Source organism: Rhodoferax koreense (genome assembly GCF_001955695.1).
Lineage (GTDB): Bacteria > Pseudomonadota > Gammaproteobacteria > Burkholderiales > Burkholderiaceae_C > Rhodoferax_B > Rhodoferax_B koreensis.
Genome location: NZ_CP019236.1, coordinates 396,001 through 451,118, shown reverse-complemented (window position 1 = coordinate 451,118; position 55,118 = coordinate 396,001). Strand labels below are relative to the sequence as shown.

At 65.6% G+C, this 55,118-nt stretch carries 60 protein-coding genes and 1 riboswitch (2 of these 61 only partly in view); of the genes, 22 read left to right on the top strand and 38 right to left on the bottom strand.

What is annotated here, in order from left to right:
* On the top strand, positions 1-476 hold the final stretch of the coding sequence (locus RD110_RS02135; RefSeq protein WP_076196249.1) for a multidrug effflux MFS transporter. The gene continues 727 nt to the left of window position 1, outside the view; the window shows 476 of its 1,203 coding nt (coding positions 728-1,203); its start codon lies beyond the left edge, outside the window; the stop codon is at positions 474-476.
* A gap of 170 nt (positions 477-646) precedes the next feature.
* Here the strand turns inward: RD110_RS02135 and RD110_RS02130 are convergent, their stop codons facing one another.
* Both RD110_RS02130 and RD110_RS02125 read right to left on the bottom strand, forming a co-directional pair.
* Positions 647-3,118, bottom strand: a complete 2,472-nt coding sequence (locus tag RD110_RS02130; RefSeq protein WP_076196247.1) for a caspase family protein — start codon at positions 3,116-3,118, stop codon at positions 647-649.
* 20 nt (positions 3,119-3,138) lie between these two features.
* Complete coding sequence (locus RD110_RS02125; protein ID WP_076196245.1) at positions 3,139-3,879, bottom strand: hypothetical protein; 741 nt, start codon at positions 3,877-3,879, stop codon at positions 3,139-3,141.
* A gap of 191 nt (positions 3,880-4,070) precedes the next feature.
* Here RD110_RS02125 and RD110_RS02120 point away from each other — a divergent pair, with 191 nt between their 5' ends.
* Positions 4,071-4,580: a DUF1993 domain-containing protein gene (locus RD110_RS02120; protein ID WP_076196243.1), complete on the top strand. Its 510-nt coding sequence runs from the start codon at positions 4,071-4,073 to the stop codon at positions 4,578-4,580.
* A gap of 4 nt (positions 4,581-4,584) precedes the next feature.
* Here the strand turns inward: RD110_RS02120 and RD110_RS02115 are convergent, their stop codons facing one another.
* Both RD110_RS02115 and RD110_RS02110 read right to left on the bottom strand, forming a co-directional pair.
* Entirely contained in the window at positions 4,585-5,457 is an 873-nt protein-coding gene (locus RD110_RS02115) for a cytochrome c (RefSeq protein ID WP_076196241.1), read from the bottom strand.
* Positions 5,458-5,563: 106 nt separating this feature from the next.
* Positions 5,564-7,480: an MFS transporter gene (locus tag RD110_RS02110; protein WP_076196239.1), complete on the bottom strand. Its 1,917-nt coding sequence runs from the start codon at positions 7,478-7,480 to the stop codon at positions 5,564-5,566.
* 146 nt (positions 7,481-7,626) lie between these two features.
* On the opposite strand from RD110_RS02110, the gene RD110_RS02105 reads away from it, so the two are divergent.
* From RD110_RS02105 to RD110_RS28935, 3 genes are all read left to right on the top strand, one after another.
* Entirely contained in the window at positions 7,627-8,358 is a 732-nt protein-coding gene (locus RD110_RS02105) for a helix-turn-helix domain-containing protein (protein ID WP_076196237.1), read from the top strand.
* A 171-nt stretch (positions 8,359-8,529) separates the two neighbouring features.
* Positions 8,530-9,255 carry a hypothetical protein gene (locus RD110_RS02100; protein WP_239467151.1) on the top strand — a complete coding sequence of 242 codons (726 nt, stop codon included), beginning with the start codon at positions 8,530-8,532 and terminating at the stop codon, positions 9,253-9,255.
* 117 nt (positions 9,256-9,372) lie between these two features.
* On the top strand, positions 9,373-9,795 hold the full coding sequence (locus RD110_RS28935; RefSeq protein WP_083686062.1) for a GNAT family N-acetyltransferase: 423 nt from the start codon (positions 9,373-9,375) through the stop codon (positions 9,793-9,795).
* Positions 9,796-9,881: 86 nt separating this feature from the next.
* Here the strand turns inward: RD110_RS28935 and RD110_RS02090 are convergent, their stop codons facing one another.
* Together RD110_RS02090 and RD110_RS02085 are read right to left on the bottom strand one after the other, a co-directional pair.
* Entirely contained in the window at positions 9,882-11,357 is a 1,476-nt protein-coding gene (locus tag RD110_RS02090; protein WP_076196231.1) for an aminotransferase class V-fold PLP-dependent enzyme, read from the bottom strand.
* A 43-nt stretch (positions 11,358-11,400) separates the two neighbouring features.
* Positions 11,401-11,871 carry a Rid family detoxifying hydrolase gene (locus RD110_RS02085; protein WP_076196229.1) on the bottom strand — a complete coding sequence of 157 codons (471 nt, stop codon included), beginning with the start codon at positions 11,869-11,871 and terminating at the stop codon, positions 11,401-11,403.
* A 338-nt stretch (positions 11,872-12,209) separates the two neighbouring features.
* On the opposite strand from RD110_RS02085, the gene RD110_RS02080 reads away from it, so the two are divergent.
* The 3 genes from RD110_RS02080 (at position 12,210) to RD110_RS02070 (ending at position 15,914) form a co-directional block, all read left to right on the top strand.
* Entirely contained in the window at positions 12,210-13,619 is a 1,410-nt protein-coding gene (locus tag RD110_RS02080; RefSeq protein WP_076196228.1) for a cache domain-containing protein, read from the top strand.
* Positions 13,616-14,278 carry a response regulator gene (locus RD110_RS02075; protein ID WP_076196226.1) on the top strand — a complete coding sequence of 221 codons (663 nt, stop codon included), beginning with the start codon at positions 13,616-13,618 and terminating at the stop codon, positions 14,276-14,278. The genes RD110_RS02080 and RD110_RS02075 overlap by 4 nt, the downstream gene beginning before the upstream one ends.
* Before the next feature lie 130 nt (positions 14,279-14,408).
* A riboswitch (glycine riboswitch) is annotated at positions 14,409-14,516 on the top strand.
* Positions 14,517-14,603: 87 nt separating this feature from the next.
* A complete protein-coding gene (locus RD110_RS02070; protein ID WP_076196224.1) occupies positions 14,604-15,914 on the top strand; it encodes a D-amino acid dehydrogenase in 1,311 nt (436 codons plus the stop codon).
* Positions 15,915-16,051: 137 nt separating this feature from the next.
* Here RD110_RS02070 and RD110_RS02065 read toward each other — a convergent pair whose 3' ends face one another.
* The 3 genes from RD110_RS02065 to RD110_RS02055 form a co-directional block, all read right to left on the bottom strand.
* Positions 16,052-17,314, bottom strand: coding sequence for an FIST signal transduction protein (locus RD110_RS02065; protein ID WP_076196222.1), 1,263 nt, complete (start codon positions 17,312-17,314; stop codon positions 16,052-16,054).
* 36 nt (positions 17,315-17,350) lie between these two features.
* Entirely contained in the window at positions 17,351-18,070 is a 720-nt protein-coding gene (locus RD110_RS02060; protein WP_076196220.1) for a PhaM family polyhydroxyalkanoate granule multifunctional regulatory protein, read from the bottom strand.
* A gap of 85 nt (positions 18,071-18,155) precedes the next feature.
* The gene (locus RD110_RS02055; protein WP_076196218.1) at positions 18,156-19,079 is read right to left on the bottom strand and encodes a YcjF family protein; all 924 of its coding nucleotides are present in this window, start codon (positions 19,077-19,079) and stop codon (positions 18,156-18,158) included.
* A gap of 111 nt (positions 19,080-19,190) precedes the next feature.
* Between RD110_RS02055 and RD110_RS02050 the strand changes: the two genes are divergently transcribed.
* From RD110_RS02050 to RD110_RS02040, 3 genes are read left to right on the top strand one after another with little or no spacing between them, the layout of a single operon-like run.
* A complete protein-coding gene (locus RD110_RS02050) occupies positions 19,191-19,604 on the top strand; it encodes a VOC family protein (protein ID WP_076196216.1) in 414 nt (137 codons plus the stop codon).
* A 6-nt stretch (positions 19,605-19,610) separates the two neighbouring features.
* Complete coding sequence (locus RD110_RS02045; RefSeq protein ID WP_076196214.1) at positions 19,611-20,210, top strand: MarC family protein; 600 nt, start codon at positions 19,611-19,613, stop codon at positions 20,208-20,210.
* Positions 20,207-21,355 (top strand): toxin-antitoxin system YwqK family antitoxin, encoded by a 1,149-nt coding sequence (locus tag RD110_RS02040; RefSeq protein ID WP_076196212.1) that lies wholly within the window; start codon positions 20,207-20,209, stop codon positions 21,353-21,355. The genes RD110_RS02045 and RD110_RS02040 overlap by 4 nt, the downstream gene beginning before the upstream one ends.
* Here RD110_RS02040 and RD110_RS02035 read toward each other — a convergent pair whose 3' ends face one another.
* The 4 genes from RD110_RS02035 to RD110_RS02020 form a co-directional block, all read right to left on the bottom strand.
* Complete coding sequence (locus tag RD110_RS02035; RefSeq protein WP_394329434.1) at positions 21,356-22,288, bottom strand: alpha/beta hydrolase; 933 nt, start codon at positions 22,286-22,288, stop codon at positions 21,356-21,358. It abuts the gene before it with no gap.
* Positions 22,289-22,296: 8 nt separating this feature from the next.
* Positions 22,297-23,274 (bottom strand): Bug family tripartite tricarboxylate transporter substrate binding protein, encoded by a 978-nt coding sequence (locus RD110_RS02030; protein ID WP_076196208.1) that lies wholly within the window; start codon positions 23,272-23,274, stop codon positions 22,297-22,299.
* 48 nt (positions 23,275-23,322) lie between these two features.
* A complete protein-coding gene (locus RD110_RS02025) occupies positions 23,323-24,321 on the bottom strand; it encodes a TraB/GumN family protein (protein WP_076196206.1) in 999 nt (332 codons plus the stop codon).
* Between the two features lie 89 nt (positions 24,322-24,410).
* Positions 24,411-25,454, bottom strand: coding sequence for a fumarylacetoacetate hydrolase family protein (locus RD110_RS02020; protein ID WP_076196204.1), 1,044 nt, complete (start codon positions 25,452-25,454; stop codon positions 24,411-24,413).
* A 142-nt stretch (positions 25,455-25,596) separates the two neighbouring features.
* Between RD110_RS02020 and RD110_RS02015 the strand changes: the two genes are divergently transcribed.
* On the top strand, positions 25,597-26,718 hold the full coding sequence (locus RD110_RS02015) for a DUF3108 domain-containing protein (protein ID WP_239467239.1): 1,122 nt from the start codon (positions 25,597-25,599) through the stop codon (positions 26,716-26,718).
* A 203-nt stretch (positions 26,719-26,921) separates the two neighbouring features.
* Positions 26,922-27,245, top strand: coding sequence for a BTH_I0359 family protein (locus RD110_RS02010; protein ID WP_076196202.1), 324 nt, complete (start codon positions 26,922-26,924; stop codon positions 27,243-27,245).
* A gap of 35 nt (positions 27,246-27,280) precedes the next feature.
* Here RD110_RS02010 and RD110_RS02005 read toward each other — a convergent pair whose 3' ends face one another.
* On the bottom strand, positions 27,281-28,357 hold the full coding sequence (locus RD110_RS02005; protein ID WP_076196200.1) for an AbrB family transcriptional regulator: 1,077 nt from the start codon (positions 28,355-28,357) through the stop codon (positions 27,281-27,283).
* 50 nt (positions 28,358-28,407) lie between these two features.
* Between RD110_RS02005 and RD110_RS02000 the strand changes: the two genes are divergently transcribed.
* Both RD110_RS02000 and purU read left to right on the top strand, forming a co-directional pair.
* Positions 28,408-29,244 carry a ChaN family lipoprotein gene (locus RD110_RS02000; RefSeq protein ID WP_076196198.1) on the top strand — a complete coding sequence of 279 codons (837 nt, stop codon included), beginning with the start codon at positions 28,408-28,410 and terminating at the stop codon, positions 29,242-29,244.
* A 125-nt stretch (positions 29,245-29,369) separates the two neighbouring features.
* Complete coding sequence (gene purU, locus RD110_RS01995; protein ID WP_076196196.1) at positions 29,370-30,218, top strand: formyltetrahydrofolate deformylase; 849 nt, start codon at positions 29,370-29,372, stop codon at positions 30,216-30,218.
* A gap of 12 nt (positions 30,219-30,230) precedes the next feature.
* On the opposite strand, the gene asd is transcribed toward purU, so the two are convergent.
* On the bottom strand, positions 30,231-31,073 hold the full coding sequence (gene asd / locus RD110_RS01990; RefSeq protein ID WP_076196194.1) for an archaetidylserine decarboxylase: 843 nt from the start codon (positions 31,071-31,073) through the stop codon (positions 30,231-30,233).
* Positions 31,074-31,187: 114 nt separating this feature from the next.
* Here asd and RD110_RS01985 point away from each other — a divergent pair, with 114 nt between their 5' ends.
* The 4 genes from RD110_RS01985 to RD110_RS01970 all read left to right on the top strand — a co-directional run bounded on the left by RD110_RS01985 (position 31,188) and on the right by RD110_RS01970 (position 34,783).
* On the top strand, positions 31,188-32,084 hold the full coding sequence (locus tag RD110_RS01985; protein WP_076196182.1) for a LysR substrate-binding domain-containing protein: 897 nt from the start codon (positions 31,188-31,190) through the stop codon (positions 32,082-32,084).
* Positions 32,085-32,180: 96 nt separating this feature from the next.
* On the top strand, positions 32,181-33,683 hold the full coding sequence (locus RD110_RS01980) for an FAD-linked oxidase C-terminal domain-containing protein (RefSeq protein ID WP_076204250.1): 1,503 nt from the start codon (positions 32,181-32,183) through the stop codon (positions 33,681-33,683).
* 14 nt (positions 33,684-33,697) lie between these two features.
* Positions 33,698-34,054: a CidA/LrgA family protein gene (locus RD110_RS01975; RefSeq protein ID WP_076196180.1), complete on the top strand. Its 357-nt coding sequence runs from the start codon at positions 33,698-33,700 to the stop codon at positions 34,052-34,054.
* A gap of 3 nt (positions 34,055-34,057) precedes the next feature.
* Positions 34,058-34,783 (top strand): LrgB family protein, encoded by a 726-nt coding sequence (locus RD110_RS01970; protein ID WP_076196178.1) that lies wholly within the window; start codon positions 34,058-34,060, stop codon positions 34,781-34,783.
* Between the two features lie 19 nt (positions 34,784-34,802).
* On the opposite strand, the gene RD110_RS01965 is transcribed toward RD110_RS01970, so the two are convergent.
* The 21 genes from RD110_RS01965 to RD110_RS01865 all read right to left on the bottom strand — a co-directional run bounded on the left by RD110_RS01965 (position 34,803) and on the right by RD110_RS01865 (position 49,562).
* On the bottom strand, positions 34,803-35,309 hold the full coding sequence (locus tag RD110_RS01965) for a peroxiredoxin (RefSeq protein WP_076196176.1): 507 nt from the start codon (positions 35,307-35,309) through the stop codon (positions 34,803-34,805).
* A gap of 139 nt (positions 35,310-35,448) precedes the next feature.
* Positions 35,449-35,718: a 30S ribosomal protein S17 gene (rpsQ, locus tag RD110_RS01960; RefSeq protein ID WP_076196174.1), complete on the bottom strand. Its 270-nt coding sequence runs from the start codon at positions 35,716-35,718 to the stop codon at positions 35,449-35,451.
* A 10-nt stretch (positions 35,719-35,728) separates the two neighbouring features.
* The gene (gene rpmC / locus RD110_RS01955; RefSeq protein ID WP_076196172.1) at positions 35,729-35,935 is read right to left on the bottom strand and encodes a 50S ribosomal protein L29; all 207 of its coding nucleotides are present in this window, start codon (positions 35,933-35,935) and stop codon (positions 35,729-35,731) included.
* Between the two features lie 15 nt (positions 35,936-35,950).
* Positions 35,951-36,367: a 50S ribosomal protein L16 gene (gene rplP / locus RD110_RS01950; RefSeq protein ID WP_076196170.1), complete on the bottom strand. Its 417-nt coding sequence runs from the start codon at positions 36,365-36,367 to the stop codon at positions 35,951-35,953.
* Between the two features lie 2 nt (positions 36,368-36,369).
* Positions 36,370-37,278, bottom strand: coding sequence for a 30S ribosomal protein S3 (rpsC, locus tag RD110_RS01945; RefSeq protein WP_076196168.1), 909 nt, complete (start codon positions 37,276-37,278; stop codon positions 36,370-36,372).
* A gap of 14 nt (positions 37,279-37,292) precedes the next feature.
* Entirely contained in the window at positions 37,293-37,622 is a 330-nt protein-coding gene (gene rplV / locus RD110_RS01940) for a 50S ribosomal protein L22 (RefSeq protein WP_076196166.1), read from the bottom strand.
* Between the two features lie 9 nt (positions 37,623-37,631).
* Positions 37,632-37,910: a 30S ribosomal protein S19 gene (gene rpsS / locus RD110_RS01935; RefSeq protein ID WP_076196164.1), complete on the bottom strand. Its 279-nt coding sequence runs from the start codon at positions 37,908-37,910 to the stop codon at positions 37,632-37,634.
* A gap of 11 nt (positions 37,911-37,921) precedes the next feature.
* The gene (rplB, locus tag RD110_RS01930; protein WP_076196161.1) at positions 37,922-38,746 is read right to left on the bottom strand and encodes a 50S ribosomal protein L2; all 825 of its coding nucleotides are present in this window, start codon (positions 38,744-38,746) and stop codon (positions 37,922-37,924) included.
* A gap of 2 nt (positions 38,747-38,748) precedes the next feature.
* The gene (gene rplW, locus RD110_RS01925) at positions 38,749-39,063 is read right to left on the bottom strand and encodes a 50S ribosomal protein L23 (protein ID WP_076196159.1); all 315 of its coding nucleotides are present in this window, start codon (positions 39,061-39,063) and stop codon (positions 38,749-38,751) included.
* Positions 39,060-39,680 (bottom strand): 50S ribosomal protein L4, encoded by a 621-nt coding sequence (gene rplD / locus RD110_RS01920; protein ID WP_076196157.1) that lies wholly within the window; start codon positions 39,678-39,680, stop codon positions 39,060-39,062. The genes rplW and rplD overlap by 4 nt, the downstream gene beginning before the upstream one ends.
* Entirely contained in the window at positions 39,680-40,354 is a 675-nt protein-coding gene (rplC, locus tag RD110_RS01915) for a 50S ribosomal protein L3 (RefSeq protein ID WP_076196155.1), read from the bottom strand. Before rplC ends, rplD begins: the two co-directional genes overlap by 1 nt.
* A gap of 198 nt (positions 40,355-40,552) precedes the next feature.
* Positions 40,553-40,867, bottom strand: coding sequence for a 30S ribosomal protein S10 (rpsJ, locus tag RD110_RS01910; protein WP_019575636.1), 315 nt, complete (start codon positions 40,865-40,867; stop codon positions 40,553-40,555).
* Between the two features lie 17 nt (positions 40,868-40,884).
* Positions 40,885-42,075 (bottom strand): elongation factor Tu, encoded by a 1,191-nt coding sequence (tuf, locus tag RD110_RS01905; protein ID WP_076196153.1) that lies wholly within the window; start codon positions 42,073-42,075, stop codon positions 40,885-40,887.
* A gap of 144 nt (positions 42,076-42,219) precedes the next feature.
* Entirely contained in the window at positions 42,220-44,322 is a 2,103-nt protein-coding gene (gene fusA, locus RD110_RS01900) for an elongation factor G (protein ID WP_076196151.1), read from the bottom strand.
* Between the two features lie 97 nt (positions 44,323-44,419).
* Positions 44,420-44,893, bottom strand: coding sequence for a 30S ribosomal protein S7 (rpsG, locus tag RD110_RS01895; RefSeq protein WP_076196149.1), 474 nt, complete (start codon positions 44,891-44,893; stop codon positions 44,420-44,422).
* A gap of 148 nt (positions 44,894-45,041) precedes the next feature.
* The gene (gene rpsL, locus RD110_RS01890) at positions 45,042-45,419 is read right to left on the bottom strand and encodes a 30S ribosomal protein S12 (protein ID WP_076196147.1); all 378 of its coding nucleotides are present in this window, start codon (positions 45,417-45,419) and stop codon (positions 45,042-45,044) included.
* Between the two features lie 229 nt (positions 45,420-45,648).
* Positions 45,649-46,830 (bottom strand): D-alanyl-D-alanine carboxypeptidase family protein, encoded by a 1,182-nt coding sequence (locus RD110_RS01885; protein WP_076196145.1) that lies wholly within the window; start codon positions 46,828-46,830, stop codon positions 45,649-45,651.
* Between the two features lie 115 nt (positions 46,831-46,945).
* A complete protein-coding gene (locus tag RD110_RS01880) occupies positions 46,946-47,581 on the bottom strand; it encodes an alpha/beta hydrolase (protein ID WP_076196143.1) in 636 nt (211 codons plus the stop codon).
* A gap of 72 nt (positions 47,582-47,653) precedes the next feature.
* Complete coding sequence (locus RD110_RS01875) at positions 47,654-48,013, bottom strand: (2Fe-2S) ferredoxin domain-containing protein (RefSeq protein WP_076196141.1); 360 nt, start codon at positions 48,011-48,013, stop codon at positions 47,654-47,656.
* A 9-nt stretch (positions 48,014-48,022) separates the two neighbouring features.
* Positions 48,023-49,117, bottom strand: a complete 1,095-nt coding sequence (locus RD110_RS01870) for a VanZ family protein (RefSeq protein WP_076196139.1) — start codon at positions 49,115-49,117, stop codon at positions 48,023-48,025.
* Between the two features lie 16 nt (positions 49,118-49,133).
* Positions 49,134-49,562, bottom strand: a complete 429-nt coding sequence (locus tag RD110_RS01865) for a CopD family protein (protein ID WP_076196137.1) — start codon at positions 49,560-49,562, stop codon at positions 49,134-49,136.
* Between the two features lie 516 nt (positions 49,563-50,078).
* Between RD110_RS01865 and hemB the strand changes: the two genes are divergently transcribed.
* Together hemB and RD110_RS01855 are read left to right on the top strand one after the other, a co-directional pair.
* Positions 50,079-51,083 carry a porphobilinogen synthase gene (gene hemB, locus RD110_RS01860; protein ID WP_076196135.1) on the top strand — a complete coding sequence of 335 codons (1,005 nt, stop codon included), beginning with the start codon at positions 50,079-50,081 and terminating at the stop codon, positions 51,081-51,083.
* A gap of 48 nt (positions 51,084-51,131) precedes the next feature.
* Positions 51,132-52,226, top strand: coding sequence for a magnesium transporter CorA family protein (locus RD110_RS01855; protein WP_076196133.1), 1,095 nt, complete (start codon positions 51,132-51,134; stop codon positions 52,224-52,226).
* Positions 52,227-52,248: 22 nt separating this feature from the next.
* Here the strand turns inward: RD110_RS01855 and RD110_RS01850 are convergent, their stop codons facing one another.
* Positions 52,249-52,938 carry a FadR/GntR family transcriptional regulator gene (locus tag RD110_RS01850; protein WP_076196131.1) on the bottom strand — a complete coding sequence of 230 codons (690 nt, stop codon included), beginning with the start codon at positions 52,936-52,938 and terminating at the stop codon, positions 52,249-52,251.
* 7 nt (positions 52,939-52,945) lie between these two features.
* The gene (locus RD110_RS01845) at positions 52,946-53,878 is read right to left on the bottom strand and encodes a dihydrodipicolinate synthase family protein (protein ID WP_076196129.1); all 933 of its coding nucleotides are present in this window, start codon (positions 53,876-53,878) and stop codon (positions 52,946-52,948) included.
* A 212-nt stretch (positions 53,879-54,090) separates the two neighbouring features.
* Between RD110_RS01845 and RD110_RS01840 the strand changes: the two genes are divergently transcribed.
* A protein-coding gene (locus RD110_RS01840) for an extracellular solute-binding protein (protein ID WP_076196127.1) crosses the window boundary here: on the top strand, positions 54,091-55,118 show its 5' portion. The gene runs 160 nt beyond the window's last position; 1,028 of the gene's 1,188 nt are visible here — the first part of the coding sequence; it begins with the start codon at positions 54,091-54,093; the stop codon falls past the right edge of the window.

The following is a 55,118-nucleotide window of genomic DNA, read 5'->3' as shown; positions in this document are numbered from 1 at the left end:
TTTCGCCCCGCGAATACAGCATCGCCTTCGCGGCCAACGCGGCCTCGTTCATCGGCGTCTCGCAGCTCACCGGCAAACTCGGCGCGCGCTTCGGCCTGGTGCCGATGGTGAAGACCGCCGTGGTCGGCTATGCCGGCGTGATGGCGCTGCTGCTGGCCATCAACCTGGCCGGCATCGAACGGTTGGACGTGATGGTCGTGCTGCTGTTCATCGGCTACGGCTTCCTCGGCCTGGTGGTGCCGACCACAGCCGTGCTCGCGCTCGAAGAACACGGCGCCATCGCCGGCACGGCCTCGGCGCTGATGGGCACACTGCAGTTTGTCGTCGGCGCGCTGGTGATGGCCGTGGTGGGGGTGTTCGTCGACGGCACGGCGCGGCCGATGGTGGCCGGCATCGCCGGCTCGGCCCTGGTGGCGTATGCCTTCACGCTCGGCACACTGGGTGGGACGCGCGCCCGCGCGGCCGCCCGCTCATAGGACGCAGCCGGATCTTGCCACCCGGGCTACCCGAGATTGCCCCGAGCGGCATTGGACTATGTGCGCGGCTGCGTGAAGGCTCGCCGCGAAATGACGGACGAGCACGACGTCGCCTCTACGCATCAACGGTTTCGGGCGGCCTGCATCCTGTCGGGCGACCCCGCTTCGGTTCAGCGGGGCTTGTCCGGGCTGCGGCACAAGGTCCACAGCGGGTGACCCAAGGCTTCGGCCAGCGTGGATGCGAGCCGCTTCGCTGCCTTCTTCTGGCCCGGCATGACGGCGCAGCCCAGGCGTTCAACCTCATCGACCAGCCGCTCGAGCAGCGTATCGACGAGGGGCGCAATGCCCACGCCGAGCGCGTCGCGCAGCATGGAGGCCGCGAGATCCTCGCGGCCCGCCCGGCTCGCCTGGGCCGCACGCAGCACGGCCACATCGGGCCCGCCGATGCCGTGGCCGAGCAACACCGCCACCAGTTGGTCGAACAGCGCCTGGCCGGCCTCACCCCGCGCCAGGACCGCGGCGGCGGCGACCAGCGCCGAAAAGGGCTCGAACCACTGCTGCGCGGCCAGGCCCTGCACCGCGGGGTCGACCAGCGGATCACGGCCCGCCGCCAATGCGCGCTGCAAGGCCTCGCCCTGCACCAGGCCGAGCTGGATCTCGAAGCGTTGCGCCGGATCGCGCCGCACGGCGAACTGCAGCCACATCAGCTCGCCCGATGGCAGCCGCTCGCGCAGCACGATACTCACATGGCCCGGCAGCACCTGCGTGGCCAGTCGCGTACCGGGGCGGCGCTTGTCGAAGGCGCTGGCACCGGCTTCGGCGAACTGCAACCAATACCCGCCGGGCGCTGCCTCGTGGCTGGCCGAGGCGATCGGCGCACCACCCTGGGCCGGTGCCAGCGTGGCCGCGGCGAGCGTCTCGCTTCGCGCGCCCATGCGCCACACGAAGGCGCGCAGGGCGCCTTCCTCATGCCGCTGGTGATGCGCGTGCAGGCCAGGCTGTTCCCCGGTGCTCAACAGCTCGATGCCGACGGCCTCGACGTCGGCCCAGCCCGCGCCGATGCCCAATGGGTCCAATCCGTCCCTGTAGGCCTGGACGGCCTGCGCCGCCGCGAGCGCGGCGATGGTGGCCACCGATGGTGCGGCCAGCCAGCCCATCATTTCCGAAGGCAGGGCGAAGCCGTCGGCCGGCGGCGGTTTGCCGGCGGCGAGCAGGGTGCGGGCGAGCGCCTCGTCCGCGGTGGCGGGCAGGTGCAGGTCGAGCGTCTGGTGTTCGCCCGGGGCGATCAGCACCGGGGACTCGGTCCAGGCGCCGCCCGCCAGGTCGAGGCGCACGCGGTAGATGCCCGGCTCGAGCGTCAACACGTCTTCGAGCACCGGGTCGGCGATGACCTCGCCGCTTTCGCGCCGCACGGCCACGCGCGCGGCCGGGCGCAACTGCGTCAGCGCGCGCCCGGCCACCGCCAGCTGCAGATGGCCCGGGCCGGTCGGCTTCGGCTGCGCGCCCAGCATGACGATCGCCGGCGCGCCGCCCCGAGTCACGGGCGGCTCGGGCACGAGTTCGACGACCGCCTCCACGTGCGGGACATACACCGGCACGGCCTTCGATTTCGGCTGCGAACGCCAACCGCTGGCGCTGGCCCACAGCATCCAGGCCGAGGGCGGCACCGAGACCTCGACCTGGCCGCTGGCGGGCAGCACCTCGCGGAGGTCCGGGTCGGCGCTGTCGTTGCGGCGCAGGAAAACCATCGTCTGCGCGGGCGGCGTGGCCGGGCTGGCCAACCGCACGACCATTTTCGACAGGCCGAAGGAACCCTCGGCGAACAGGGCCAGCACCGGGTCTTCGTTGGCCGGATGCTGGCCTTCCTCGAAGATGAGTTGTTCGTTGCGCTGCGCCGCGCGGTGCGGCACGACCTGGTCGAACACGTATTCGCTGAGCGCGCGCCAGCGTACGACATAGGCGCCGTTGCCATCCGCCTGGTCGGGGTCCCAGCGCTTGGCGCTGCCGGCTCCGTTCAGCCCCTCGCACAGGTGCCTGCTGAACAGACCGCGGCCTGCCACCTCGGCGGCGGCACGGCCGGGGCCGGTGGCGCGCAACACGTGGTTGCGGCGCTCCCCCTTGTCGGGCCGCGGCCGGCGCGAGAAGGCGCCGAACTGCACGTCGTCGCAGAACACCGTGTTGCGGCAACCGTCGATCAGGATGAAACGCTGAAACGCCGGCAAGGCGTTGAGCATGGCCATCAGCGAAGAGATTTCGAGCGTGTGGCCCATGGCGTCGTCGCTGAAACCCTCCAGGCAGATGGCCTCCTCGTTGTAGGCCGGATTACCGGAGGCCGCGCCATGGCCTGAAAAAAAGAAATAGAAGCGCCCGGTGTCCGCCGGGGGCGACTTGAGCCAGCCGATGAACAGGCGGTCGAGCGCGTCGCGCGTGGTACCCACGCGCGCGCAGCCTGCCAGCGCAGCGGGCTCGGCCGGAGAGTCGTCGCCGGGCAACAGGCCCAGCTGCAGGTGCTCGGGACGGACCTCGTTCGAGGCGAGCAGCCAGGACGCGAAGCCCTGCGCGTCGGCCACCGCGCCCGAGAGGCTGCTGAGATCCGTGGCATAACGGTCGATGCCGATGACCAGAGCGCGGTTGGTCGGCATGGCCGGCGCCTCGCCGACGCTCAGAACTTCAGCGGCAGGCTGGCGATGGCCTTGCGGCCTTCCTTGCCCAGCATGTCGCGCACCGTCTGGCGCAGGTCTGCGTAATAGGTGCGGTTGAAGGTGGCGCGGATGGCGTCGCCCCACACCGAGACACCCTTCTTGTGCCAGGTGAAGAACAGGAACTTGTCCTGCCGCTCCGCCATCTCGATCTGGAACGCACCGGTGACGATGGACAGGGCGCCATTGGGCCCCTTCTGCACGTCACTGATCTGGAAGTTGCCGACCAGGCCCTTGGCGCCGTAGTGTTCGAACAGCGTGATGAAGCCGTCGTCCTTGGCCATGCCCTTGAGCGCCTTGATCGCGGCAAGCAGCACCACCGACTGCGGGCCGGTGGCCGCGGCGGCGAGGATTTCCAGCGCGGCCTTGGCCACCTCGACCTCGGACTGGTCGACCTTCTGCGCATTGAGGTTGAAGCCGCCCATCACCCAGCCAGTCTCGCCGAGCACACGCACGTACTCCTGGTACCACGCCTTGACCTGGGTGTAGCGGTCGGCCGCCGCGCTGGCCGCGCGCTGCGCGAACTGCATGGAGTAGAGGACATCTTCCTGCTCTTCCCCGCCGATGCCCGCGTCGAAGGCCACGATGCCGCCGGCATTGATGGCGGCCGAAGCCGCGCCGCCGACACTCTTGCCGCGCTCGATCTCGATGTCGAGATCGTCGAGGGGCGCGAGTTTGAGGGCCTTGATGGATGCGATGGACATGCTCGGTCTCCTTTCCTGCAATGGGCTGGACAGTTCGGCGTGCGCGGCGTGGGTGCGAAAGCTTAGCAGCGGCAGCCCCGGGACGCTACCCCGGTACTACGGACAGAACGCAGGGCCGCCTTCACCGCGCCATGCACGATGGCCGGCGTCTCGCTAACATCGGCTTCCCCACTGCCAACCACCGTCACACCATGAGCCCTATCGCGCATCGCCTGTCCATTCCCGTCTACCTGCGCGGCCTGGGCGTTCTGTCCAGCTATCTCGACAAGGCCGAGGCCTTCGCCGCCAGCCGGGGGGTCGACGCGAAGACCCTCGTCGACGCGCGGCTCGCACCCGACATGCTGAACCTGGCCGGCCAGATCCAGCGCGCCTCCGATACCTCCAAGAACGCCATCGCCCGGCTGACCGGCGGGGCGGCGCCGCGCTTCGAGGACAACGAAACCAGCATCGCCGAGTTGCGCGAGCGCATCGCCAAGACACGGGCATTCCTGCAAAGTGTGGACGAACCGGCCTTCGACGGCAGCGAGACGCGCGAGATCGCGTTGAAGACCGGCAAGCTCGATGTCACCTTCACCGGTCTGGACTTCCTGCTGCAGTTCGCGCTGCCCAATTTCTTCTTCCACGTCGCCACCGCCCACGCCATTCTGCGCCAGCAGGGCGTGCCAGTGGGCAAGACCGACTACCTCGGGCCTTTCGCCTGACGGTTCAGTTCTTTGCCAAGGCGAACGGCTGCGGCTGGAGCGATCGCAGGTAGGCCACGAGTGCGGCCATGTCGGCATCGCTGATGTTCTTGTAGAAGCCGAACGCCATCGGCGGCTTGTATGGCTGCCCTTGCCGGTCGTGCCCCTCACGGATCGCGGCGACGATCTGGGCATCGGTCCACGGTTTCAGGCCGCTTTCGTGCGGCGTGAGGTTGCGCGCGACGCTCTGGCCCCAGGGCCCGTTGAAGACCTGGCCACCGGCACCGACGTGCTTCATCTGCAGCATGCCCTGCGGATCGCGTGGCGTATGGCACTCCATGCAATGGCCGATGTCGGCGAGGTACTTGCCGTAGCGCACGCGGTCCTTCGGCGACGGCGTGGCCACGGCCTTCACCGGCGGCCCGTAGTCGGGCGGCAAGGTGATTCGGTAGCTCGACTTGGGCACTTCATTGGCGACCGCCGGTTGGGCTCGCAGGTAGGCGATGATCGCCGCCAGATCGCGGTCCGAGAGGTGGCGGTAGAACGCCACGGGCATCGGCGGGCCGATGATGGTTTTGTCGGGCCGGATGCCTTCGCGGATGGCCCTGGCCAACTCGGCGTCGGTCCACTTCCCGATGCCGGTCTGCAGATCCGGCGTGATGTTGGGTGCATAGGCCTTGAACGGCGGCTCGTCGAACACCATGCCGCCCGAAAGCCCTTTATCGAACAGTGGCTCGCCCTGCGGGCCACGCGGCGTGTGGCAATTGCCGCAAGCCACCACGCCCTGCATCAGGTATTTGCCACGCTCGACCGATCCGGCCTTCTGCGCATGGACTGGAGAGACCGCCATCAGCAGCGATGCTGCTCCCAGTGTGAGCCAACGGACGGCTGTGGACATGCGACACCTCCAGAGTGATGGACTGGGCCAGCACTATAGGCGCCGCGCGGCCGAGGGTCGAGGGGTCGTTCTACGCCGGTTGGCGTAAGTGGATTCCCTGGGTCCGTCAGGTCCGCGCGCGCAGCAGCGTGTCGACACGCGCGCGCAACGCTTCGGGTGTGGTTTCGGCCACGGTCATCGCCGCCCCCACGTTCAGGCCCACGCGGTTGAACACGCCGCGCCGGAACGGCCGCACCATCGCCCCGCCCTGCTCCACCCGGCTGAAGTAGGAGCCCCAGAGGTTGGTCAACGCCATCGGCACCACCGGCACGGGCGCGGTTTCCAGGATTTTCATGATGCCGCCCTTGAACGGCTGCAGCGTGCCGTCCCTGGTGATACCGCCTTCGGGGAAGATGCCGAGCAGGTTGCCGTCCTGCAGCACCTTGGCCGCCGCCGCGAAGGCGGCTTCGTAGGCCACCGGGTCTTCGGCGCGCGGCGCGATGGGAATGGCCTTGGCCAGGCGGAACAGCCAGCCCAGCACCGGCACCCGGAAGATGCGGTGGTCCATCAGGAAGACGATGGGCCGAGGGCTGGCGGCCATCAGCAGCACGGCATCGACGAAGCTCACGTGGTTGCAGGCCAGGATGGCCGCGCCCTCGACCGGAATGTGCTCGTCGCCCCGGACCTTGAATCGGTAGACGATGTGCGACACCATCCAGGCCACGAAGCGCAGGAGGTATTCCGGCACCAGCAGGAAGATGTAGCCGGCCACCACGGCGTTGGCGATGCCCACGCACAGGAAGATCTGCGGAATGCTGGCGCCCGCGCCGAGCAGCGCACCGGCGATCACCGAGCTGGCGATCATGAACAACGCGTTCAGGATGTTGTTGGCCGCGATGATGCGCGCGCGGTGCGTGGGCTGGCTGCGCATCTGGATCAGCGCATACATCGGCACGCTGTACAGGCCGGCGAACAGGCTCAGCAGCGCCAGGTCGGCTATCACCCGCCAGTGCGCGGGCTGGCTCACGAACGCCAGAAGATGCAGGCCATCGGCCGGTGGCAGCCCGCGCGAGGCGAAGTACAGGTCGATGGCAAACACACTCATGCCGATCGCGCCCAGCGGCACCAGGCCGATCTCCACATGGCGCCGGCTCAGCACCTCGCACAGCAGCGAACCCGTGCCGATGCCGATGGAAAACACCACCAGCAGCAACGAGGCCACCTGCTCGTCGCCATGCAGCACCTCCTTGGCGAAACTCGGGAACTGGCTCAGGAACACCGCGCCGAAGAACCACATCCAGCTGATGCCGAGCAGGGAACGGAACACCACCAGGTTGCCGTGCGCCAGCCGGAGGTTGCGCCAGGTCTCGGTGACGGGGTTCCAGTTGACCACCAGGCCCGGATCGGTGGCCGGTGCGCTCGGGATGAACTGCGCGACCACCCGGCCCACGACGGCCAGCGCCACGCAGGCGATGGCCACCTGCAGGTGGCCGATCTCGGGCACCGCCACCAGCAGGCCGCCAGCCACGTTGCCCAGCAGGATGGCCACGAAGGTACCCATCTCCACCATGCCATTGCCGCCGGTGAGTTCGCTCGAACGAAGCACCTGCGGCAGGTAGGCGAACTTCACCGGGCCGAACAAGGTGGAATGCAGCCCCATGAGGAAGGTGCAGCCCAGCAGCACCGGCACGTTGGCCGCGTAGAAGCCCCAGGCGGCCAGCAGCATGATGCCGATTTCCAGGTTCTTCACGAAACGGAACATGCGCGTCTTGTCCCATTTGTCGGTGAGTTGCCCCGAGGTGGCCGAGAACAGCAGGAACGGCAGGATGAACAAGGCCCCGATCACCAGCCCCGCCATCTTCGGCGGCAGCCAGCCGACGCTGAGCTGGTAGGTCACCATCACGGTGAAGGCGAACTTGAACAGGTTGTCGTTGGCCGCGCCGGCGAACTGTGTCCAGAAGAACGGCGCGAAGCGGCGCTGGCGCAGCAGCGCGAATTGGTTGGGATGCTGTGGCCCGGCGGCCAGGTCGATGGTTTCTTGCATGTTGTCTCGGGCCGGTTGAAATGAAGCAGGCCGAAGCTTAAACGCCCCAACGGTCACCCTGGGCACCTGAACACCGGGAATACGCACCCCGGTGCCGCTAGTATCGGACGACGATACTTTCCCGATCCTCCCGCACAGGCCCGACCATGAGCACCACCGCCGACCTCGTCCTCGCGCTCAAAAAAGAACTCAAGTCCGCGCAGATGACCTATGCCGACCTCGCAAGGTCGCTGGGCATGGCGGAGTCGAGCGTCAAACGCATGCTGGCCAAGGGCGACATGCCGCTGTCGCGCATCGACGCCATCTGCCGCGCGCTCAAGCTCGATTTCGCCGACCTCGCCCGCCGCGTCGCCGACAACCAGCCGCTGCTGGCCGAACTCACGCAAGCCCAGGAGCGCGCCGTGGTGGCCGACAAGAAGCTGCTGCTGGTGGCGATCTGCGTGTTGAGCCAGTGGACGCTGGAACAGATCACCGGCGCCTATCGCCTGAGCGCGGCCGAAGGCATCGGATATCTGGCGCAACTCGACCGCCTGGGCATCATCGAACTGCGCCCGATGAACCGCTACCGCCTGAAGCTGGCCAAGACCTTCCGCTGGCGCCCGCACGGTCCGGTGATGAACTTCTTCCGCGAAGACGCCGTGCTCGACTACTACGCCGGCGGCTTCGACGGCCCGGGCGAAGGCCTGCTGCTGGTGCACGGCTCGGTCAGCCGCGGGCTTGCGCCGGCGTTCATGGAGCGGCTGCAGCGCGTGGCGCAGGACTTTGCGCAGCAGCATCTGGCGGACCAGAAGCTGGCGGAGAGCGACCGCGAAGGCTACACGCTGCTGCTGGGGATGCGACGTTGGGAATTCGCGGCTTTTGCGGCCTTGCGGCGGTGAGCAACGGCGTCGAGTGCGGACCGATGCCGGCGCGTTTCAGTTTCGCTTAAGCTGGGAAGCGGGCCCGGCTGGCTAAGATCGGATTTCCAAAACCCGGCAAAACCAGCAGATCCACCGATGACGACACGCCGCCATCCACCAGGGCGCTCCCGCTACCACGCGGTACTGCATTTGAGCGCTGAACTCCGGGAGCGGTCGTTCCCGCGCCTGCAGATGGGCTTTCTTGTCGGGCTGACGGGCGCATTCGGCTTGTTGGCCTCGTTTGTGCTGCTCCATGCCGGCATCGACAGCATGGCGCTTCGCTACCCTCTGGCGCTGGGGCTGGCCTACCTGTTCTTCCTGTTTCTGCTCTGGCTGTGGCTGCGCACCACGGCCAGCGACTACATCGATCTTCCGGACGTGGGCGAATTGATCCCCTCTGGCGGCGGCGACGTCCGGCCACCAGTGCCCATGTCCAGCGGTGGGGGCGGCAACTTCGGCGGCGCTGGCGCCAGCCGGTCTTTCGACACCACGAGCGGTGTCTCGCTCGACGAGCCCACGTCTTCCACACCCTTGGGAGACGCGGCGAGCGCCGTCGCCGACACGGACGAGTTCACCGTCCCCCTGATGGTGATCCTGCTCGCGCTGGGCCTGGCACTGGCCTCGTTCTACGTCGTCTATCTGGCGCCATCCCTGTTCGCCGAAATCCTCTTCGATGGCGCACTTTCGTATTCGCTGTACCGCCACCTCCGGGGCGCGGGCGGCAGCCATTGGATGCGCACCGCCGTGCGCCGCACGGTGCTGCCTTTCGGCGTCACGGCCGTGTTCGTGTGCCTGGTCGGCGTCGCGATGGCGGCCTATGCGCCTGGCGCCCGGACGATCGGCGACGTGATGCATCAGCCGAGAGACGGTCAATGAATGAAGCGGCATGTGCCGAACCATCGCAGCAAATCATGGACATGAAAACCCGTCTCGCAAGCCTTTCCGATGCCGGGGCCATCAGCAACGTGATCTGTCGATCGATCACAGAGTCTTGTGCCAAGGATCATCGAAACGAGCAAGCACTGGTCGAAGCCTGGCTACGCAACAAAAAGGCCCACCACGTCGAGGCGTGGATCGCCCAGCCAAGCAATTTCTGCATCGCCGCTTCCGTCGAAACGCGCATTGTGGGATTCGGCATGGCCCCAAGGTGGGCAAATCCTGTTGTGTTACGCGCTGCCCGAATTCTTGTACCAAGGCGTTGGCCGTGCCTTGCTTGGGGCCATCGAGTTGCACGCCGTAGCGCGCGGCGACACCCAGCTTCGCCTCGAGAGCACGTGCACAGCCCTGCGCTTCTACGAACGACGCGGCTTCAGCAACGCCGGGGCGCCCATTTCGGCCTTCGGGATGACGGCACAGCCGATGTCCAAATGCCTTTCGGATGGCGCCCAGCCCGGGACCGATGCGTCGCCCGCATGAAAAAAGCCCCCTGCGTCGTGGACGACGAGGGGGCAACACAGGTCACCGGCGCAGGGACACGCCGCATGACGTTCGAGGAACCGGGCTCACATCTTGCGCGACAGGTCCCACATCGCGTTGACCAGCAGGTCGATGTCGTTGGCGTCGTGCCAGACATGGGTCGACACGCGCACGCCGTAGTGGTCGGACGGCGCGCCGATCACCGAGAAGTTGGCGTTGCGCACGACGAAGTGCTGCGGATAGTCGCTCAGCATGCGCGCCACGAAGGTGTTGGACTTGGTGGCGTCCATGACGTCGGTCTTGACCTGGAACGGGTTGAACGAGGTCAACGCGGACAACAGCTTCGGGTCGTCCTTGGGGGAGTACAGGCTGTCCACGCCCCAGCGCTCGACGATTTTTTCCTTCAGATAGGAAGCCATCGTGATGTCGTAGGTCTCGATCTTCTTGCGGCCGATCTTGTCCCATTGCGCGCAGGCCTCCACCAGGGCCAGGAACATCGGCGTGTGCACGCTGCCGCAGGAGGTCACGCTGGCCGCCACGTCGTAGGTGGCGGTGGCGCTGTTGGCGCGCTCCAGCGCCGGGTAGGTGCTGGTGTGGATCGGGTACCACTTGGGCAAGGGCAGCGGATTGGAGGCGCGGATCTTGTTGCGGATCACCAGGATGCCGGTGGAGCCCGGGCCGCATTGCCATTTGTGGCCCGCGCCGGACATGAAGTCCATGCCGAGCTCGCCGTAGTTGTAGGCCATCATGCCCGGCAGGTGGGCGCCGTCGACGATGCTGATCAGGCCGTGCGCCTTCACCACCGTCATCAGGTCGGCAATCGGCAGCATGGTGCCGGTCTTGTAGGTCGGTGACGACCACATCATGGCGCGCACGCGTTTGCCCTGCGCCTTGAGCTGCTTGATGCGGTCGTCGAACAGCGTGACATAGGTGGCGGCGGTCTGGTTGTTGCCCACCGGCATGGCGATGCGCGAGACCTCGATGCCGTAGCGGTCGGTGGCGATCTTCAGCGGCGTGTCGCCGCCGCCGTGTTCGTGGTTGGTGGTGACCACCACGTCGCCGCGCTGCCAGTCGAGTCCGAGGATCGCGTGGCACATGCCCGACGAGGTGTTGGCGGAGAAGGCGAGTTCGTCCGCGTCGACGCCGAAGCCCGGCGCCACCTGCTGCCGCTGGGCCAGCAGATTGGAGTAGCCGTTGCCGGAATCGGCGGCCTTCTTGCGGTTTTCCTCGGCGAACAGGTCGAGCACCACCTTCGGCATGGAGCCGGCCGTGCCGATGTTCATGTAGGTCTTCGAAGGATCAAGGATGAACATCTTCTGCACTTCGGTCCAGAAGGCTTCGTCCTGTACCAGTTGCGCCCGCAGCGTTTCTGCGGTGGTCTGCGCGTTGCTGTCGCCGCAGGCCGCAAGCATGGGCCCGAGGGCCATCGAGCCGGCACCGTAGCCCAGGATGCGCAGGAAGTCTCGCCGCTTGGCGGTCCAGCCGGTCGCGTCCAGGCCGCGGGCCTGGACAGGCGCCGAACTGCGAGCGTCCGCCCGGCTCATTTCTTGGATTTCGTTCATGGGATTGCCTCTTTGTGGGTTGATTCGGGGTGGCTCGGATGGATCAGCGGCGGCCGACGATGACGGCGATTTCGATCTTCACGTCGCGTGGCAGGCGCGCGACTTCGACTGTGGCGCGGGCCGGTGGATTGGTGCGGAAATACTCGCCGTAGACCTTGTTCATCGCGGCGAATTCGTTGAGGTCCTTCATGTAGACCGAAGACGACAAAACGTCCTCGTAGCCGAGCCCCTGCGACTTGAGCTTGGCGCCGATGAAGTCGAGCACGGCGCGGGTCTGTTCCTCGATGCTGGTACCGACGACCGCGTTGCCGGCTGCGTTCAACGGCAACACGCCGGAGAAATAAAGCGTGTTGCCGTGCGCCACCATCTGCGAATACGGCCCGATCGCCGGATAGATCTGCGTGGTGGACAACACTTCGCGCTTGGCTGGCACGGCGCAGCCGCCCAACAGTGCGGCGACGGCCAATGCCGCAATCAGGCTGCTCGTATTTCGATACTGTTTGCGTTGAACCATGGTATTTCCCTTTTCTAATAAACAGCAAAAACAAAACTGGAAATTCTTGAATTCAATTGAATATCCCAGTCTCGGCAAATACCTTCTTCCGGTTATTTACAGATATCGAAGCGGTTAATTTGCTTGATGAATTCTAGAATTCGCCCAGCGAAGCCACACCATCTCTTTCCCCTACGCACTACTACGCAAGCATTCAGAAATATCGGCGCTCCTGCCTCGAATTCGAATAGCACCCAAAAGGTGCATTTCATCCTTTGCCAATAGCGTTAACCCGATTGACGCCATTCGCCAGCAGAAGATAGTCAGGCCTCGTCCATTCACCATCCAACCCGTTTTTCATGCAACTACGGCTGAAACTGGCCCTTTTCACCACCGTGCCCATCCTTCTCGCACTGGGTTTGGTGGCGCTGACGGTGCAACACCAGACGCTCAAACTCGCGCACCAGGAACGCGAACTTGTCGAGTCCGCCTATCTGCACAGCAAGGAAACCGAACTCCGCCATTACGTGCAACTGGCCACCAGCGCCTTGCAGCAGATCGCCAGCAATGGCCAGCCGCTGGCCACGCAGCAGCGGCAGGCGCTGGCGGTGCTGACTTCGATGAAATTCGGCGGCGACGGTTACTTCTTCGTCTACGACAAGGACAACAACGTGCTGCTCGATGCGCGGCAGATGGGCCAGGCCGGCGTCGACCTGTGCGATCCGTCCAGCCCCGTCGGCGAGATCCCGGCCAAGCTGATCATTTCCACCGCGCGCAACGGCGGCGGCATGGTGCGTTACCACTGGCAGAAACCTTCTTCGCAGCAGACCGTGCCCAAGCTGGCCTATGTCACGCTGATGGACGGCTGGGACTGGGTGGTGGGCACCGGCATCTACCTCGACGACGTCGAGAACACACTGCGCCGCATCGACCAGCGCGCCCAGGAGAACATCCATGCCACACGGCTGCGCATCTATGCGATCGCCGCGGCCTGCATCGTGCTCATCGGCATCGCCGGCTTGGCACTGAACATCAGCGACCACCGCGTGCTCAGCGCCAAGCTGCGCCGCCTTGCGCAGCGCGTGGTGCGTTCGCAGGAAGACGAGCGGCTGCGGGTCTCGAGGGAGTTGCACGACGGCGTGGTGCAGGTCCTGGTGTCGTCCAAATTCCTGCTGGAGACGGCTCAGTTGCAATTGCAGACACCCGCCCATCCGGCCGCCGCGCCCGCCGAGGTGCTCGACACCGGCCTGGCCCGGCTCAACGAGGCGCTGGTGGAGATCCGCCGGGTGTCCCACGGCCTCCGGCCGGCCCTGCTCGACGACCTGGGCCTGGCGGCTGCCCTGGCCTTGTTGACGGAGCAGGCGCAGCAACACGGCGATTGCCGCCTGCGCTTCGTGTTGCGCGGCGACCCGCTGACGTTGCCCACCAGCCACAGCACCGCGCTGTTCCGCGTCGCACAGGAAGCGCTCACCAACGCGCAACGCCATGCGAAGGCCTCGCGGATCGACGTGGTGCTGAAGTTCAGCGGCAACCGGGTCAGCCTGTCGGTGCTGGACAACGGCAACGGCTTTGCGGTGCGCAAGGTGCAGGCCGACCGCAGGGACGGCATCGGGCTGCGCAACATGCGCGAACGCATCGAAGGCCTCGGCGGACGCTTCGGCATCACCTCCAGCCGCTTCGGCACGCGCATCCGCGCCGTGTTGCCCGACGAGGAGATACCGGGCAGCGGCTGGTCGCCGATGGCCCCAACTGGCGCCTTGCCCGCATGAGCGCACCGATCCGGGTACTGCTCGTGGACGACCACCCGCTCGTGCGCGATGGCGTGCGCATGCGCCTGCAGGCGACCGAGCACATCGGCGTGGCTGGCGAGGCGTCCGGCGTGGACGAAGCCCTGGCCCTGGCCGCCGCGCTGCAGCCCGACCTGGTGCTGACCGACATCCGCATGCCGGACGGCAGCGGCATCCACCTGGCAGCCTTGTTCCGCGAGCGCTTCCCGCAGATCCGGGTGCTGGTCCTGTCCATGCATTGCGATCCGGAATACGTGCGCCGCGCCATCGACCTCGGCGTGTGCGGCTACGTGCTGAAGGACGCACCGGCGCAACAACTCGTGCAGGCGATCACCGAAGTCCATGCGGGCAGACGCTTTTTCAGCCCCGCGCTGCATACGTTCCTCGACAACACCGAGCCACCGCAGCGATCGCCGCGGAGCCTGACCCAACGCGAGGCCGACGTGCTGGCGCTGCTGGCCGAAGGCCACTCCAACAAGGAAATCGCCGCCAGGCTGGGCGCGTCGATCCGCACCGTCGAGACGCATCGCCTGCACCTGCGCCGCAAACTGCACATCGAAGGCCGGGCCGCCCTCGTCAAGTACGCGGTGGACTACGCCGATCTGGCGCAGGAGCCTCGCCCGCAAGGCAACGCGGTTTGAAAAACGCAAGCCGCACACACGCCCGAAGACATCGCCTGTACAATTCGCGCCGCAGGAGAGCGAACGGCCACGCCGTTCCACCGAAGGCGCAAACTCCCATGAACGCTCAGGTCCCGTACTGCATCCACTGAAAAAGCCGTCTGAAGAGACACCATGCCAGCCATGGTGCACCGAAGGAGCAACCCGCTGGCGCGTGCCGGTGGCGAATCTCTCAGGTACCAAGGACAGGGGGAGCGGCAACTTGAGGCACAAGCCTGGGTTGCTACATTTTCCATAGCTACTCACGCACGACCCTCAAGCGCTAGACCGCTAAAAGGTTCTCATCATGCGCGTGACCGTACTCGGCGCCGGCTTGCTCGGCGTTTCCTCCGCTTATTACCTCAACCAGCTCGGCCACGACGTGACCGTGATCGACCGCCAGGCCACGCCCGCGGCCGAGACCAGCTTCGCCAACGGCGGGCAGATCTCGGTCAGCCATGCCGAGCCCTGGGCCAACCCGGGCGCACCACTGAAACTGTTGCAGTGGCTGGGCCGCGAAGACGCGCCGCTGCTGTTTCGCCTGCGCGCGGACATGCGGCAGTGGCTCTGGGGCCTGCAGTTCCTGCGCGAATGCACGCCGGCGCGCACGCGCCACAACATCGAGCAGATCGTGCGCCTGGGCACCTACAGCCGCGACACGCTGCAAGCGCTGCGCCGTGACATCGGTATAGCGTACGAGGAGCGCACCCAGGGCATCCTGCACTTCTACACCACGCAGAAGGAATTCGACGCGGCGCAGGCCCCTGCCGAGCAGATGCGCGCGCTCGGCTGCGACCGCCAGGTGATCTCGGCCGATGAAGCCGTGCGCCTGGAGCCCGCGCTGCGCCACATCCGCCCGCAACTGGCCGGCGCCACCTACACGCAGGAAGACGAATCGGGCGACGCCAACAAGTTCGCGCGGGCGCTGGCCCAACAATGCGAGGCCAACGGCGTGAAGTTTCTGATGAGCCACAACATCACCGCGCTGCGCGAGTTGGGTGGCCGCATCGACCATGTGGAAGCGACCGACTTTGAGGGCCGTTTCCAGCGCATCCGCGGCGACGCCGTGGTGCTGGCCATGGGCAGCCTGAGCCCGCTGCTGGCCCAGCCGCTGGGCATCCGCCTGCCCATCTACCCGGCCAAGGGTTATTCGGTGACGATGCCGGTGAAGGATGCCTCGATGGCGCACCAGGTCAGCCTGACGGACGACGAATTCAAACTCGTTTTCTCGCGCTACACCTCGGACGGCAGCGACCGCCTGCGCATCGCCGGTACGGCCGAATTCAATGGCTACGACCGCGACCTGAACGCCGTGCGCTGCGAAGCCATCGTGCGCCGCGTGGAGCAACTGTTTCCCGGCGCGGGCGATGCGAGCCAGGCCCAGTTCTGGACCGGCCTGCGCCCGGCCACGCCGAGCAACGTGCCGCTGATCGGCAAGACCAAGCTGCCCAACCTGTTCCTCAACACCGGCCACGGCACGCTGGGCTGGACGCATGCCTGCGGCTCCGGCAAGTCGGTGGCGCGCATCGTGAGCGGATTGGCGCCGGAGGTGGACTTCGCGTTCACGGGGATGACGGGCACACCCATCGCAGGTGTGATCGCGCCCGCGACACGCTAAGCTATTAAGCCTTTGAGCCGTTCGCCCTGAGCTTGTCGAAGGGCAGCCGATCATCCTGAGCCTGTCGAAGGGCCTGCGCTTGTCGAAGCGCTGGTCCCCGGGCTTCGACAGGCCCGGCACGAACGGGGGTGGTTGCCTTATGCGGTGAACACGGTCAGGACACCCGTGTAGCCATACAAATGCTGGCGCGCAATCTCGCCGCCTGCAAAGAACCCCACCAGCGGCACGTCGCCCAAGGCCCGCCGCACGATCTGCATCTCGGCACTCGGCCCGCCGAAGTGGGGGCCGCCTCTGCCCGCGCAACTCACATAGACCGCACCGGCCATGCGCCGGGCCGGGTGCGGCGCGGATTGGGCCTCGGGCGCGGCCAGCGCGGTGGCGGCTTCGATCGGCATTTCCTCGGGTTCGAGCTCTTCGCGGATCTCGGCGCAGATGCGCACCAGGTCGGCCCGCGCCGCGGCCATGTTGCGCTGGCAGAACGCCATGCGGGTGCCCACGGTGGCGACCTCGGCCAGGGCCACGCCCTGGCGCCCCGGGTCGAGGCCGATGATGTGGCGCACCACCACGTCGCTGCCGAAGCTGCCCGCACGGGCCACGGCATCGCTGCCCGGTGACCCAGGGGCCGGCATCAGGCCGACCAGCGTGGCACGCACCTTGGCCAACGCGTCGCGCGGCTGCTCGAGCGTGGCACCGAGGTCGCGCATCAGCACCGCCAGCGCGGGCTCGTCGTCCAGCGTCGTGACCACGTTGCCTTCGGCCCCGGTGATGGTGCGCACCGGCGCGATCGGCTGGCAGCCCTGCGTCACGCGCGACACCAGCTTCACGCCCTCGGCAAAAGCCACGCCGCTCAACCCGCCACTGAATACGCCCCCCGCCGCGCCGTGCCCCTTGATGTTGCCGTTGCCGCCGACGGCGAACTGCACGGCCTTGGACCGGCCCGAGGCCAGCCCGCCGAACAGGTACCCCGTGTCGGTACGCGCGGCCATCTCGGCGATCAGGTCGACCACGTCGGGCGTGCCTGCATCGGCGTGCACCAGCGCGGTATGGGCCTCGAAGCCGATGCCCAGCGGTGCCACGCCGGAAAACACGCGGTACTGGTCGCTCGGGATGCCGCAGAGCATCACCGCCATCGCCGGTTCATCGAAATATTCGGCGTTGTTGGTGGCGATGCCGACACCCACCGTACCCGACCAGTCGGTGACCTCGGGCAACTCGGCGCCCAGGTGGTCGAGGATCTCCTGCGCCTCGGTGGCGTAGTGGTCGGTGATGTAGAGCAGGCCCAGCGTCGGCGCGCTGGCGTAGTCGGGCAAGGCCATGTGGGCGCGCAGTTGCGCCAGCACGAGGCCGGCGGCCATGCGCCACTGCGGATGCGTCGCGTGGCCATAGGGGAACAATTTCATTGCGGCTCCGCGGGTGCTCAGGGTTGGTTTGAAAATCTAACGCGTTCGCTTCTTCGCGGCGGCGCTGGTCTTGCTCGCGGCCTTGCGGGCCGGGGCCTTCTTGGCAGCGGCCTTGGCGGCCGGCTTGGCCACCGCGGCAGTCAGCGGCTTGGTCGCCACCTTGGCGAATTCCTCGGCGCTCTTGAAGGCTTCCTTGGCGAAATTGGCAGCCGTGCTGCCGTCCACCGCGGTCTTGGCGGTGGCGTCCTTGATGGCGCTGGCGGCGATCTGCTGGAACTGGTGGGTCAGCGAATTCCACCATTGCAGCGGATCGACCACGCCGGGTGCCACGCCTGCGGCATTCGCGGGCGGATCCTCCGCCTTGGCGTCGTCGTCGGTGGCGGCAGCGGTCTCCTGCACCGGAGCCGCGGGCGCCGGCGAGGGTTCGGCCGCCGGCGCCGGCGTCTTGATCTTGAAGGCATCGGCCAGGTCGCCCATGCTGAAGTTCATGCCGCGCAGGGTGGCCAGCGTCATCTTCTGGACCTCCAGCGCCTGGATCGTGGCCTTGAGCGCGGTGGCATTCTGGTCGAGCCAGAATTGCACGGCCTTGAGCTCGTCGATGCGCTTGTCCAGCTCTTCCACATTGATGGTGGGCGCGACCCAGTTGCCGAGCTTGGGCATCTGCGGCATCTTCTGCGAGGCGCCCTTGGCGAGGTTCTGCAGGAAATCGAAACCGGGCACGAACTTGCTGAAGTCGAAATTGGGTGCGTCGCTCATCGGGTTGTCTCCAAGGTGGAATGGGGCTGGGCTTTTTTGTGTGCAACAGCTTACTCCAATGCGGCCTCGGCGGCGATGTGCGGGCTCAGCCGCCGCGCACCATGGCCAGCAGCTTGCCCGCGTCCAGCGTGCGCGCCTTTTCCTGCATCGCGGGCAGGTAACGCGTGTGCAGGCCCTGCGCTTCCTGCGTGACCCGGTCATAGGCCTGCTTCAGCATCTGCGTGGACAGCGTCCGCCCGCCAGCGTAGTACTGCCTGGCCACGTGTCCGAGTGCATAGGTGGACGCGAAACTCATGCCGGTGCTCACCGCCTGTTGCCCGACGCCGCGCAGCAGCCCGCCGCCGACACGCCCCAGCAAGCCGCCGAGCAGCTTGCGGCCGGCCTGCTCCAGGTACTGCGAGGTCAGGCCCACGCCCACGGTGGCGAGGAAATCCTTTACATGACCGCGATCGAGCTCGAAACCATGCGCCCGGCCGATACCGTAGACCAGCTTCATCTGCAGCGGGATGATGGCCATGGTGGACAGCGATTCGGGCAGCAGCTCGAGTGCGCCATTCAGGATGGCGGCATGCAGGATGGTCTTGTCGAGTTCGGCGTCGTTCACCGCGGCAGGCGCGGCGGCGGCCGTGGCCAGCGGCGCCGCGGCCAGGGCTTCGGCCTGCTGCGTGAACTGGTCGGCCGCGGCGCCCAGGCCCAGCGCGGTCTTGAGGTCGGCGAGGAACCGCTGCTCGGCTGCGGAATGCGCGCCGTCGGCGTCACACACGCAAACCGCCATTTCGTAGGCGAGTTGTTTCGCGTCCACGCTGGTCAACGCGCCCGCCGCCGAGGCCACATCGACACGTTTCATCAACACGTCCTGGTACAGCGCGGGCAGGCTCACCCCGTCGGCCTGAGACAGGCCCTCGGCGATGCGTTTGATCTCGGCGCGTTCGCGCTCGTGTTTTTCGCCGTCGGCGAAAGCGGCCAGCAGGCTCAGCGTGACGATGGCGCGGGTTTCGGTGGGGGTCATGGTCGGGGGCTCCTTGGCGGTTCGGCGATTCCGGCGTCCAGCATGCCGCAGCGCCCTTTGGGCGGGTGCCGTGCGGGGGCTTTCAGGGCCGCGCGCGCGATAATCACGGCCATGCAAAGCATCTTCCACCTCGCCTTCCACGTCCGCGATCTCGACGCCGCCCGCCGGTTCTACGGCGCCGTGCTCGGCTGCACCGAAGGCCGCAGCACCGAGACCTGGGTCGATTTCGACTTCTTCGGCCACCAGATCTCACTGCACCTGGGCGAGCCTTTCGCCACCACGCGCACCGGCCGCGTGGGCGAACACATGGTGCCGATGCCGCATTTCGGCATCATCCTGGCGCTGCCTGACTGGAAGGCCATGGCCGCGCGGCTGCAGGCGGCCGGCACGGCCTTCGAATTCCCGCCGCAGGTGCGCTTCGAAGGCGAACCCGGCGAGCAGTGGACCATGTTCTTCTGCGACCCGTTCGGCAATCCGATCGAGGTCAAGGGCTTCAGGTCGCTCGAAGCGGTCTACGCCAAGTAGCCGGCAATGGGCTACACCTTCGCGTCGGCGACGATCCTTTTATTGCTGATCACCGACCCGCTCGGTGGCATCCCCATCTTCGCCAATGCACTGCGCAACGTGGCGCCGGAGCGTCGGCCCTACGTGATCGTCCGCGAAGTGCTGATCGCCTTCGCGCTGCTGCTGGCCTTCATGTTCATGGGCGACGCGTTCCTGCGCGTGATGGGCCTGAGCCAGCTGTCGCTGCAACTCGCCGGCGGCGTGGTGCTGTTCCTGATCGCGCTGCGCATGATCTTCCCGGCGCCCGAACACGCCGAGGCCGCGGTGCAGGGCGAGCCGCTGATCGTGCCGCTGGCGATCCCGATGCTGGCCGGCCCGTCGGCGCTGGCCACGGTGCTGCTGCTGGTGTCGCAGGCGCCGGAGCGCCGCGTGGAGTGGATTGCCGCGTTGATCGTCACCATGACGGTCTGCGCCATCGTGCTGCTGCTGGCCGACCGCATCCAGCGCGTGATCGGCGAGCGCGTGGTGACGGCGTTCGAACGGCTGATGGGCCTGGTGCTGGTCGCCGTCTCGGTGGAGATGATGATCCGCGGCATCAAGCAGCTGACGTTGGAGCTGGCCGGATGAAACGTTGCCTCCCGATGGCCGCCGCCCTGCTCTTCGCAGGCTCCGCCCATGCCATCCAGGACTGCACGCTCAATGGTGAATCCGTCAACCCCGCCAACGGCAACACCACCGCGGGCAAGACCGGCCTGATGCGCTGCAAGGACCGCGACAGCGGCCAGCTCATGCGCGAGCAGGAACTACAGAACGGCCGCTTCATCGGCATCGAGCGCTTCTTCCAGAACGGCAAGCTGCTGCGCGAACGCAGCGTCAACGAACGCGGCAACAGCCAGGGCCTGGCCCGCGAATTCGCACCCGACGGCCAGGTGCTGCGCGAAGCCACGTACGACAACGGCAGCGAGGTCGGCCTCGTGCGGCGCAACCACGCGGGCGGCGCGTTGCAGCGTGCGACGTTCTACGGCGGCGCCAACAAGAGTGAACTGGCCTACGCCGAATTCACGCCACGCGGCCAGTTGCGCGGCCTGCGTTGTGGCGATCAACCGCTGCTCGCACCGCTAGTCGACGATGCCAAGCTATGCGGCTTCGGCGCCAGCGCCGCGCCGGTGGAATTGTTCAACGACGCCGGCGTGTTGCAGGCGCGCGTGTTTTATCAAGCCGGCCAGCGGCAGAAGCTGGAAGATCTGTACGCGAGCGGCCAGCCGGCGCGCGTGGACGAGGTGAAAAGCGGCACACGCACCGAGCGGCGCTTCGCCGAAGACGGAGTGCTGCGGCGCGAAACCGTTTGGCAGCTCGAGGACAAATCCGCATCCAAACTATCCGAGAAGGAATTTTCGGAACGCGGCGGCCTCACGCGCGAACAGCGCTGGGCGGACGGCAGACTGGCCAGCGACGTCCGCTACTACCTCAATGGCCAGCCGCGCAGCCGCGCCGTCCATGGCCGCGACGGCGAAACCGAGGTGATCGACGAAACCGATTTCCACGACAACGGCCAACCCGCGCGCACCGGCCGGTATGCTTTGCTGGGCCGCTACGAACGGCGCGCCGTGGGCCGACACCAGGCTTTCGACGCAGACGGCAAACTGGTCGGCGAGTCGCTGTACGATACCCGTGGCCGCATCAGCCGCGAACGGGTGTGGGACGCGGGCGGCCAGTTGCTGCGCGACGACGAAGTCTTCGAAGACGGCTCGCGCAAGGCCTTTGCCAAATAGCTAGCGCCACCAGCGGTGCTGGCCAGCCCAGGTGGCGAACAAGCCCGGCCACGCCGCCACCTCGCTGCCTGGCGGGCCCATGCCCCAACCGTGCTGGCCGGTGGTGAAAAGATGCAGCGCCGCCGCCACCTTGGCCTGGCGCAGCGCGGCGAACATGCGCAGGCTGTTGTCCACGGGCGAGACGGTGTCGTCCACCGCCTGCGCCAGGAACATGGGCGGCGCGGCGGGCGTCACCAGCATTTCCACCGACAGTGCCTCGCCGGCCGCCGCCGATCGACGTGCGCCGAGCAACTCGCGCCGCGCATGCGTGTGGTCGAACGGCGGCAACATCGTGAGCACCGGGTAGATCAGCGCCGCGCAGTCGGGCCGGGCCGAGACGGCATCCGCGGCATCGACGGGCGCATAGCGTGGCGCATCGGGCGCCACCGCCGTCATGCCGGCCAGGTGCGCGCCGGCCGAAAATCCGAGCACACCGATACGCGCCGCGTCGATGCCGAACGACTGGGCGCCCGCACGGATCAGTCGCATCGCACGCTGGCCATCCTGCAACGGCACCAGCGGCTGCGCCCAGCCTTCGCGGGGCAATCGATAGACCAGTTCGAACGCCGTCACGCCCTGCGCCTGCAGCCAGCGCGCCGCGGGCGTGCTTTCATGGCCGCATTCGATGTGCGCGTAGCCGCCCCCGGCGATCACCAGCATGGCGCAGCCGTTGGACTGCGCCGGGAGGTACACCCGCAGGCGCGGCTCGACCACCCGTGTCACCGAACCCTTTGCGCTGGTGGCTTCGGGCCCGCTCGGCCCGGGCCCGTCGGGCGGCGTGCCGGGCCAGAGCGGGATGGTTTCCAACATTTGCGCATCCTGCGCCCACACGGGCAGGCCCTTCGCCACGGCCAGACCGGCGAAGGTTTTCAGCACCAGACGGCGCCCCGCCACGGCGGCACTCAATCCAGCTTGATGCCCGTCGCCTTGATGATCGGCCCCCAGCGCAAGGCCTCGCTGCGCGCGAACTGGCGGAACTGCTCAGGCGTGCCCGGCAAGGCCTCCATGCCGAAATCGGCCATGCGTTTTTGCACCGCGGCGCTGGCCAGCGCCTTGTTCAGGTCGCCATTGAGCCGGCTCACGACCGGCGCGGGCAGTCCCGCCGGGCCGAGGATGCCCTGGAACGCGAACACCTCTGAATTGGCCACGCCGGCCTCGGCCAGCGTCGGCACGCCAGGCAACTGGCTGGCGCGCTGGGCCGAGCCGATGGCCAGCGCACGCACCTTGCCGCTCTGGATCACCGGCAGGCCGGCGGCCAGATCGAGGAACATGCACGGCACCTGGCCGCCCATCACGTCCTGCATGGCCGGCGCCGCGCCGCGGTAGGGAATGTGGGTGATGAAGGTGCCGGTGCGCGCCTTGAACATCTCCATGGCCAGGTGGTGCGGCGAGCCGTTGCCGGGCGACGCGTAGTTCAGCTTGCCCGGATTCGCCTTGGCATAGGCGATGAAGTCCTTCAGCGTCTGCGCCTCGAAACCCGGGTTCACCACCAGCGCCAGTGGGAACCGGCTGATGCCGCCGATGTAGCTGAAGTCCTTCTCGGGGCTGAACGCGAGCTTGCCGAACAGGTGTTCGTTGAAGGCCAGCAGGGCGTTGTCGGCCGACATGATGGTGTAGCCGTCCGGCCTGGCGGTCGCCACGATCTGCGCGCCGATGTTGGTCGAGGCGCCAGGCCGGTTGTCGATCACCACCTGCTGCCCGAGCGTGGCCCGCATCGCCTCGGCCACGGTCCGCGCCAGCACGTCGGTGCCGCCGCCCGCGGGGTAGGGCACGATCCAGCGGACGACCTGGTTCGGATAGTCGGCCTGCGCGCGGGCGAAGGGGGCAATGCTGCTGCCGGCGAGTGCGGCGAGGGAGGTCAAGAGGGTTCTGCGTTGCATGGTTTTGTCTCCTTGGTTCTTACTACTTACTTGATAGCTACCAACGCCCTACGGTCTTGCGTCGGAGGCCGATTGACCACCCATTCTCGGTGAAGCGAAAAACACGCGCTCCACGTTGAATCCCAACGCGGCCAGCAACATGGGCAAGCCCTGCGGCCCCACCATATGCAGTGCGCCGACGGCGGCAAACACCGAATGGCCGGACTGATGGATGTCCGCCACATGGCGGGCCAGCGAAGGGTTGCGACCGATGACCAAAGCATCGTAGGACTTGCGGCGTTCCGGGGTGTCGAGACATTCGCACCAGTCGGCATAGTTCTCCAGGTCCGCCAGTCGGCCTTCATCCCACGCCCCCGCCAGGCGGTCCAGCTGCGGGCCGGCGTTTTTGCTTTCGAGCGACTGCAGCACATCTTCCACCGTCTGCGCGACTTCCGCGGGGTCGTCGGACAGAAGCAGCGACATCTGCTGTGCAGGGGTTTCCAGCGACACCACCGCCTTTTTCAATCCGCGCGCGTAGCCGGCGAGGAACACGTCGATGCCGTAGGCTGGGTCCAGTCCCCGAGCGCGACCCGACAGCACGGCCAGGGTCATCACCTGCATCTCGGGGCGCATCCGCCCGAGTCCCTCACCCAGGCAGGCCGCAGCGGCCTGCGCCTGCACGCGTCGCGCCAGACCGGCCGGCAGGGGCGGGGCGTCCGCACGGGCCGTGATCGCCGTGCTCAATTCGGCGGCGATGGCCGGGTCCAAAACGTCGAGTTCGAGTGCGACGCTGTCGGCGTCATGCAGTGCCCGCCGCGTTGCCGGCCCCGGGTACATCCAGTTGCGCTTGGCAACATGGATGGTGCCGTACAGCCAACTCGTGCGGCCGTCTTTCTCTAGGCGCCACAAAAAGCCACGATCCCGTGCCGTGCGCATGCCCGCTGTGGCTTCGGCCTGAGCCACCGGCTGCGGGGCAGAGGGACAGGTCGGTACAGAGTCTGCGGCGTGCACCGCATGGAGCCCCAAGACGCCGATGGCGGCAAGAAGGACTTGCCGGACGATGCGCATGTCAGCGGCGCCCGGCCGCCCGTCGGCATTGACGCGCCCCCTTGGGGGGCAGCGATACGCGAAGCGATGAGCGTGGGGGTTGGTTCATCCTAAGCCTCGGAAGCCGCCCGATCAGCCACCGAAGAGACGATTTCCTGCTCGATCGCCCCGAACACGCTGTTCCCGTCCAGCCCCTTCATCTCGATCTTGATGGTGTCGCCGAACTTCATGAATTCCGTGCTCGGCTGGCCGTCCTGGATGGTTTCGATGCAGCGTTTCTCGGCAATGCAGCTGTAGCCGTTGGGCCACTGCATCTTGCCCTTGGCCTCCACGCCCTTGTTGCTGACCGTGCCCGAGCCGATGACACTGCCGGCGCGCACGTTGCGCGTCTTGCAGATGTGGGCGATGAGCTGGCCGAAATGGAAGGTCATCTCGGGGCCGGCCTCGCACTGGCCGACCTTGCGGCCGTTCCACGTGCTTTGCAGCGTGAGGTGCAGGCGGCCCGCCTGCCAAGCGTTTTCGTTCTGGAACGTGAATTCGTCGAGCGTCACCGCGACCGGGCTGAAGGCCGTGGCCGGTTTGCTCTGGAAGAAGCCGAAGCCCTTGGCCAACTCGGCCGGAATCAGGTTGCGCAGGCTCACGTCGTTGGCCAGCATCACCAGCCGGATGCCGTCCAGCGCCTGCTCGGGCGTGGCGCCCATGGGCACGTCGCCGGTGATCACGGCGACTTCGGCCTCGAAGTCGATGCCCATGGCCTCGGACGGCACGCGCACCTCGTCGCACGGCCCGAGGAAGTCGTCGCTGCCGCCCTGGTACATCAGCGGGTCGGTGTAGAAGCTTTCCGGCACTTCGGCGTTGCGCGCCTTGCGCACCAGTTCCACATGGTTGATGTAGGCCGAGCCATCGGCCCACTGGTAGGCGCGCGGCAGCGGCGCCATGCATTGTTTCGGGTCGAACGGGAACGCGTGGCGTGCGCGGCCGTGGTTCAGCGCGTCGTACAGGTCCTGCAACTGCGGGCTGATGAAGCCCCAGTCGTCGAGCGCCTGCTGCAGCCGGCTGGTGATGCCGGTCGCATAATGGGCCATGCCCAGGTCTTTGGAGACGACGACCAGCTGGCCGTCGCGGGAACCATCTTTGTAGGTGGCGAGTTTCATGGTTTTCGTTGTCTTTCGGGCACGTGGCGAATACGGCGGATCTTCCGATTGTGAGCGGGCTGATGGAAGCGCGCGGCATCGACCGGATTATGGGTAATCGAGCGACTCAACTGAACGACAAACGACGGGAAGTGCATTGAACGTGGAAGCAGGCGGCGCGAAGGCCGGCAGGGGTCAACGCCTTTCATCCGGCCGCCGGGACATTCCGCTGCGGGCCCTGCTGCTGATCGGCGCACTGGTGCTGATCGTGCATCTGCTGCTGTTGCAGGCCTTGCCGTCCGCGCCGCTGGCGGCCATCCGGCCGCCGATGAAGGCCTTCACCACGCGCACCGTGACGCTGAACGCCCCGCCGCCGAAGCCTGAAGCGGCGCCGAAACCTGCGCCGCCGCCCAAGCCCAACCCGCCCCTGCGGAAACCGCGCCCGGCAACACAGCCCGCCGCGACCGCGCCGCCACCGCTGGCCGCCGCCGCAACGCAGCCGCAAGCCCCGGCCGAGCCCGCAGCGTCCGCGCCCGAACCGATGCCGGCCGCGTCCGAGGCCGTGGCGAATGCGAAACCAGAGGCGCCCGCGCCGGAGTCGGCCCCGGTTCCGCCGCCGCGCGAAGTCCCCGTCGGCGCGAACGTGCTCGCCATTCCAGGCTCGGTGCGCATCACCTACGACATGACCGGCGAGGTCAAACGCCTGAGCTACAGCGCCAATGCGCAACTCCTGTGGATGCAGGATGGCAGCAACTATGACGCGATCCTGGAGGTCAAGGCGTTCCTGCTCGGCTCGGCCAGCCAGATGAGCAGCGGACAGATCACCGCCGAGGGACTGGCGCCCCTGCGCTTCGCCGACAAGCGGCGCACCGAGGTCGCGGCGCATTTCGAACGCGACAAGGGCAAGGTCACCTTCAGCGCGAACACGCCCGATGCGCCCCTGCTGGCCGGCGCGCAGGACCGGCTCAGCGTGATCTTTCAGCTGGTGGCGATGTTCGCGGGAGAACCCGACAAATACCCGCCGGCCACCACCATCACCCTGCAGATCGTGGGCCCGCGCGACGCGGAGCTGTGGCTGTTCACCGTCGATGGCGAGGAAACCCTGAACCTGGCCCACGGAGCCATGCAGGCCATCAAGGTCAGCCGCAACCCGCGCAAGGAATTCGACCAGAAGATCGAGGTGTGGTTCGCGCCGTCGCTCGGGTATCTGCCGGTGCGCCTCCGCATCACGCAGGCCAATGGCGATTTCGTGGACCAGAAATTGCAGGAAGTGGCCAAACCCTGACACGCGCTGCGCCGCTCGGCCGACCTTGAAATCGCGGAAATCGTTGCAATCTGCTCCCTAGACTTCGGAAAACAGTTTGGAACGGTGTCCACAAAGCGCCACAAATTGCACCGTACAGCGTTTTTTTCACACGAAAAATCCCCCTGCTGCGGCCTGCGGTGTATCTTGAAACTGGTTTCAGACGGAAAAAGGACATTGCCCTCATGAACACGCTCTACGACTCTGAATCTTTCGCGGTGGTCCACATGGAAGCCAACGCGCTGCCCGAAGAGGCCGAAACCGACAACGGCCTGCCGTCGGGAATCGTGTTGTCCACCCGCGGCCTGCCGGTACCCACGCTCGAACGACACGGTTTCGAGATCGTCGACAAACGCTCGGGCAAGGAGGTCTACCTCGATGGCTCCTGGGCCGAGTTGTTCCAGCAGCATATTTCGGCCTGGCGCCTGAACACCCCCACGCAGGAAGAAGTCGAGGACACGCTGGAGCGTTACGCCGAACTGGCGCAGAACCCCGTCGTCATCCACTGACACAACGGATACAAGGCGCGCCTGAGCGGGCCGCCTCACCGCGTGGCGTTGGTCCAGCGGTACAGCGGTTCCACCAAAATCAGCACGGCGATCAGCCTGCAGACCTGAAAAGCCGTCACGATCGGCGCCCCCAGATTCAACACCTTGGCCGTGATGGCCATCTCGGCGATGCCGCCGGGCGAAGTGGCCAGCACCATGGTCGCCGGATGCAAGCCCGTCACCCAGGCCAACCCCCACGCCAGCACGGCGCACAAGCCCATCAACCCCAGCGTTCCAAAGGCCACGGTCGCCATCCAGCGCGGCGCGGTGTGAACGAAGGCGGGTGAAAACCGCACACCCAGGCTCACACCGATCACCAGTTGCGCGGCATTCGACATCCACTGCGGCACGGCAGAGAGCTGCACCTCCGCCATGGTCAGGCCCATGCAGACGACCAGCGGCCCGAGGAACCACGGGTTGGCCCGGCCCATCTTTTCCAGCAACAAGGCGCCACACCCGGTGCACACGGCCAGTAGCGCCAGGCCGCCCGGCGAAACGACACGCGTACCCGGCGCCACCACCAGCATTTCGCCGTGCAGCCCGGCAAACTGCAGGGCGAACGGCACGGTGAGCGTCACCATCAGGACCCGCAAGGTGTGCGCGGCGGCCACCAGGTCCGTGCGCGCGCCGGCCCGCTCGGCCAGCAGCGTCATTTCCGAAGCCGCACCGATGGCCCCGGCGAAATAGCCCGTGGCCCGCAGCTGGGCGGCGCCAATGCCAGGCAGCTGCGCCGCATGCATGCGCTGCAGCCAGCGGCCAAACAACAGGCCAAGACCCAGCGCCCAGGCGATGCCCAGGACCATGACCCACCACAGGCTGCCGACCAGGGCCGTGATCTCGGGCGTGAAATACAAGCCGAGCGCGACGCTGATGGTCCACTGCCCCGCGTTGCGCAACCGCGACCAGCTGCAGGTCGGCGCGCCCAGCACCGAGGCCAGGCCGGTGGACAGCAGCGGCCCGATCATCCACGGCAGCGGCGTGCGCAAGAGCAGGCACAACTGCGCGGCCGCGAAGGCCAGCAGCAGGGTCAGGGCGACACGCAGGATGGGGGAAAAACAGGTGCGGAGCGGCAAGGCAATGGCGGCAATGGGGCGCGGCGGAAAACAGCCGTAGTATCCACGGCATGCAAGTGCGCCGTCTTTCCTTCGCGTTTTTCCCTTCCCTGCTGCTGGCGATGCTGATCGGCGGCTGCGCCGGCACCAAGCCGCCCAGCGCGTCGGACGCCATCAGCGCGCGCATCCTTGCGCTGCCACCGGCCGACGCGGTGCTGCTCGGCGAACAACACGACGCGGCCGAACACCAGCGCATCGAGCAACGGGTGGTGGCCTCGTTTGCCGAACGCGGTCGGCTGGCAGCCCTGGTCATCGAGATGGCCGAACGCGGCCGCTCCACGGCCGGCCTGCCGCCCGATGCCAGCGAGGCCCGGGTGCAGGCCGTGCTGGCCTGGGACCTCAAGGGCTGGCCCTGGTCCGCGTACGGCCCGGCGGTGATGACGGCCGTGCGAGCCGGTGTGCCGGTGCTGGGTGCCAACCTGCAGCGCCTGGACATGCGCGAGGCCATGGGCAACCGGCGGCTCGACGACCACCTGCCCGACGCCGCACTGCAGATCCAGCGGCAGGCGATCCGCGCGGGGCACTGCGAGATGCTGCCCGAAGCGCAGATCGCGCCGATGACGCGCATCCAGATCGCCCGCGACCGCAGCATGGCGCACACGATCGCCGAGGCCGCGATGCCGGGCAAGGTGGTGGTGCTGCTGGCCGGCAGCGGCCATGTGGCCAACGGGCTCGGTGTGCCCCTGCACCTGCCGCCGACGCTGAAGGTGCGAACGGTACGGCTGTTGGCCGAGGGTCGCCAGGCCGAGCCGGCCACCGCCTTCGACGCGGTCTGGCCCACACCGGCCGTGCCCGCCAAGGACTATTGCGCCGACATGAAGCAGCAGATGGGTGGTTCATCCCAGTAACGAGCGTGGGAGCACAGCCCGCCGCCGGGCCGCCCCAAGGCGGGCGCGCCCCCTCGGGGGGGCAGCGAGTACACAAAGTGACGAGCGTGGGGGCATACAAACATCCTGCGACAATCCCAGGCCTTATGAACCACGCCTACATCCTGACCCTGTCCTGCCCGGACCGCACGGGCATCGTGCATGCGGTCTCCGGCTTCCTGCTGGAGCGCGGCGGCAACATCGAAGAAGCCGCGCAATACAACGACCATGACACGGGCCTGTTTTTCATGCGGGTGCAATTCGCCTGCGAATCATTGGGCTTCGAGGAACTGCGCACGCAGCTCCAGCCCTTTGCCGACGGTTTCGGCATGCGCTGGAGCCTGCACGCCACGTCGGCGCCGGTGCGCACCGTGCTGATGGTGAGCAAGGAAGGCCATTGCCTGAACGACCTGCTGTTCCGCTGGAAAAGCGGCCTGCTGCCGCTGGACATCCGCGCCATCATCAGCAACCACCGCGACTTCTACCAGCTCGCCGCGAGCTACAACGTGCCGTTTCACCACATCCCGGTCACCGCCGCCACCAAGGCCCAGGCCGAGGGCCGCGCGTATGAAGTGATCGAGGCCGAGGGCGCCGAACTCGTGGTGCTGGCGCGCTACATGCAGATCCTGAGCGACGACCTGTGCCGCAAGCTCGCCGGCCGCGCGATCAACATCCACCACTCGTTCCTGCCGAGCTTCAAGGGCGCCAAGCCGTATTACCAGGCGCACGACCGCGGCGTGAAACTCATCGGTGCCACGGCCCACTATGTGACGGCCGACCTCGACGAAGGCCCGATCATCGAGCAGGACGTGGCGCGCGTGGACCACAGCCGCACGGTGGAAGACCTGACGGCCCAGGGCCGAGACACCGAAAGCCAGGTGCTGGCGCGCGCCGTGAAGTGGCACAGCGAACACCGCGTGCTGATCAACGGCCACAAGACCGTCGTCTTCAAGTAAACCGGGGACGCGTCAGGCGCGATTGGCCATGACCTGGCCGAGCCGCACGGCGCCGGCCGGCGCCCAGGCCGGGTTGAACTGCAGCGGCCCCTTGGGGAACAGCAGCACCACGGTTGAACCCAGCAGGAAACGGCCCATTTCCTCGCCCTGTTTCAGGCGGATGTCCTGGTCTTCATAACGCCATTCGCGCACCGGGCCGCGCGGCGGGTTGATCACGCCCTGCCAGACCGTGGCCATGCTGCCCACGATGGTGGCGCCCACGAGTGTCAGCACGAACGGCCCCAGCGGTGAATCGAAGACACACACCACGCGCTCGTTGCGCGCGAACAGGCCGGGCACGCCGCGCGCCGTGACCGGGTTCACCGAAAACAGCTCGCCCGGCACGTAGATCATGCGCAGCAGGCGGCCGTCGCACGGCATGTGGATGCGGTGGTAGTCGCGCGGGCTCAGGTAGATGGTGGCGAAATGGCCGTTCTGGAACTGCGCGGCCAGTGCGGCATCCCCGCCGACGAGCGCCGTGGTGGAATAGCTGTGGCCCTTGGCCTGGAAGATCTGGTCGCGGTCGATCGCACCGAATTGGCTGATGGCACCGTCGACGGGACACACCAGGTCGGCCAGGGCGATCGGCCTGACGCCGGGCTTGAGCGCGCGCGTGAAGAACTCGTTGAAGCTGGCGTAGCTGGTGATGTCGGGATTGGCGGCCTCGCTCATGTCGACACCGTATTTGCGGACGAACCAGCGGATGATGCCGGTGGTGATACCCCCCGCGCGTGCCGAGGCGACGTGGCCGCCGAACGAGGTGATGGCCTGCTTGGGCAGAAGGTACTGTGGCAGCACTTTGGAACGGTCTGACACGTGGGTCCCCTGTTTTTATGGCCGAACTCGGCGATTTGGAGCGGCGATTCTACCCAGCGGCCTCTTGTCTCCGGCGTCGGGCAAACACCCGACCCGGGCGGCGACAATACCGACATGGCTACTTCCCGTGTCGCCCGCATCCCCCCGATCCAATGTCTGCTGACCTTCGAGGCGCTGGCGCGCCTGCGCAGCGTGACACAGGCGTCCGAAGAGTTGTGCGTGACGCCGAGCGCGGTGAGCCACCGCGTCAGGCAGCTCGAGCAGATCATCGGGCTGAAGCTGTTCGGCCGCGCCGATTTTTCGCTGACCACCGAAGGCAGCGAATACCTGGCGCATGTGCGTGAGGGGCTGGCGATCCTGGAGCGCTTCCCGAGCGCCCAGCCCGCGCCCGGCAAACGCAAGCTGCGCCTGGCCGTCACGCCGACCTTTGCGCGGGCCATCCTGATCCCGCGGCTGCGCCAGTTCACCGAGGCCTATCCCGAGATCGACCTCACGCTGCAGGTGTCGATCCCCCTGCTCGACGTGGTGGCCGAGGATGCCGACATGATGATCCGCTTCGGCGCGGGGCGTTATGCCGACGTGGAACATGTCTGCCTCACGCGCGACGAGGTCACGCCGCTGGCCTCGCCGGCCTTCGTGCGCGAGCACGGCCCGTTCGAGCATGCAGAGGACCTGGAAGGCGTGCCACTGCTGCGCTCGGCGCTCGAGCCCTGGCGCACCTGGTTCCAGGCGCAGAAGCTCGACTGGCCGGAGCCGCTCGAGGGTTCGCAGTTCAACGACGTCGGCCTGATGTGCGACGGCGCGGCCGCCGGCATGGGCGTGGGGCTGATCCGGCTCAAGCTGGCCGCACCCTGGCTCGACAACGGCGCGCTGGTGCGCCTGGGCACGGGCGCCGCCTTTTCCCAGAGTGTGCCCAGCCCGCATGCGCACTACCTGTGCTGGCGCACCGGCACCATGGACCGCTGGGAATGCGCGGCTTTTGCGGCCTGGCTGAAGAACGCCGTCGTTTGAATTCCGGCGCGGGTTTTTCACAAGGCCCCACCATTTTCTTCAGGCCCGCGCCGTGCGATTTCACTTAAAGTGAAGCATTCCATCAAGGTGCCGACCATGAACGCTCCCACGTCTTCCAGCCAGCAGGATCTGCTACAAAGAACAGAGCGGCAGGCGCAGGTGGTTCAAGCACTGCGGGCCCATTTGCCATCACATTCGCTGCTGTGGAACGCGGAAGACACCGTGCCCTACGAGTGCGATGGCCTGACCGCCTACCGCCAGCGCCCGCTGATCGTCGCCCTGCCCGAAACCTATGCCGAGGTACAAGCCGTGCTGCGCACCTGCCACGCGCTCAATGTGCCGGTGGTGGCCCGCGGCGCCGGCACGGGCCTGTCTGGCGGCGCGATGCCGCATGCGCTGGGCGTGACGCTGTCGCTGGCGCGGTTCAACCGCATCCTGAAGGTCGATCCGCTGAGCCGCACGGCGCTGGTGCAGGGCGGCGTGCGCAACCTGGCCATCAGCGAGGCCGCCGCGCCGTACGGCCTGTACTACGCGCCCGATCCGTCGAGCCAGATCGCCTGCACCATCGGCGGTAACGTGGCAGAGAACTCGGGCGGCGTGCACTGCCTGAAGTACGGGCTGACCGTGCACAACGTGGTCAAGGTGCAGGGCTTCACCATCGAGGGTGAACCGGTCACCTTCGGCAGCGACGCGCTCGACGCGCCGGGCTACGACCTGCTCAGCGTGCTGATCGGCTCCGAGGGCATGCTCGCCGTCACCACCGAGGTCACCGTCAAGCTCGTGCCCAAGCCCCAGCTGGCGCGCTGCATCATGGCCAGCTTCGACGACATCCGCAAGGCCGGCGACGCGGTGGCGGCGGTGATCGCGGCCGGCATCATCCCGGCCGGGCTGGAGATGATGGACAAACCCATGACGGCGGCCGTCGAAGATTTCGTGCACGCGGGTTACGACCTCACGGCCGAAGCCATCCTGCTGTGCGAAAGCGACGGCACGCCGGAAGAGGTGGAAGAAGAAATCGGCCGCATGAGCGCGGTGCTACGCGAATGCGGCGCGACGGCCATTACCGTCAGCAACAACGAGGCCGAACGGCTGCGCTTCTGGAGCGGCCGCAAGAACGCGTTCCCCGCCTCTGGCCGCATCAGCCCCGACTACATGTGCATGGATTCGACCATTCCGAGGAAGCGCCTGGCCGACATCCTGCTGGCCATCGCGGAGATGGAGAAAAAATACCAGCTGCGCTGCGCCAACGTGTTCCACGCGGGCGACGGCAACCTGCATCCGCTGATCCTGTTCGACGCGAACGACCCCGACCAGCTGCACCGCTGCGAACTGTTCGGTGCCGACATCCTCGAGACCAGCGTCGCCATGGGCGGCACCATCACCGGCGAACACGGCGTCGGCGTGGAGAAGCTCAATTCGATGTGCGTGCAGTTCACCGCCGCCGAGAACGAGCAGATGTTCGGCCTGAAGCGCGCCTTCGATGCCAAGGGGCTGCTGAATCCTGGCAAGGTGATTCCCACGCTGAACCGCTGCGCCGAATACGGCAAGATGCTGGTCCGCGGCGGGCAGATCAGCCACCCCGACCTGCCGCGATTCTGAAGCAGGCGGCCTCCATGCTTCCCCTGCGCGGAATGGCCTGGCTGCTCGCACTGCAGTCGATCGGCGAGTTGCTGGCACGTGGACTGCAGTTGCCGTTCCCCGGACCGGTGGTCGGCATGATCCTGCTGCTGGTCGCGTTGCGCTGGCCACTTGTGCAGGCACCGGTGGCCGCATGCGCCGATTTCCTGCTGTCGCACCTGTCGCTGCTGTTCGTGCCGGTGGGCGTGGGCGTGATGACCCACCTGTCGCTCATTGGCACCTATGGCGTGCGCATCCTGCTCGCGCTGGTGGTCTCGACCTGGATCGGCCTGGCCGTCACCGCCTGGGTGCTGCGGATCTCCGGCCCGCACGAAGCGGAAAAGGCGGACTGAAACATGGCCGATTTCGTCCAGCTCTGGGTCTATCTTTCCGCGACGCCCCTGTTCGGCCTCACGGCGACGCTGCTGGTCTACGTGCTCACCCAGGCGGCCTACACGCGATTTCACCAGGCGCCGTGGGCCAACCCGGTGCTGTGGAGCGTGATCGTGATCGCCGGGGTGCTGCTTGCCACGCGCGTGCCCTATCCCACCTACTTCGCCGGGGCGCAATTCATCCATTTCCTGCTTGGCCCGGCCGTCGTGGCCCTGGCCTGGCCGCTGTGGCAGCGGCGCGCCGAACTGCGCGAACGCTGGGGCAGGCTGCTGCTGGCCGCGCTGGCCGGCGGCACCGCGGCCAGCCTGTCGGCCTTCGGCATCGGCTGGGCGCTGGGCCTGCCGCACGACGTGGTGCTGTCCCTGGTACCCAAGTCGGTCACGGCGCCGGTGGCCATGGGCATCGCGGAAAAGATCGGCGGCGTGCCTTCGCTGACGGCGGTGTTCGCCGTGCTCACCGGCCTCATCGGGGCGTTGAGCGGCAAGTACCTGTTCAATGCCCTGGGCATCGACACCGACGCCGAGGGTTGGCGCGCCCGTGGCTTCGGTCTGGGCACCGCAGCCCACGGCATCGGCGCGGCGCGGGCCATGCAGGTCAACCTCGATGCGGGTGCCTACGCCGGCCTGGCGCTCGGCCTGCAGGTGGTGCTGGCCTCGCTCCTGATGCCGCTGGTGTTCAGTCTGTTCTGAATCCCGCGGGATCGGCTGTTCAGCCTTTGGCCTGGGCCAGCAACGTTTCAGCGTCGCTGACTTCGAACTTGCCTGGGCCTTCGATGTTCAGCGTGGTGACCACGCCATCCTTCACCAGCATCGAATAACGGTTGCTGCGAATGCCCATGCCGCGGCTGGTCAGGTCCAGTGTGAGGCCGGTGGCCGTGGCGAAAGCTGCGCTACCGTCGCCCAGCATGCGCACCTTGTCGCCCGTCTTCTGGTCACGCGCCCAGGCGCCCATGACGAAGGCATCGTTGACGCTGACGCACCAGATCTCGTCGACACCGGCGGCCTTGAAGGCGGCCGCGTTCTCGACGTAGCCCGGCACGTGTTTGGCGGAACAGGTCGGCGTGAAGGCACCGGGCAGGGCAAACAGCGCAATGGTCTTGCCGGCCGTTGCCTTGGCCACGTCCACCGGGTTCGGGCCGATGCTGCAGCCGTTGCCTTCGACTTCCACATATTCCATCAGGGTGGCCGCGGGAAGTTTGTCGCCAACTTTGATCATGAGGTGCTCCGTGTGCTTGAAGTGAGAAATAAAGCGACCGCAGACATTGCGGTCGCCAAAAACAAAAACGACCCACATTGTGGGCCGTTTCTGGAGGTTTTGCCGAAGCGCTGAAAAGCGCTCCGAGGGCCGCGAGGCCTTAGTCGACGATGGCCTTCTGGACCAGACGGGATGCAACCCAGTTCTTGGTCTTGGAGATCGGCCGGCTTTCGGTGATCTCGATGGTGTCGCCCAGCTTGTACTCGCCCTTTTCGTCATGGGCGTGGTACTTGCTCGACTTGCCGACGATCTTGCCGTACAGCTCGTGCTTGACGCGGCGCTCGATGAGCACCGTGACCGTCTTCGCGCGCTTGTCGCTGACAACCTTGCCAATCAAGGTGCGCTTGAGGGATTTTTTAGCTTCCGTCATTTATCGCTCCTTATTTGGCGGACTTTTCGGCCGCTTGCTTCTCGCCAAGAATGGTCTTGGCGCGGGCAATGGCGCGGCGCGTGGAGCGCAGCGTGGCCGTGTTGTTGAGTTGTTGCGTGGCTTTTTGCATACGCAGGCCAAAGTGGGCCTTTTGCAGCTCCTTGACTTCGTTTTGCAGGCCGGCAACGTCTTTTTGACGCAGTTCAGTCGTTTTCATTGCTGTAGCTCCTGATTACTGACCGACCATGCGGGCCACGAACGTGGTACGCAGGGGCAGCTTGGCGGCAGCCAGACGGAAGGCTTCACGTGCGAGTTCTTCGGGGACGCCGACGATTTCGAACACGATCTTGCCCGGCTGGATTTCAGCCACGTAGTACTCTGGGTTGCCCTTGCCGTTACCCATCCGCACTTCAGCAGGTTTCTGGGAAATCGGCTTGTCGGGGAACACACGGATCCAGATGCGGCCGCCACGCTTCACGTGACGGGAAATCGCACGACGTGCGGCTTCGATCTGGCGGGCCGTCAGACGGCCACGGTCCGTGCACTTCAGACCGAAGTCACCGAACGCGACCGAGCTGCCCCGGGTTGCGATGCCGGTGTTACGGCCTTTTTGCTCTTTGCGGTACTTGCGCCGCGCGGGTTGCAACATGTTTATTCTCCTTTACCGTCAGCTGCACCAGGTGCAGCAGGCGCGGCTACTTTGCGGACGCGCTGAACGGTAGATTTCGGTGCAGCGGCTGCTGCACCTGCGGCTTCAACAGGCTTGTCACTGCCATCCGCGGGAGCGGCATTGCCACCCACGGGACGACGCGGACCGCGTGCTGGAGGACGGTCGTTGCCACCGGGACGGCCGCCGCGGTCATCGCGACGGGGACCACGGGGGCGGCGCTCTTCATCATTGCGCGGCTCTTGCACCACGGGCGCGTCATTGCGGCCCAGCGTGTCGCCCTTGTAGACCCAGACCTTGACACCGATGATGCCGTAGGTGGTCTTGGCTTCGGACACGCCGTAGTCGATGTCGGCACGCAGGGTGTGCAGTGGCACGCGGCCTTCGCGGTACCACTCGCAGCGCGCGATTTCGATACCGTTCAGACGGCCGGACGACATGATCTTGATGCCCAGGGCACCCAGACGCATGGCGTTCTGCATGGCACGCTTCATGGCCCGACGGAACATGATGCGCTTCTCGAGCTGTTGCGTGATGCTGTCGGCGATCAGCTTGGCATCGATTTCAGGCTTGCGCACTTCTTCGATGTTGACGGCCACCGGCACGCCGAGCTGACGGGTCAGTTCGCGCTTCAGGTTTTCGATGTCTTCACCCTTCTTGCCGATCACGACGCCCGGACGAGCCGAGAAAATCGTGATGCGGGCGTTCTTGGCGGGACGCTCGATCAGGATGCGCGAAACCGAAGCGTTCTTCAGCTTGGCCTTCAGGTACTCGCGCACCTTGATGTCTTCGGCCAGCATGCCGGCGAAGTCTTTGTTGCTGGCGTACCAACGGCTGGACCAGTTACGGCTCACCGACAGGCGGAAGCCGGTTGGGTGGATTTTTTGTCCCATATCTTTCCGACCTCTTAGTTGCCAACCGTCACGTACACATGGCACGTGGGTTTGCTGATACGGTTACCACGGCCTTTTGCACGGGCCGTGAAGCGCTTGAGCGTGGCGCCTTGTTCGACGTAGATGGTTTTCACCTTCAGCTCGTCGATGTCGGCACCGTCGTTGTGTTCAGCGTTGGCGATGGCGGATTCCAGAACCTTCTTGATGATCACGGCAGCTTTTTTCTGCGTGAATTCAAGAACGTTCAGGGCTTGGTCTACCTTTTTGCCGCGGATCAGATCTGCGACCAGGCGGCCTTTGTCGACTGACAAACGCACGCCACGAAGGACTGCACGTGTTTCCATGGTCTTTCCTTATTTCCGCACGACTTTTTTGTCGGCAGGGTGACCCTTGAAAGTACGGGTGAGTGCGAACTCGCCCAACTTGTGGCCCACCATTTGATCGGTGATGTAGACAGGGACGTGCTGCTTGCCGTTGTGCACGGCAATGGTCAAGCCGATGAAATCGGGCAGGATCATGGAACGACGCGACCAGGTCTTGATTGGCTTCTTGTCCTTGGTTGCCACGGCCTTTTCGGCCTTGGCAATCAGGTGGTGGTCTACGAAAGGACCTTTTTTCAGTGAACGGGTCATCTGGCTGCCCCTTACTTCTTACGACGCGACACGACCATGACCTGGGTGCGCTTGTTGTTACGGGTACGGTAACCCTTGGTGAGGTTGCCCCAAGGATCGACTGGATGACGACCTTCACCGGTCTTGCCTTCACCACCGCCGTGTGGGTGATCCACCGGGTTCATGACCACACCGCGAACGGTCGGACGAATACCCATCCAGCGCTTCACACCGGCCTTGCCGAGACGGCGCAGGCTGTGTTCTTCGTTGGCGACTTCACCGATGGTGGCGCGGCATTCGATGTGGATCTTGCGAACTTCACCGGAGCGCATGCGCACCTGGGCGTAGGTGCCTTCGCGCGCCAGCAGCGTCGCGGAGGTACCGGCCGAGCGGGCGATCTGGGCACCGGCACCGGGCTTGAGCTCGATGCAGTGGATCGTCGAACCCACGGGGATGTTGCGGATCGGCAGCGTGTTGCCGGCGCGGATCGGGGCTTCGGCACCGCTCAGGAGCGTTGCGCCGGCTTCCAGGCCACGTGGGGCGATGATGTAGCGGCGTTCGCCGTCGGCGTAGCAGATCAGGGCGATGTGCGCGGTACGGTTTGGATCGTACTCGACACGTTCGACCTTCGCGGGAATGCCGTCCTTGTTGCGAACGAAGTCGACCACACGGTAATGGTGCTTATGACCACCGCCACGATGGCGAATGGTGATGTGACCATTGTTGTTGCGGCCGGCCTTCTGGAACTGAGGCTCCAGCAGGGGAGCGTGAGGCGCACCCTTGTACAGGTGGTCACGCGAGACCTTCACCATGCCGCGTTGGCCTGGCGAGGTGGGTTTCATTTTGATGACAGCCATGATTACGCGGCCTCCCCGGTCAGGTTCAGCTCTTGGCCAGGCTTCAGCGTCACATAGGCCTTGCGAACGTTGTCGCGGCGACCCATGGATTTGCCAAAACGCTTGGACTTGCCCTTGGTGTTCACCACAGAAACGCCCTTGACTTCCACCTTGAACATCAGCTGCACGGCAGCCTTGATTTCATGCTTGGTCGCGTCCTGCAGCACCTTGAATGTCACAGCATTGGACTTCTCGGCAACCATGGTGGCCTTTTCGGACACGATGGGAGCGATCAGAACCTGCATCAGACGGCCTTCGTCGAACGTGGTCGTGCTCATGCGAACATCTCCTTGAGTTTGTCCATGGCCGCCTTGGTGACCAGAACCTTCTTGTAGTGCACCAGCGACACCGGATCGGCGTAACGCGGTTCGACCACGAGGATGTTCACCAGGTTGCGGGAGGCCAGGTACAGGTTTTCGTCGACTTCGTCGGCGATCACCAGCACGGACGCCAGGTTCATGGCCTTGAACTTCGCTGCCAGCGGCTTGGTCTTGGGGGAATCCACCGTCAGGGAGTCCACCACGGCCAGACGGCCTTCACGTGCGAGTTGCGAGAAGATCGAAGCCATACCGGCGCGGTACATCTTCTTGTTGATCTTCTGCGTGAAGTTTTCGTTGGGCATGTTCGGGAAGATCCGACCGCCGCCGCGCCACAGAGGCGAGGAGGTCATACCGGCGCGGGCGCGGCCCGTTCCCTTTTGCTTGAAAGGCTTCTTGGTGGAATGGCGAACTTGTTCCCGGTCCTTCTGGGCACGGGTACCTTGGCGCGCATTCGCCTGGAAAGCCACGACGACCTGATGAACCAGATCTTCGTTGTAATCACGACCGAAAACGGTTTCGGGGACGTCGATCTTCGACGCGGCCTGACCTTGGTCGTTCAGGAGTTCGAGCTGCATCAGTTCGCTCCTTGCGTTGGTTTAGCCTTGATGGCTGGACGAATCGTCACGAAACCGCCCTTGGAACCAGGGACGGCGCCCTTGATCAGCAGCAGTTGACGGGCTTCGTCGATACGGATGACGTCGAGGTTCTGGGTGGTGACGAGGTCGTCGCCCAGGTGGCCCGTCATCCGCTTGCCTGGGAACACGCGGCCTGGATCCTGCGCCATACCGATGGAGCCGGGAACGTTGTGCGAACGGCTGTTACCGTGCGACGCGCGCTGCGAGCTCATGTGGTGACGCTTGATCGTGCCGGCGTAGCCCTTACCGATCGTCGTGCCTTGCACGTCGATCTTCTGGCCCACGGCGAATACGGCGGACGCAGGAACGGTGGCACCAGCCTTGTACTGGCCAGCGACGTCGGACGTAACGCGGAATTCCCGGATGATTTCACCGGCTTCGACGCCCGCTTTCGCGAGGTGACCGGCCGCCGGCTTGGTAACACGCGAAGCCTTGCGTGCACCGAACGTGACCTGCAGGGCCACGTAACCGTCGTTCTCTTGGGTTTTGACCTGGGTGACGCGGTTGTTGGAAACGTCCACCACCGTGACAGGAACTGCATCCCCGTCGTCGGTGAATAGGCGCATCATGCCAACCTTGCGGCCCAGCAACCCGAGGGAGTTGCTTTGACTCATGGTTTTCTCCGTAACTTCCACCGCTGCGACTGCAATTGGCCGCAACGTTTTTGCGTGGAAGTGGTTAATAAAACTCTACGCAAGTGCTTTCGCAATTTGGGCAGAGCCATAAATTATAGCGCGAACTGTGCTTTGCAGCAAGTTCGCGCTATTTGCTCTCGACCGAGGCATCCGGCCAACCGGATTGCCGTCGTGTTTTTATTGCAGCTTGATTTCCACGTCCACGCCTGCGGGCAGATCGAGCTTCATCAACGCATCAACGGTCTTGTCCGTTGGGTCGACGATGTCCATCAGGCGCTGGTGCGTGCGGATTTCGAACTGGTCGCGGCTGGTCTTGTTGACGTGAGGCGAACGCAGGATGTCGAAGCGCTTCATGCGGGTCGGCAGGGGCACGGGGCCCTTGACGATCGCGCCGGTGCGCTTGGCGGTATCCACGATTTCAGCGGCCGATTGGTCGATGAGCTTGTAGTCGAACGCCTTGAGGCGGATGCGGATTTTTTGCTTGGTGGACATGGTGCTTCCTTGTCGAATTAAGCAATGATCTTGGCAACCACGCCGGCGCCGACGGTCTTGCCGCCTTCACGGATGGCGAAGCGCAGGCCTTCTTCCATGGCGATCGGGTTGATCAGCTTCACGGTGATGGTCACGTTGTCGCCAGGCATGACCATTTCCTTGCCTTCTGGCAGTTCGATGGCGCCGGTCACGTCCGTCGTGCGGAAGTAGAACTGCGGGCGGTAGTTGTTGAAGAACGGCGTGTGACGGCCGCCTTCGTCCTTGCTCAGCACGTAGATTTCCGACGTGAAGTGCGTGTGCGGCTTGATCGAGCCGGGCTTGCACAGCACTTGGCCGCGCTGCACGTCTTCGCGCTTGGTGCCGCGCAGCAGGATACCGACGTTGTCGCCGGCCTGGCCTTGGTCGAGCAGCTTGCGGAACATTTCCACGCCGGTGCAGGTGGTCTTTTGCGTGTCGGCGATACCGACGATCTCGATTTCTTCACCGACCTTGATGATGCCGCGCTCGACGCGACCGGTCACCACGGTACCGCGACCGGAGATGGAGAACACGTCTTCCACGGGCATCAGGAAGGCGCCGTCCACGGCACGTTCCGGCAGGGGGATGTAGGTGTCCAGGGCATCGGCCAGCTTCATGATCGCGCCTTCGCCGAGTTCGCCCTTGTCGCCTTCCATGGCCAGCTTGGCGCTGCCGTGGATGATCGGGGTGTCGTCGCCGGGGAAATCGTATTTGTCGAGCAGCTCGCGCACTTCCATTTCAACGAGTTCGAGCAGTTCGGCATCGTCGACCATGTCGCACTTGTTCAGGAACACGATGATGTAAGGCACGCCGACCTGACGGGCCAGCAGGATGTGCTCGCGGGTCTGGGGCATCGGGCCGTCGGCTGCGGAACACACCAGGATCGCGCCGTCCATCTGGGCGGCGCCGGTGATCATGTTCTTCACATAGTCGGCGTGGCCAGGGCAGTCGACGTGGGCGTAGTGGCGGTTGGCCGTTTCGTATTCCACGTGGGCGGTGTTGATGGTGATGCCGCGGGCCTTTTCTTCGGGCGCTGCGTCGATCTGGTCATAGGCCTTGGCCGAACCACCGAACTTGGCGGCCAGCACGGTCGTGATGGCGGCCGTCAGCGTGGTCTTGCCATGGTCGACGTGGCCGATCGTGCCCACGTTGACGTGGGGCTTGGTGCGCGTGAACTTTTCTTTTCCCATTTTTCAATTCTCCGAAAGAGCTTTCCCGTGTGAGGTTTAACGTCTGCACAATGTTGCTGGATCGCCTCGCACGGGAACAAGGCGGCACACTGTCGCAGACAGGGGATTTGAGGCCGGCCGCTCGCGCGGACGGCCAATTGCTATTTACTTGGCGCGGGAAGCCATGATGGCTTCGGACACGTTGCGCGGGGCTTCCGAGTAGTGCTTGAACTCCATCGTGTACGTGGCGCGGCCTTGCGACATCGAACGCAGCGTGGTGGAGTAGCCGAACATTTCCGACAGCGGCACTTCGGCCTTGATGGCCTTGCCGCCACCGACCATGTCGTCCATGCCCTGCACCATGCCGCGGCGGCTGGACAAGTCGCCCATCACGCTGCCGGCATAGTCTTCAGGCGTTTCGACTTCCACGGCCATCATGGGCTCCAGAATCACCGGGCCCGCCTTGCGGCAGCCTTCCTTGAAACCGAAGATGGCGGCCATCTTGAACGCCAGTTCGTTCGAGTCCACGTCGTGGTACGAGCCGAAGTGCAGCGTGACCTTGACGTCGACCACCGGGTAGCCAGCCAGCACGCCTTGCGTGACGGCCTCGTGGATGCCCTTTTCGACCGCCGGGATGTATTCGCGGGGAACCACACCACCCTTGATCGCGTCGACGAACTCGATGCCCTTGCCGGCTTCGTTGGGTTCGATCTTCAGCACCACGTGGCCGTACTGGCCCTTGCCACCGGACTGACGAACGAACTTGCCTTCGGCATCTTCGATCGTCTTGCGGATGGTTTCGCGGTAAGCCACCTGCGGCTTGCCGACGTTGGCTTCCACGCCGAATTCGCGCTTCATGCGGTCGACGATGATTTCCAGATGCAACTCGCCCATCCCGGCGATCAGCGTCTGGCCGGACTCTTCGTCGGTCTTCACGCGGAACGAAGGATCTTCCTGAGCCAGGCGTTGCAGCGCGATGCCCATCTTTTCCTGGTCGGCCTTGGTCTTGGGTTCCACGGCCTGCGTGATCACGGGCTCAGGGAACACCATGCGCTCCAGCGTCACGATGGCCGATGGATCGCACAGGGTTTCGCCCGTGGTCACGTCCTTCAGGCCCACGCAGGCGGCGATGTCGCCAGCGCGGATTTCGCTGACTTCTTCGCGGTTGTTCGCGTGCATCTGCACGATACGGCCGATACGCTCTTTCTTGCCGCGGATCGGGTTGTAGACGCTGTCGCCCTTTTGCAGCACGCCGGAATAGACACGCACGAAGGTGAGCTGACCGACGAACGGGTCGGTCATCAGCTTGAAGGCCAGAGCCGAGAACTTCTCGCTGTCGTCGGCCTTGCGGACCACGGCGTTTTCGTCTTCATCGATGCCGCCGACCGGTGGAATGTCCACGGGCGAAGGCATGAATTCGATCACGGCGTCGAGCATGCGCTGCACACCCTTGTTCTTGAACGCGGTGCCGCAGTACATCGGCTGGATTTCGCTGGCGATGGTGCGCGTGCGGATGCCTTGCTTGATCTCTTCTTCGGTCAAGTCACCTTCTTCGAGGTACTTGTTCATGAATTCCTCGGAGGCTTCGGCGGCCGCTTCGACCATCTTCTCGCGCCATTCCTTGGCCAGCTCGACGAGCTCGGCGGGAATTTCCTTGTATTCGAACTTCATGCCCTGCGAGGCTTCGTCCCAGATGATGGCCTTCATCTTGATGAGGTCGACCACGCCGGTGAAGTTTTCTTCGGCACCGATTGGGATCACCATCGGCACGGGGCTGGCCTTCAGGCGCAGCTTCATCTGGTCGACGACCTTGAAGAAGTTGGCACCGGTGCGGTCCATCTTGTTGACGAAGGCCAGGCGCGGCACCTTGTACTTGTTGGCTTGGCGCCAGACGGTTTCCGACTGGGGCTGCACGCCACCCACGGCGCAGTACACCATGCAGGCGCCGTCGAGCACGCGCATCGAACGCTCGACTTCAATCGTGAAGTCGACGTGACCGGGGGTATCGATGATGTTGATGCGGTGCTCAGGCAAGGACGTGTCCATGCCCTTCCAGAAGCAGGTGGTGGCCGCCGAAGTGATCGTGATGCCACGCTCTTGCTCCTGCTCCATCCAGTCCATGGTGGCCGCGCCGTCGTGCACTTCACCAATCTTGTGGTTCACGCCGGTGTAAAACAGAATGCGCTCGGTCGTGGTGGTCTTGCCGGCGTCGATGTGCGCGGAGATACCAATGTTGCGATAGCGCTCAATGGGGGTATGGCGAGCCATAGTTCTCTTTCGTTAAAGCAACAAGCCCGCCATCCGACGTCGAATGGTGCGGGCTTGTTGCCGAGTGACCTAGGGGTTTAGGACAGTTCTTGCAAGCTTAGAAGCGGAAGTGCGAGAAAGCCTTGTTGGCTTCGGCCATGCGGTGCACTTCGTCGCGCTTTTTCATCGCGCCGCCACGGCCTTCGGTGGCTTCCATCAATTCGTTGGCCAAACGCAGGGACATGGACTTCTCGCCACGCTTGCGGGCGGCTTCCTTCAACCAACGCATGCTCAGGGCCAAGCGACGCACGGGGCGCACTTCGACCGGCACTTGGTAGTTGGCACCGCCGACGCGGCGGGACTTCACTTCCACCATGGGCTTGACGTTGTTGATGGCCAGGGTGAAGGCTTCAACAGGGTCTTTGCCCGGGTTCTTCTTCTCGATGAATTCGAGGGCACCGTAGATGATGCGCTCTGCAACAGCTTTCTTGCCGCCTTCCATGATCACGTTCATGAATTTGGACAGCTCGACATTGCCGAACTTGGGGTCCGGCAGGATTTCACGTTTAGGGACTTCGCGACGACGTGGCATTTTTTCACCTCTTGATTGCTTCAGTTGGCACCTTGTCAGGCACCGCAAAGACCATCATGGTCTTTACTTACTCGACCCACAGCGGGTCACTACGTTGAATCTCCGCGCCACGCGGGAAACAACACCGAATAATTCGAAAACCGAGTGCTTACTTAGCCTTTGGCTTCTTCGCGCCGTACTTGGAACGCGCTTGCTTGCGGTCTTTCACGCCTTGCAAATCGAGCGAACCGCGCACGATGTGGTAACGCACACCCGGCAAATCCTTGACACGGCCGCCGCGCACTAGCACAACGCTGTGCTCCTGCAAGTTGTGGCCTTCACCGCCGATGTACGAGATGACCTCGAAACCGTTGGTCAGACGCACCTTGGCCACCTTACGCAGAGCCGAGTTCGGCTTCTTGGGCGTCGTGGTGTACACGCGGGTGCAGACACCGCGGCGCTGCGGCGAATTCTGCATCGCCGGGCTTTTCGACTTGATCGTCTCGACCTCGCGGCCCTGACGAACTAATTGATTGATGGTTGGCACTTAAGCCTCCTTAAACGTGAAACGTCCCTAAACGTTCGATAACTTGAAAAACGCGACTTTTGAAAAAGGCGCAAAAACGTGAATCCCTTCGGAAGATTCCGAAAAGCCTTCAAGTATAGCTTTTTGGCGCCACGCCCGCAAGGCAGCTGCATGGACACGTGACGTTGCCCATGTCACCGCTGTCCGCATCTCAAGTTGGCGGGCGCTTACTTTTCAAAAAAGCCAAGCCCTACTTGATCCAGAGTCGGATCGCATCCCAGGCGCGCCCGAAGATGCCGGCCTGCTCGACGCCTTCGAGCGCCACCAGCGGCACTTCCATCAACGGCTGCTCGGCCACGGAAACCCTCAGCGACCCGACCGCCTGCCCCTTGGTGAAGGGCGCCACCAGCGGATCCGGCCGTGCGATCTGGGTCTTGACCTTGGCCGCGTTGCCGGCGGGCACGGAAACGATGATCGGCTCCGGGCGGCCGAGCTGGAGCAGCTTGGCCGAGCCCTTCCACACCTCGGGCGTGGCCACCGACTGGTTGGCGTCGAAGAGCTTCACGGCCTCGAAAGCGGTATAGCCCCAGTTCAGCAGCTTCTGCGCTTCGTTGGCGCGCGCGCTTTCACTCGAGGTGCCCAGCACGATCGTCAGGATGCGGCGGCTGCCGGTGGCGGTGCCGGCCGATGCCAGGTTGGGGAATTCGCGCCTGGCGGTCGCAATCAGGCAATACCCGGCGGCGTCGGTACGGCTGGTCTGCAGGCCGTTCACCGTGGGGTCGCGGAACAGCAAGGCGTTGCTGTTGGTGTCGTTCGTGGTGGGCGTGCCCTGGTAGCGGTACTTCTTGATCGCGTAATACGACATGTATTCCGGGAAGTCGCGCATCAGCCGTGCGGCCAGGATGCTCAGGTCGCGCGCCGTGGTGGTGTGGCCGGGCACGGTCAGGCCTTCAGGATTTTTGTAGATGGTGTTCTTCAGACCGAGCGCCTTGGCCTGCTCGTTCATCATCTGCACGAAACGCTCGGCCGTGCCGCCCACAGCCTCGGCCAGCGCCATGGTTGCGTCGTTGCCCGACTGCACGATCATGCCCTTTATCAGATCGTCCACCGGCACCTGCATCTTCGGATCGACGAACATGCGCGAGCCGGGCATCTTCGAGGCGCGTTCGCTGACCGGCAACGCCTGCGTCAGGGTCAGCTTCCCGGACTTGAGCGCGTCGAACACCAGGTACTGCGTCATCAGCTTGGTGAGCGAGCCCGGCTCGACCGGCGTGTCCACATCCTTCTCCAGCAGCATCTGGTTGGCGGTGACGTCGAGCACCAGATACGACCTGGCCGCGACTTCGGGACCCTGGATGGGTTGGGCGACGGCCGACACGACGACGGACAAGGCAAGCAGTGGCGCGCGCAGCGCCTTCAGGATTCGGTTCATTGGCAATGGGGTGACGGCTGGCCGGATGGAAAGGAAACCGCGCCGCCAGCGCGGCCCCTCCAGACCCTCGAGCGGCGCGCAGGCCGCCATACGACCCCGCGACGGCGGCGAAGGTTCAGGATCGCAGGTGGCGCACCACCAGATTTTTCAGAAGCGGCAATTGTCCGTGAAAGAAATGACCGCCTCCTGGGATGACCGTAACCGGAAGTGTCTGCGGCCGCGCCCAATCCATCACCGAAGCGAGTGGAACGGTGTCGTCGGCTTCGCCATGCACCACCAGTGCACGCTCATGCGCCTCGGGCGGCAGGCTCGCCACCGTGAAACGCGACGCCGCCGTGCCGACCAGCACCAGCTTTTCCAGAGGCCGCGTGGGCCACAGCGCCGCCACCGCATGACTGGTGACGAAGGCGCCAAACGAGAAACCGGCCAGCGCCAGGGGCCCGTCGCCAGCGGTCTGCGCCACCACGGCCAGCAGATCTTCCATCTCGCCGCGGCCTTCGTCGTACACCCCTTCGGTGGCCCCGACGCCGCGGAAGTTGAAGCGCACGGCCTGCCAGCCGCAGGCCACGAAGGCGCGGGCCAGGGTCTGCACCACCTTGTTGTCCATGGTGCCGGCGAACAGCGGGTGCGGATGCGCCAGCACGGCCACGCCGCGCGGCGACTGGCCGTCGGCGAGCGAGGGCGCGTCGATCACGGCTTCGATGCGGCCAGCGGCGCCGGTCAGGCTCATTTTCTGCGTGGATGCGTTCACGGTGTTGCTACCAAATCAAGAGCAAACTACGCAGGACGGACCTGCGTTATCGCCCAAATTTCTTCAAATGCTTCAACGGCCGAGATGCGGCGGCACGAGCAGCCGTTCGACCACCTGGCCGTTCTTGAGGTGCGACTCGACGATCTCGTCGATGTCGCTCTCGTCCACGAAGCTGTACCACACGGCTTCCGGGTAGACCACGGCCACCGGGCCGGCGGCGCAGCGGTCCAGGCAGCCGGCCTTGTTGACCCGCACCTTGCCCGGCCCGGCCAGGCCCGCGGCCTTGACCTGCGACTTGCAGCGGTCGAAACCCGCCTGCGCGCCGTGCATGGAACAGGAGTCCTCCCCGTTCTTGCGTTCGTTGAGGCAGAAGAAGATGTGCCGCTCGTAATATGACGCCGACGGCTGCAAATCCATAGGTTTTTCGCTCATGGGGCCATTCTAGTTTTCCAGCTCCCGCTGCGACACGCGGCCGATCACATAGACCAGCGCGGCATAAGGCCAGAGCCAGCCCAGCCACTGCGCCAGGCCGTTGAAGCGGATGAAGCGGCCCTGCTCCCAGGTCTGCAGGGTCTGCCAGAAATAGGCGCTGGCCGGCGCCTGGTTCAGCACGCTCAGGTGCAGCACCAGCGCCATCAGCGCCAGGGCCGCACAACCGCGCCGCGGCACGGCCAGCAACAGCACGGCCAGCGCCGCGCCCGCCCACAGCCCCACCCGCACCGGCAGGCTCAGCCATTCGAACGCATGCGCCGGACCGTAGCTCAGCGCGGCCGACAGCGCCGATGCGCCAAGCCCCAGGCCGAGCATCACCACCGCGAACACCGCACGCTGGCGCCGGCTGCGGATCACGCTGTAGCCGATCAGGCAGGGCACGAGTGCGCCGAGCATCACGCACACCAGCTCGGCGCTGGGCACCAGCGGCTGCAGTTCCACGTCGCGCACCGGCAGCCAGTCGAGGAAGGGGGTGTCTTCCAGCGCATCGGCCAGCGCCGCCTCCACGCGTTCGAGCACCTGGCCAAGCCCCAACGGCACGGCCGCGGGAAACAGAAGCGCCATCGGCCACAGCGCCAGCATCACCAGCGCGCCACGCGCGTCTTCCACGAACCAGCGCGCACGGAACCGGCTCCAGTGCGCGACCACGCCGGCAATCTCGAGCAGCCAGGCGACGATGGCACCGAGGCAGGCGCCCACGGTGTTCAATGCGAAATCGACATTCGACGGCACCCGCATCGGCAGGTAGGACTGCAGCGTTTCCATCACCAGCGACAGCCCCGCGCCGGCCACCACGGCCACGATGACCGGCCGGTCGGTCAGACCCGAACGCAGCGCGCTCAGGGCCAGGAGAAAACCCAGTGGCGCATAACCGGCGACGTTGATCGCCACGTCGAAGCCGGTCCAGTACTTGGGCAGCGCCGCGAACAGGAAAGCCCAGGGTTCGATGCCCTGGTCGCGCCAATCGGCGAACGGGTACAGGCTGGCGTAGATGATGAGACCAACATACATCAGCGCCAGGGGCCAGGCGGAAGTCTTGTGCATGGCCGCCGCCTCGGCCTCAGAACGGTTTGACGACCACCAGCACCACCGCCGCCAGCAGCAACAGCACCGGCACCTCGTTGAACCAGCGGTACCAGGTGTGGCTGCGCATCGGTGCGCCCGCGCGCATCTTGCGCAGCATCACGGCGCAGCCATGGTGGTAGCCGATCACCAGCAGCACCACGCCGAGCTTGGCATGCATCCAGCCATTGCCCGGGCCCCGCCCGATGCCGTAGCCGAGCCACAGCCAGGCACCGAGCAGCACCGCCGGCACGGCCAGCATGGTGGTGAAGCGCAGCAGCTTGCCCGCCATCAGCAGCAGCCGTTCGCGCTCGGCCGTGGAGCCGGCGGGCACCATCGCCAGGTTCACGAAGAGGCGCGGCAGGTAGAACAGGCCGGCGAACCAGCTGGCGATGAAGACGATGTGAAAGGCTTTGATCCAGAGCATGACATAGTTTAGGCTCACCCCCAGGTTGCCGCGCACTGCGTGTCGCGGCGCCCACCCCCTTGCAGGGGGCAACACCAGCGGCCCGGCAAAGCCGGTTCCGCGGTGTTTCTGGAAGGTTCAGACCTTGATGTTCTGATTCGTACGGCTTCGACGAACGCGAAAAAATGCCCCGGCCATGCGAGCACGTCCGGGGCAGCCAAGCCTGTAAGTTGTTACACCGCGAGGCGCCCGCTCAGGGAGGTAAAGCGGGGGAGCGGCAAGCCGCCCCAGGCGCAATCTAACGCCGCGGTCAAGCGGATTCAATGGGACATTCCCCAGGGTGGTGCAATGCTGCCAAAGCCAGAAGCTCTTCGGCAAGTCCAACCCAAACGGCATTGAATACTCGTGATGGTGCCCCTTCCAGAACGCCGCGGAACCGGCTCCGCCGGGCCGCCAGCGTTGCCCCCTGCCAGGGGGTTGGCGTTTACACGCAGTGAAAAAGCCTGGGGGTGAGCCTATTCAGGCACAATTTTCCCCATGACACTGCACGCCCCCTATCCCGCCGGCCGGCCACGCCGTCTGCGCCGCGACACCTTCACCCGCAACCTGGTCCGCGAGAACGCACTGACCGCGCACGACCTGATCTACCCGGTCTTCGTGCTCGATGGCGCGAACCGCCGCGAGGCCGTCGCCTCGATGCCAGGCGTGGAGCGCCTGAGCCTGGACCTGTTGCTGCCGGTGGCCGAGCAATGCGTGGCGCTGCAGATCCCGGTGATGGCCCTGTTCCCCGTCGTCGATGGTTCGCTCAAGACCTACGACGGCGTGGAGGCCACGAATCCCGACGGCCTGGTGCCGCGCGTCGTGCGCGAGTTGAAGCGGCGTTTCCCCGAACTCGGCGTGATGACCGACGTGGCCCTCGACCCCTACACCAGCCATGGCCAGGACGGCCTGCCGGACGACGATGGCTACATCCTCAACGAAGCCACCATCGAGGTGCTGGTGCAGCAGGCGCTGACCCAGGCCGAGGCCGGCGTGGACATCGTCGCTCCGAGCGACATGATGGACGGCCGGATCGGCGCGATTCGAGACGCGCTCGAAGCCAAGAAGCTGGTCCACACCCGCATCATGGCCTACAGCGCCAAGTACGCGAGCGCCTTCTACGGCCCGTTCCGCGACGCCGTGGGCTCGGCCGCCAACCTCGGCAAGAGCAACAAGAAGGTCTACCAGATGGACCCGGGCAACAGCGACGAAGCCCTGCGCGAAGTGGCCATGGACATCGCCGAAGGCGCCGACATGGTGATGGTCAAGCCCGGCATGCCCTACCTGGACATCGTGCGCCGCGTGAAGGACGAATTCCGCGTGCCGACCTTCGCCTACCAGGTCAGCGGCGAATACGCCATGCTCAAGGCCGCGGCGCAGAACGGCTGGCTCGACCACGACCTGGTGATGATGGAAAGCCTGCTCGCCTTCAAGCGCGCCGGCGCCGACGGTGTGCTGACCTATTTCGCGCTCGACGCCGCGAAATTACTACAGAATCGATAGCTGACTCCGCAGGAAACATCTGCGTCAGAGCCACTTTTTTTATAAGCGATGCGCATCTTCACCATCGACGGCCCGCAGGTGGCCGAGACCGACCTCCTGCCCAACACGCCGCCGCGCTCGGGCTTCCTGTGGATCGCCTGCGCGCGCCGCGAGTTCGAAGCTCAACAGGCGCAGATCCAGGCCACGCTGCAGGCCCTGTGCGGCATGCAACTCGTCGACCTGCACATCTCCGACCTGCTGAATCCGCAACTGCCCTCCCATTACGACTACACCTCGCAATACGACGTGCTGGTGTTCCGGCGCCTGGCCACCGGCAGCGCGGATGCCGACCCGGTCCAGCCGCCCGGCACCAAACAAAGCGGCCCGCCGGTGCTGCGCCGCATCAACACCAACCCGGTGGGCTTCGCGGTGTTCGACCAGGTGCTGCTGACGGTGCATCCCGACGACTGCGCCGTGCGCGACGCGTTTGCGGCGAAGCTGCTGCAGACCGGCGCCACCGAGATGCGCAACGGCGTGGCGCTGCGCCTGCCGGTCAGCCCGGCCGACCTGATGCTGCGCATCGTCAACCAGATGGTGGACGGCTACCTGGACCTGCGCCGCGAGCTCACGCGCCAGATCGACCACTGGCAGGCCGAGCTGCTGAACCCGCGCACGCGTTTCCACAACTGGTCGACGCTGCTCGACGTGCGCCTCGGGCTGCACCGTCTCGACGAGATCTGCGAGGACCAGCGCGCCGCCCTGCAGGACTGGACCGATGCGATCGAGAGCTGGCCCCCCGCCGTCTCCCCCGCGGCGCAACGCGACCGCGACCTGCTGGCCGTGCGCAGCCGCGACGTGCTGGAGCACATCGAGCGCGTGGTGCACCACGTGCGCCGGCTCGAACAGAGCGCGGAGACGGCGGTGCAGATGCACTTCAGCGCGCAGGGCAACCGCACCAACGACATCATGCGCACCCTCACCGCGCTCACGGCCATCTTCCTGCCCTTGAACCTGATCGCCGGCATCTTCGGCATGAACTTCGAATTCATCCCGCTGTTGCACCGGCAGGCCGGCTTCTGGTGGGCGATGGGCGCGATGGTGCTGATCGCGCTCGCGCTCGGCCTGCTGTTCTGGCGCAAGCAGTACCTGGCCAAGACGCGGTAGCGCCCGCAGCGGGGCCGGCGCTTCAGGTGCCGAACATGCGGTCGCGTGCGCGCTCCAGGTGCGTCCGCATCGCCGCGGAGGCGGCGTCCGGGTCCCGCGCCCGCAGCGCCTGCAGCACGGCCTCGTGCTCGTCCTGCACGAGCCGGCGGCGCTCGGCGGTCTTCACCAGCGAGAGGTTGCGCATGAGGTTCATGCTGAACAGGACCTGCGTCTGCATCGACACAATCACCGAGACGAAGAACTGGTTCTTCGAGGCGCGGGCGATGGCCACGTGGAAGTCGTAGTCTTCCTGCACGCCGAGGCTGTCTTCGCTGAGCACGGCGTCGAGCCGGCGGAAACGCCGATCGAGGTCGGCCAGGTCGGCCTCGTCGGCCATGCGCGCGGCGAGTGCCGCCGCACCGGATTCGGTGACGATGCGGAATTCGTAGCAGCGCTGGATGTCGGAGATGGTCTCCAGCGGCGTGAAGCGCGGCAGGTCCGGATCGGGCCGCTTGACCACCACCGTGCCCGAGCCCTGGCGCGTGGCGATGATGCCGTCGGCGCGCAGGCGCGACAGGGCTTCGCGGATGGTCGGCCGGGAGGCCTCGAACCGCGCGGTCAGGGCCTGTTCGGTCGGCAGCTTCTGGCCTTCGGTGAATTCGCCATCCACCACCAGGCCGAGGATTTCGCTGTAGACGCGATCGACAAGGCCGACCGCCTGGCGGCTGTTCATGGGGGGCTCAAAGAGTGCTCGGGAAGCTTCGATTGTAGGCCAGCAGTTGCGCCGCGGCGGCCTGGATCTCGGCGTGCCGCCCGGGCGGCGAGGCGCTCAGAAGCGGCAGATGCGGCCCCATGTCAGCCAGGCCGGACAGGCTCACCGCGTCGTGCAGCACACGGATCAAAGAGATCGAATCGCGCAATGTTTCCAGCGGCAGGAAGCGGTCGTAGATCGGCTGCGCGGCGGCCAGGTCGCGCGCCTTCAGCGCGCTGAAGAGCGCATTGCAGGCCACGGGCGCGATGCAGCCCGAGCCGGTGGTGAACGAAGCCAGGCCGAAGCGCGCCAGATGCACCAGCGTCGGCCGCTCGCCCATGCCGCTGACGATGCGCTCGGTGCCGATGCGGGCGATGAGCTGCTGCAGGAAGGGATCGACGGCCGGGTCCTCGCGCACGATGGCGTACTTCACCACCAGCACCCGGCCTTCGTCCACCAGCCGACCCAGCGCCTCGATGCCGATGGTCTGTTCGCTCTTGATGTACAGCGTGACCGGCATGCCCATGAAATCGACCACCCGCGCGATGCCCTCGGCCACACCTTCGGGCGTGGTGAAACCCTGCATCGGCAGCACCATGGCCGTGCGGTAACCGCTGCCGCGCAGCAGCCGCGCCTGGTCCATCATCTTGCCGAAGTCGGGGCCGATGGCCGGAATCACACGGGTCGTCTCGGCCGCCCCGTCGGCCAGCAAGGCCAGCAGTTCGCCATATTCATGCACCGAGGTGTGGTACAGGTTGGCGTTGCCGCCGTACAGCAGCGTGCGCAGGCCGCCGGCCTCGATGTGGCGCATCAGCCTGTGGTTCTGCGCGGCGTCCAGGGAGAGGTCGGCACGGCGCGCCAAAGGCGGTACGGCCAGCACGGAACCCGCGAATTCGGCAACGCTGATGGGGGTGGTCTTCATGGTCTGTGGCGTTCGCACGCAAAACGATCGATCTTAAATTGTAAGACAACATGCAGAAAATGCCAGTTAAATCGATCTAAATTGAAACAACGTCAGCGCTAACAATTTTAAATTCAGGCGCGTAAAGCGATCAATCCAAGGTTAAACGTGATTGACACGGCAAAAAGTTGTATTACAAAATGTTTGTACCCACAACAATTCCGGAGACCTCCATGTCCCAAGCCTTTCTTCCGCGCACCCGCCGTGCGGCCCTGGCCGCCGTCGCGGGGCTCGCCCTCGGCGGCCCTGCGCTGCTGCAGGCCCAGGCGCTGCCCAGCGCGCCCGTCGTGATCAACGTGGTGGACGCGGCCGGCAACCTGGCACTCACGCAAGGCGCATTCGAGGCCTACCAGGCCGCCAATCCCAAGCTGGTGTCGAAATTCACCTTCACCAAGGCGCCGGCCCCCGAAGTGCCGGCCAAGGTCAAGGCGATGCAGGGCGCGGGCCGCAGCGACATCGACATGATCATCGTCGGCACCGACGCACTGGCCGCGGGCCTGGAGATGAACCTCTGGACCAAGCTGTTTCCCGACTTCGCGGCCAAGTTCCCCGGCCTGAAGGACAACTACCTGCCCAGCGCCAGCAAGATGAACGACCTGGCCAAGGACCATGGGGTGGCCATCGTCTTCATGCCGGCCGGCCCGCTGGTGGAGTTCAACCCCGACAAGGTCAAGACGCCGCCGACCACGCCGGCAGAGTTGCTGAGCTGGTGCAAGGCCAACCCGAACAAGCTGATCTACGCGCGCCCGGCCAACTCCGGCCCGGGCCGCACCTTCCTGATGGGCCTGCCCTACCTGCTCGGCGACAAGGACCCGATGGATCCGATGAAGGGCTGGGACAAGACCTGGGCCTACCTGAAGGAGCTGAACTCCTGCATCGAGTACTACCCCACAGGCACGGGCGCGGTGATGAAGGAGCTCGGCGAAGGTTCGCGCGACATGACGCTCACCGTGACCGGCTGGGACATCAACCCACGCGCACTCGGCATCGTGCCCGAGAACTACAAGGTGCTGCCGTTCAAGGGCATGACCTGGGTCAACGACGCGCACTACGTCGTGATACCCAAGGGCGTGCCGCCCGAGAAGCAGGCCGTGGTGCTCGACATCATGGCCTTCCTGCTCAAGCCGCAGCAACAGGCGATGACTTACGACACCGGCTACTTCTACCCCGGCCCGGCGGTGAAGAACGTGCCCCTGTCCCT

Coding starts and splice junctions, on each gene's coding strand:
- RD110_RS02130 (WP_076196247.1), bottom strand. CDS start 3,118: ATGCCGACCAACCGCGCTCTGGTCATCGGCATCGACCGTTATGCCACG.
- RD110_RS02125 (WP_076196245.1), bottom strand. CDS start 3,879: ATGTCCATCGCATCCATCAAGGCCCTCAAACTCGCGCCCCTCGACGAT.
- RD110_RS02120 (WP_076196243.1), top strand. CDS start 4,071: ATGAGCCCTATCGCGCATCGCCTGTCCATTCCCGTCTACCTGCGCGGC.
- RD110_RS02115 (WP_076196241.1), bottom strand. CDS start 5,457: ATGTCCACAGCCGTCCGTTGGCTCACACTGGGAGCAGCATCGCTGCTG.
- RD110_RS02110 (WP_076196239.1), bottom strand. CDS start 7,480: ATGCAAGAAACCATCGACCTGGCCGCCGGGCCACAGCATCCCAACCAA.
- RD110_RS02105 (WP_076196237.1), top strand. CDS start 7,627: ATGAGCACCACCGCCGACCTCGTCCTCGCGCTCAAAAAAGAACTCAAG.
- RD110_RS02090 (WP_076196231.1), bottom strand. CDS start 11,357: ATGAACGAAATCCAAGAAATGAGCCGGGCGGACGCTCGCAGTTCGGCG.
- RD110_RS02085 (WP_076196229.1), bottom strand. CDS start 11,871: ATGGTTCAACGCAAACAGTATCGAAATACGAGCAGCCTGATTGCGGCA.
- RD110_RS02080 (WP_076196228.1), top strand. CDS start 12,210: ATGCAACTACGGCTGAAACTGGCCCTTTTCACCACCGTGCCCATCCTT.
- RD110_RS02075 (WP_076196226.1), top strand. CDS start 13,616: ATGAGCGCACCGATCCGGGTACTGCTCGTGGACGACCACCCGCTCGTG.
- RD110_RS02070 (WP_076196224.1), top strand. CDS start 14,604: ATGCGCGTGACCGTACTCGGCGCCGGCTTGCTCGGCGTTTCCTCCGCT.
- RD110_RS02065 (WP_076196222.1), bottom strand. CDS start 17,314: ATGAAATTGTTCCCCTATGGCCACGCGACGCATCCGCAGTGGCGCATG.
- RD110_RS02060 (WP_076196220.1), bottom strand. CDS start 18,070: ATGAGCGACGCACCCAATTTCGACTTCAGCAAGTTCGTGCCCGGTTTC.
- RD110_RS02055 (WP_076196218.1), bottom strand. CDS start 19,079: ATGACCCCCACCGAAACCCGCGCCATCGTCACGCTGAGCCTGCTGGCC.
- RD110_RS02050 (WP_076196216.1), top strand. CDS start 19,191: ATGCAAAGCATCTTCCACCTCGCCTTCCACGTCCGCGATCTCGACGCC.
- RD110_RS02045 (WP_076196214.1), top strand. CDS start 19,611: ATGGGCTACACCTTCGCGTCGGCGACGATCCTTTTATTGCTGATCACC.
- RD110_RS02040 (WP_076196212.1), top strand. CDS start 20,207: ATGAAACGTTGCCTCCCGATGGCCGCCGCCCTGCTCTTCGCAGGCTCC.
- RD110_RS02030 (WP_076196208.1), bottom strand. CDS start 23,274: ATGCAACGCAGAACCCTCTTGACCTCCCTCGCCGCACTCGCCGGCAGC.
- RD110_RS02025 (WP_076196206.1), bottom strand. CDS start 24,321: ATGCGCATCGTCCGGCAAGTCCTTCTTGCCGCCATCGGCGTCTTGGGG.
- RD110_RS02020 (WP_076196204.1), bottom strand. CDS start 25,454: ATGAAACTCGCCACCTACAAAGATGGTTCCCGCGACGGCCAGCTGGTC.
- RD110_RS02010 (WP_076196202.1), top strand. CDS start 26,922: ATGAACACGCTCTACGACTCTGAATCTTTCGCGGTGGTCCACATGGAA.
- RD110_RS02000 (WP_076196198.1), top strand. CDS start 28,408: ATGCAAGTGCGCCGTCTTTCCTTCGCGTTTTTCCCTTCCCTGCTGCTG.
- purU (WP_076196196.1), top strand. CDS start 29,370: ATGAACCACGCCTACATCCTGACCCTGTCCTGCCCGGACCGCACGGGC.
- RD110_RS01985 (WP_076196182.1), top strand. CDS start 31,188: ATGGCTACTTCCCGTGTCGCCCGCATCCCCCCGATCCAATGTCTGCTG.
- RD110_RS01980 (WP_076204250.1), top strand. CDS start 32,181: ATGAACGCTCCCACGTCTTCCAGCCAGCAGGATCTGCTACAAAGAACA.
- RD110_RS01975 (WP_076196180.1), top strand. CDS start 33,698: ATGCTTCCCCTGCGCGGAATGGCCTGGCTGCTCGCACTGCAGTCGATC.
- RD110_RS01970 (WP_076196178.1), top strand. CDS start 34,058: ATGGCCGATTTCGTCCAGCTCTGGGTCTATCTTTCCGCGACGCCCCTG.
- RD110_RS01965 (WP_076196176.1), bottom strand. CDS start 35,309: ATGATCAAAGTTGGCGACAAACTTCCCGCGGCCACCCTGATGGAATAT.
- rpsQ (WP_076196174.1), bottom strand. CDS start 35,718: ATGACGGAAGCTAAAAAATCCCTCAAGCGCACCTTGATTGGCAAGGTT.
- rpmC (WP_076196172.1), bottom strand. CDS start 35,935: ATGAAAACGACTGAACTGCGTCAAAAAGACGTTGCCGGCCTGCAAAAC.
- rplP (WP_076196170.1), bottom strand. CDS start 36,367: ATGTTGCAACCCGCGCGGCGCAAGTACCGCAAAGAGCAAAAAGGCCGT.
- rpsC (WP_076196168.1), bottom strand. CDS start 37,278: ATGGGACAAAAAATCCACCCAACCGGCTTCCGCCTGTCGGTGAGCCGT.
- rplV (WP_076196166.1), bottom strand. CDS start 37,622: ATGGAAACACGTGCAGTCCTTCGTGGCGTGCGTTTGTCAGTCGACAAA.
- rpsS (WP_076196164.1), bottom strand. CDS start 37,910: ATGACCCGTTCACTGAAAAAAGGTCCTTTCGTAGACCACCACCTGATT.
- rplB (WP_076196161.1), bottom strand. CDS start 38,746: ATGGCTGTCATCAAAATGAAACCCACCTCGCCAGGCCAACGCGGCATG.
- rplW (WP_076196159.1), bottom strand. CDS start 39,063: ATGAGCACGACCACGTTCGACGAAGGCCGTCTGATGCAGGTTCTGATC.
- rplD (WP_076196157.1), bottom strand. CDS start 39,680: ATGCAGCTCGAACTCCTGAACGACCAAGGTCAGGCCGCGTCGAAGATC.
- rplC (WP_076196155.1), bottom strand. CDS start 40,354: ATGAGTCAAAGCAACTCCCTCGGGTTGCTGGGCCGCAAGGTTGGCATG.
- rpsJ (WP_019575636.1), bottom strand. CDS start 40,867: ATGTCCACCAAGCAAAAAATCCGCATCCGCCTCAAGGCGTTCGACTAC.
- tuf (WP_076196153.1), bottom strand. CDS start 42,075: ATGGGAAAAGAAAAGTTCACGCGCACCAAGCCCCACGTCAACGTGGGC.
- fusA (WP_076196151.1), bottom strand. CDS start 44,322: ATGGCTCGCCATACCCCCATTGAGCGCTATCGCAACATTGGTATCTCC.
- rpsG (WP_076196149.1), bottom strand. CDS start 44,893: ATGCCACGTCGTCGCGAAGTCCCTAAACGTGAAATCCTGCCGGACCCC.
- RD110_RS01885 (WP_076196145.1), bottom strand. CDS start 46,830: ATGAACCGAATCCTGAAGGCGCTGCGCGCGCCACTGCTTGCCTTGTCC.
- RD110_RS01875 (WP_076196141.1), bottom strand. CDS start 48,013: ATGAGCGAAAAACCTATGGATTTGCAGCCGTCGGCGTCATATTACGAG.
- RD110_RS01870 (WP_076196139.1), bottom strand. CDS start 49,117: ATGCACAAGACTTCCGCCTGGCCCCTGGCGCTGATGTATGTTGGTCTC.
- RD110_RS01865 (WP_076196137.1), bottom strand. CDS start 49,562: ATGCTCTGGATCAAAGCCTTTCACATCGTCTTCATCGCCAGCTGGTTC.
- hemB (WP_076196135.1), top strand. CDS start 50,079: ATGACACTGCACGCCCCCTATCCCGCCGGCCGGCCACGCCGTCTGCGC.
- RD110_RS01855 (WP_076196133.1), top strand. CDS start 51,132: ATGCGCATCTTCACCATCGACGGCCCGCAGGTGGCCGAGACCGACCTC.
- RD110_RS01850 (WP_076196131.1), bottom strand. CDS start 52,938: ATGAACAGCCGCCAGGCGGTCGGCCTTGTCGATCGCGTCTACAGCGAA.
- RD110_RS01845 (WP_076196129.1), bottom strand. CDS start 53,878: ATGAAGACCACCCCCATCAGCGTTGCCGAATTCGCGGGTTCCGTGCTG.